This window comes from Streptococcus sp. Marseille-Q7087 (assembly GCF_965111935.1).
On the sequence record NZ_CBCOPJ010000001.1, the window covers coordinates 1,633,064 to 1,690,734 of the forward strand.

Below are 57,671 nucleotides of genomic sequence, written 5' to 3' on the forward strand. Positions count from 1 at the left end.
CAATGGCCGCTTTGACTGCCTTCTTCGTTATGGCCCTCATGTTGAACGCCCTTAACCATAGCTGGTTCCTCATCTTCCTCTACGTCGGTGGTGGTATCCCTATGAATGCTTGGTTGATGAAAGGTTACTTTGACACCGTGCCAATGTCTCTTGATGAGTCTGCAAAACTAGATGGTGCAGGACACTTCCGCCGCTTCTGGCAAATCGTTCTCCCTCTTGTTCGCCCAATGGTGGCTGTACAAGCACTCTGGGCTTTCATGGGACCTTTTGGAGACTATATCCTCTCTAGTTTCTTGCTTCGTGAAAAAGAATACTTTACAGTTGCCGTTGGTCTACAAACCTTCGTCAATAATGCGAAGAACTTGAAGATTGCCTACTTCTCAGCAGGTGCCATCCTCATCGCTCTTCCAATCTGTACACTTTTCTTCTTCTTGCAAAAGAACTTCGTTTCAGGACTTACAAGCGGTGGCGACAAGGGGTAATATACCCTCGCCACCCTTTTTCATTTTTGAACTTGTACATCGATTGTCTGGTGAGAAACATGAGCTTGCTGAAATTTCCTTGTTAGTTAGTGGATGAATCATAACAAACATTCACTTTTACCAAGGATTCTACTATCCCCGCTTGAAATAAAAAACATTTCTCTATATAATACTCGTATAGAAAATGCCTATAGAAAGAGATTTATGTTACCATATCCGTTTTCTTATTTTAATAGTATTTGGGGATTCCGTAAGCCCCTCTCTCATCGTTTTGGTCTAAACTGGTTTCAACTGATTTTTACCAGTATTTTCTTGATTAGCTTGTCTATGGTTCCTATTGCCATCCAAAACAGCTCTCAGGACACCTATCCTTTAGAAACCTTCATCGATGATGTCTACGCTCCTCTGACGGACGATGTCGTACAAGATTTAGCTGCAAATACTCAGATTAATGATGGGAAGCTAAGCTATACGGGTTCAACTCCTCATCAAGCTTCTGTTCAAATCGGAGACGCTTCTAGCACAAACTTTCCTGAGGAATTGCTCCTTAGCTTTGAACCCGAGAATCTCGTCATCAGTAAGCAAGGAAAAGAACTAACCAGCATTCGCTATCACGCTATCACGACTGAAAGTTTTCAAAACAAGGAGAGCTTGACTCAGGCCATTTCTAAAGACTGGTATCAACAGAACCGTGTCTATATCAGCCTCTTCCTGGTCTTAGGTGCTAGTTTCCTCTTTGGACTTAATTTTTTCATTGTAGCTTTAGGTGCGAGCCTTTTGCTCTACTTTACGAAAAAATCACGTCTCTTCTCATTTAAGACCTATAAAGAGTGCTATCATTTTATTTTGAACTGTTTAGGATTGCCAACTTTAATTACCCTGATTCTAGGTCTTTTAGGACAGAATATGGCAACTTTAATTACTGTTCAAAACATTTTATTTGTTCTATACCTGGTCACTATCTTTTACAAGACTCATTATCGTGATCCAGACTACCAAAAGTAGGAGATTATTATGCCTGTTACGATTAAAGACGTGGCCAAGGCTGCAGGAGTTTCACCTTCAACCGTAACCCGTGTTATTCAAAACAAATCAACGATTAGTGAAGAAACCAAAAAACGAGTTCGAAAAGCAATGAAAGAACTCAATTATCATCCTAATCTAAATGCTCGAAGTCTCGTTAGCAGTTATACGCAAGTCATTGGCTTGGTTCTTCCAGATGATTCTGACGTTTTCTACCAAAACCCTTTCTTCCCTTCTGTTCTTAGAGGGATTGCACAGGTTGCCTCGGAAAATCACTATGCTATCCAGATTGCAACTGGAAAAGATGAAAAAGAGCGCTTAAATGCAATTTCACAGATGGTCTATGGAAAGCGTGTAGACGGACTTATCTTCTTGTATGCCCAAGAGAATGATCCCTTGGTGCAATTAGTAGCCGAAGAACAATTCCCTTTCCTCATCCTTGGAAAATCACTTTCCCCTTTTATTCCACTTGTTGATAATGATAACATCCAAGCCGGATTTGATGCGACCGAATATTTCATCAAAAAAGGATGCAGTCGCATTGCTTTCATTGGTGGTACCAAGAAGCTCTTCGTTACCCAGGACCGTCTGACAGGTTACGAGCAAGCACTTCAAGAACACAATCTGCCTCTTGATAGTCACCGTACCTTCTTTGCAGACGAGTTTCTAGAAGAAAAGGGCTATAACTTTAGTAAACAACTCTTTAAACACGACCCTCAGACCGATGCTATTATTACAACCGATAGTCTCTTAGCTGAAGGTGTCTGTAACTACCTCAACGAACACCAGCTTGATGTTCCGGTTCTCAGCTTTGATTCGGTGAATCCAAGATTGAATCTAGCTGCCTATGTTGATATCAATGGTCTTGCTCTTGGCCGAACTTCATTTGAAACCATTCTTCAAATCATTAATGATGTCAAGGAAAATCGTCAAATCTGCTATCGACAAGTAATTGCACACGAAATCGTTGAAAAATAAAAACCAACTCTCTATTTTGAGTTGGTTTTTTTGTATTCTATTTACCTGAACAACTAGTTTTCAACTTCGACAAATCGTCCAAGAATATGAACATTCTCTGAGACCGATACAAAGGCTGTTGGATCCACTTGCTTCATGATTAGTTTAAAATCATTAAACTCTGCACGAGTGATAACCGTAATCAAAACTGCCTTACGTTCGTGATTATAGGTTCCCTCAGCATCATGGATCATCGTTGCTCCACGGTGTAATTTATTGTGAATTTTCTCAATGACTGCATCTGGATTACTAGTAACAATCATAGCCTGCATGCGTTTTTGTTTGGTGAAAACTGCGTCTGTTACACGACTTGAGACAAAGATGGTAATCATAGAATAGAGGGCATATTTCCAACCAAAGGTCAAACCAGCAATCAGCATGATTGTCCCGTTCACTAGGAAGGAGATACTTCCGACGTTACGACCTGTCTTCTTACGAATAGTAAGACTGACAATATCCGTTCCACCACTGGAAATGTTATGGCGTAAGGCAAAGCCGATTCCCAACCCCATAACGACACCCCCAAAGAGAGCATTGATGATGGGATCCTCTGTCAAGACCACTACTGGCACAAACTGGATAAAGAGCGAGCTCATGGATACCGTGATAAAGGTAAATATCGTGAACTTATGCCCAATTTGGCGCCAAGCTAAAATCATGAGTGGTATATTGATACAATAGAAAGCTACAGAGATTGGAATGTGGAAATTAAACCAGTAGTTACTAAGGCTTGAGATAATCTGAGCTAAACCTGTTGCACCACTTGAATAAACGTGCCCTGGTTGGAAGAAGAAATTGACGGCTACTGCTGATAGAAAACCATATACCAGAGAAGCTGAGATTTTTTCATCGTATTTTTCTCGAGAAATACTTTGTAAAACACGCAAAATCTTTACTCGATAAGCAAAGCGGCGAAGATAATGGTACCACTTTTTAGTTAGTTTCGTTTGTTTCATCTTGTTCTACTTGTAGATTGAGTTCTTCTAGTTGTTTAAGAGCTACTGTTGATGGCGCTTGGGTCATTGGATCAGTGGCTTTGTTGTTCTTAGGAAAGGCAATGACTTCACGGATGTTATCTTCGCCTGCTAAGAGCATTACAAAGCGGTCAAGTCCGATAGCCAAGCCACCGTGTGGTGGGAATCCATAATCCATGGCTTCCAAAAGGAATCCAAACTGGTCATTGGCTTCTTCTGCTGAGAATCCAAGGGCCTTAAACATACGTTCTTGGAGTTCTTTTTGGTTAATACGAAGGCTACCACCACCAAGTTCATAACCGTTCAAGACGATGTCATAAGCAATGGCACGAACCTTGGCCAAATCACCTTCAAGCTCATGCGCAGTATCTGCTTGAGGAAGAGTAAATGGATGGTGGGCACTCATATAGCGACCTTCTTCTTCAGACCATTCAAACATCGGCCAGTCAACAACCCAGAGGAAGTTGAACTTGTCAGTATCAATCAAGCCAAGTTCTTTGGCGATACGTCCACGAAGGGCACCGAGTGTTGCATTAGCTACTTCAAGCGTATCTGCTACAAAGAGAACTAAGTCCTTATCTTCAAGACCAAGCGCACTTGTTAAATCGCCTTGAATGCCAGTCAAGAATTTAGCAACTGGACCATTTAATTCACCGTCAACAACCTTGACCCAAGCAAGACCTTTAGCCCCATACTGCTTGGCTACTTCTGTCATCTTGTCGATGTCTTTACGTGAGTAGTTATCTGCTGCACCTTTGACGACAATGGCTTTGACGGCAGGTGCTTCTGAAAAGACTTTGAAATCAACACCCTTGACAACTTCTGTCAAGTCTTGAAGCAACATCTCAAAACGAGTGTCAGGTTTGTCAGAACCATAAAGAGCCATGGCATCATCATACTTCATACGAGGGAATGGTAATGTCACTTCGATGCCTTTTGTTTCCTTCATCACGCGCGCAATCAAGCCTTCTGTAATATCTTGAATTTCTTGTTCAGTAAGGAAAGAAGTTTCCAAGTCGACCTGAGTAAACTCTGGTTGGCGGTCTCCACGCAAGTCTTCATCACGGAAACATTTGACGATTTGGTAGTAACGGTCAAATCCAGCATTCATCAACAACTGTTTTGTGATCTGCGGACTTTGAGGAAGGGCGTAGAAATGCCCTTTATTGATACGAGATGGCACCAAATAGTCACGCGCCCCTTCTGGTGTTGACTTAGAAAGGAATGGTGTTTCCACATCGATAAATTCCAACTCATCCAAGTAGTTGCGGATAGAGTGAGTCACCTTGGCACGAAGTTTAAGATTTTCCAACATCTCTGGACGACGAAGGTCAAGGTAACGGTAACGTAGACGCGTATCATCGTTTGCTTCAATGCCATCCTTGATTTCAAATGGTGTTGTTTTGGCTGTATTAAGCACAGTAAGAGCTGTAACATTCAGTTCAACCGCTCCTGTCGCTAACTTATCATTGGCCTGCCCACGTGCTGCAACTTGTCCAGTTACCTCGATGACAAATTCACTACGAAGGCTTTCAGCTGTTGCCATCACCTCTGCTGATACTTTTTCAGGGTTGATAACCAACTGCATGATTCCTTCACGGTCACGAAGGTCGATAAAGATCAATCCACCCAAGTCACGACGACGAGCAACCCAGCCTTTCAAGGTAATTTCTTGTCCGATGTGCTCCTCACGAACACGACCAGCATACATACTACGTTTCATGTTTTCTCTCCTCTTTTATTCTGTTACTATTTTACCATAAAAGCGCAGGCTCTTCATGAAAATCATCAGAAAAGTTGAGAAGAATCCTGCTATAAATGAAAAAAATCCAGCAAAGTCATTCGCTGGATTTAGTATTTCTTTATTTTTTACGCTTTTCAGCAATCTCTTCTGTCTTCTTAGGAAGGACAATTTCTGTCACATAAGCTGTCGCAAATCGTATCACTCCTGCGATAGGAGCAAAGATAACCGCTAGATTGTTATAAAAGAAATCCCCCTTAATGAAATAAACAAGTAGGCCGATGACAAAGAAGAGAAAGACAGCCTGAATCACTGCTAATAATAGTACTCGCTTCATAATTTCCTCCTGAGTCTATTATAGCATCATTATCATGACAAATGAAATTAAATTGTTCAAGGCATGCAATCCCATACTATAAGCCAGACCTCCCTTGTTGATATAAGCCAATCCCATGCTTAAACCAAGGGCACTATAGACTAGGAATTGTTGAGGAGTAGTAGGGAAATGAGCAAATGCAAAAAGTACAGTGCTTACAAGAAGAAAGAGAGCTGTCTTCTTGACGTTGTCTTGTTGAGGGAAGACAAAGCGAGCTAACATACCTCTAAAGGTCAATTCTTCTGTTAGGGGTGCAAAGATAACCACCATAAAGAAAGAGAAAAGAGGTTGATTATGAGTCAATTCTTCTACCATCTTTTGACTGACTGATGGATCATTTGGCAAAAAGAATTGAGCAACAATGGCAAGGGCCCATACCAAGGCTGGCAGCCAGATGTATTTGTTAAGGGCTGTTTTTTCAATCGTAACGGTTCCTGTCTTATACCACTTGTAGGTAACGAAGGTGAAAATTCCTGCTAATAAGACATAAATTGGGACAGCAACATATTCAGGCGCACCCATTTTCATGGCTTCTAAGCCTACGCCCTGAATAAAACTATAGACCATAAGAAATGATAAGAAGGCAAGGCTATACCAGCCGATATTTTTAAGTGTTTTCATAAGATTCTCCTATTTGAAATAACGTTTTGTTTTACGCAACTGTGCAACATTCGTGTACAAATGGATGACAACTGCTACCAGCAGAGCAACCAACTGTACTTGTCCTAATACCATAGATAGAATTACTAAGACAATATAGATACCAGGAATGAGGAGTTGATTGACCTTGAACAAGATCAAGTAAGCTTCTTCCATCTCAGCCTGTTTTTCTCCCTCATCATAAGTATCCAGGTATTCCAAAACTTCCTTGGGTGTGGCCATAACAGAAAGTTTATAGTTACGAATCTTGCTAGTAATTTTGAGGCAGTAAACACCCGACCAAATACTTACAACTATCAAAAGTAAGGATGTTGCTGATATGCCGAATCTTCCTAAGTCTAAAAGCATACAGAATAGCATACTAATTTGGGAAACATTCCAAGCTACTGTAGCATAATCCAAGAAACGATACGTAGCAAGATAGTCTTGCTCATTTCCTTCATCCTCTTCTTCTCGTTGATAATTCTGATAAGCCTGATGACTTTTTCTAGTGAAATAAAATGTTAGGATTGCCGTAATCAGCCCTAGACCAAAAAAGATTGAGAACAAGACAGGGATTACTTGCTCTTGACTAATACCTAAAGGTTTAACTCCAAGAGCTCCGGCAAGTATTCCTAATAAAGCTCCTATAATAAAAAGTTTCAGTGCAAAAATTATGTGATTCTTTTCCATATTTTAACCTCTTTCTAAAACAAGCCAGACAACCATTGACCAAAGGATTTCCCCGATTCAAAAATAGCTGTCAAACCTTCTGCTCCAAGCGACACCAAAAGCAAACAAACAACAAGTAAGAGAATAGCTTGGTTTCTTGCTTTCTTCGCTCCATCTCCCAAGGGCTCATTCCCAAGCCAACCTGCTAGATAAGCATAGAGAGTCACGGTTATAATCCCAATCTCCGTCGAAGAGAGAAACAAGAAGACTGTCACCAAACGAACAATGTTGGCTTGAATGTTAAAATAGTTTCCTAAACCTGCACAAACACCGGCAAGTTCTTTGTTCTCAGTATCGACTTGAAAACCTGCTAAAAACTCTTTCATAACTTTTCTCCTTTTACGAGTTCTTTAAACTTTATTTTTTTCTCTACCCATCTAAAGACTAATAGTAGCACTATATTATTCCAGAAGAGGTACTTGCCTTCTACGATGGTAAACCAACCAAATAGGCTTCCAATCATAGCCAAAAGATTTACGATAAACACAACTATAGATAGATAATAAATCACTTTATACTTGTTCATCACTCATCCTCCTCTAAGCGAAAGACTGACTCGACTGGCTCATGGAATATCTGAGCAATCTTCAGGGCAATGACGATGGATGGCGTGTACTCATCCCGCTCAAGCAAGCTGATAGTTTGCCTGGACACGCCAGCTAGTTTGGCCAGCTCTGTTTGATTCAGGCCATCGCGAGCCCGAAGCTCTTTTAGACGATTTTTTAGCATGTCTTTTTTCTCCTTTGTTCTTTATCTTGATTTTATTGTAACACATCTTTTTATTTTTGACAAGTATTTTTGTCAAAAAGTTTAAGATTTTTGTCATTTTGCAAAATAAAAAGGTCAGGATTGTACTCCTGACCTTGTTTTTAGCTTAGCTTGAAGAAAATCATCCTTCCTCAGTTTTTTTATCTTGAGAGGTAAGCTTAGCTTTCTTTTGATAATATTTTCTATCTATGTATAAGATTGTGATACTTATCAAGCTTAGTATGAGTCCAAGCAAAGTACCTTTTTGTGAGAATACAAATTCAACTTTATGTTGCCCAGAAGTAATCGGGAAGGACAAGAGACTATTCCAAGTTTTTGATGTCGGAACATCTTTTCCATCCACTTTTACTTTCCAACCAGCACTATAGGGAATCGAAGTCAGCATAAACTGACTATCATCGGTGATATCAACTGATCCAACGATATGAGTATTTGAAAACTTCTCAACTTGTAAACCTTGAGCTTTTCTCTTTTCTAGGACTTTCTGGATTTGATCAACGTCTAAACGATAAAGACCTACATGCGAGATATCTACCTTATCAGACCTAAAGCGAAACTCTAAGACAGATTCTTTTCCTGCTGCTTTAGCTGCAATCTGCCACAGTTGACGTTGCATATTTTTCTTGGAATGAGTAAACCATTGCCCATTTAACAAGACAGAGTATTCATCTACAAAATTGAGTGAATCGGGCGCAAAGAAATAATAGGTCAAGTCCGTCTGAGGAGTAATGCGATAACGAACAATTGCTTCCTTACTGGAATCTTCACGTTTATAGATCGCTGTCCCATTTTCTTTATTGACATCTTCTGCTACTAGATTTTCAGTTTCAATTGCACCAAAAGCTAGGGGCTTGAAGTAATCAACGTAATTCTCCTGGCCTTTTTTAATACCCTCCATAGAGTTGAGAATCTTATTTTGGTTTTTTACAGCGTCATTGAAATCAAGTTGAGTATTTCTAACCAATTCATTTACCCCAAAAGCAATCGGGAATGAATTAGGATTTTTATAAACTACGTAACGTTCATCTTCATAAACTTTTTCAGTGAAGTAACGGTGCATATCAAAACGACTGGCAAAACGGTAAAAGTACATCTTCTCAGGATGGCTGTCTCTCTCCTTTTGATCGATATCTTTAATATCCATGTAATAGCGAATTCCATATAAAGCATCAGTCAGAGGAGTTCCATTCTCATATTCAGTTGCTTCATTGATCCCTTGATCACCCATATAAGCAAAGTGATTCATAGTAGATCTCTCCAAACTCGAACTAAAAGCACTCAAACCTGGATAACCGATAAGAGATGGCGCTGTGCGAGAATAGGCAAAGGTCGTCGCAATTCGATAGAAAGGCTGATCTGCATTTTCTTGGATGTTATCCGTCACACGTTTAACAGAGACTGTCCCATCCACAAATCTATCAACATTTGCATAACTAAAGGTCACTTGCGATAGATAAGCATTGTAACCTAGCTCAAATATTGTCAGAGTTGATAACAAGACAACAGCCAAGCGAATCATTCGCGGATGCAATAAGGCCAGCACAGCTAAGTAAATAAGTAGAGTTAAGACTACACGAGAAAAGAGATAACCTGTTTGTAACAATAAAACCAATACCACCACAAATCCAGTCGCAATCACCAATACCCTTTCCTTTTCTTTCTGAGACTTGGTAGAGCGTTCCCGGTATAGATAAAATCCTGCAGCTGTAGCTATTACAACCAATATCACAAATTCAATAAAATGGCCATTGATAAACCGAGTTAGAGCTTCAGGTTGTTTCTTTGGTAGATAGGTAAAGTCTTTGGTGTAGAGGTAGATTGCTGACAAGACTAGGGCTACAACTGAGAGCAATTTTCCCCGGCGCGAGATTTTAAATTTCTCTTTTAATGCTTGATAGGATAGCAGCAGCATAAAGAAAGAGAATAGCCATGAAAAACGGAAAAAGAATCCAGCAGGGTTTTGTCCCATATGCCAAATCTTACTGACAAATTCATTTACAAAGGAGGTAAAGAATATGAGAGTAACCACTCCAGCAGCCCATCTTCTTTCTTTGACTATCTTTCTTGATACGAAGTACAAGATAAAGCCGATAAATCCGAGAGCACCAATATAGATATTTGGTAGATTTGGTCCAGTTTCCCAACCTGATTGTGCATCAAAGCCCCCGATAGTTAGTTTGGATAGAATGTCTAAGGGGTTAATCTGAAAAGCCATGGAAAATGTCATGGCTCCTCCTGCTTGTCCCTTACTTTCAAGCAAGTTGAAAAATACGGGAACTAATAATATTGAGGCTGTCGCAACCCCTAGTATAGAGTAGAGAAAGACATCCCATAAGGGTTGGAGGTAATATTTTAGTCTTACTTTCCATGTCCCATCGATAGAAAGACGTGGTGAAAGATAATAGCAGGCATACAAAATCACAAATAGAGAAATCATATAACCCATATAAAATTGAAGAAAAACCGTTAAACCTAGTACAAAGGCATAGGGATAGGCCGCTTCACCATCTAATAACTGCTCTAAATATAGGATGACGAGAGGAAGCATAAACATGACATCATAAAAGATAACATTCATTTGGTAGGATACCAACATTCCAGACAGGGCATAAGCTGTCGCAAACAAGGGAACCATCCATCGTTTTGACTCTGCACCCTTATAACGTTTAATTAAGAGATGAGCAAAGGAAAGTCCAAAGGCACCATATCTGAGCCAGATTGTTAGAAAAACAGATAATCCTATATACTTTAAAGGCAGCAGAACATAAATAAAATTGAAAGGGCTCATCAAATAATAGCCCAATACTCCACTCATATCTCCACCGATAGATTTGGTAAAAGAGTATGTCAGACTGCTTAAATCTCCAGATAGAATGGCATTCTTTAGCAATACATAAAAACTAATATACTGCTGATCAAAGACAATGGTCATTAAACTTTTATTTCCAAAAGGATAACTCCCCATGAAAAACCATACCACCAGCATGATTGTCATCGGTAGTAAAGTACTGCTAACATAAAGGACTCCCCTAGGATATGTCTCCTTTAATTCCTGCCAATATATCAACCAATTTTTCATTATTGACTTCTCCTCTATGTTTTTAGCCAATCTTCTCTTCGTTAGCTGCTATCAGTTTCTAAAAATTGGCTTTATGAGCTTGTGATAGAAGATATTCTCGCTTTATGAGCTTGTGATAGAAGATATTCTCGCTTTATGGAGCAAGAATAGAATCTTTAATCTACTCCATCATTTTAACATTTAAAAAAGGAGAGAGCAATGCTCTCTCCTCTCTAAAGTAATTTATCTAATATTATTTAGAAAATTTACGTTTCATTACTACAGTACCTGACAAGATTACCATACCTGCCAATACAAGTACTAGGCTTGTAGCTTCACCAGTAAATGGAAGAGTTTGTCCTTCTTCTGTTGTAGTTGAACGACCTGGTTCTGGAGTTGTAGTTGTTCTACCAGCACCATCTCCATCTCCGTTTCCTGGACGACCTGGTTCTTCAGTAGTAGTGGTTGTTGTAGTTGTTGTTGTAGTGCTACCGTCACCTCTACCATGTGGGTTATGATATTCTGTCGTTGTAGTAGTTTCTGTTGTTGTAGGAGCTTCTGTCGTTGTAGGAGCTTCTGTTGTTGTAGGAGCTTCTGTTGTTGTAGGAGCTTCTGTTGTTGTAGGAGCTTCTGTCGTTGTAGGAGCTTCTGTTGTTGTAGGAGCTTCTGTTGTTGTAGGAGCTTCTGTTGTTGTAGGAGCTTCTGTTGTTGTAGGAGCTTCTGTTGTTGTAGGAGCTTCTGTTGTTGTAGGAGCTTCTGTTGTTGTAGGAGCTTCTGTTGTTGTAGGAGCTTCTGTTGTTGTAGGAGCTTCTGTTGTTGTAGGAGCTTCTGTTGTTGTAGGAGCTTCTGTTGTTGTAGGAGCTTCTGTTGTTGTAGGAGCTTCTGTTGTTGTAGGAGCTTCTGTTGTTGTAGGAGCTTCTGTCGTTGTAGGAGCTTCTGTTGTTGTAGGAGCTTCTGTTGTTGTAGGAGCTTCTGTTGTTGTAGGAGCTTCTGTTGTTGTAGGAGCTTCTGTCGTTGTAGGAGCTTCTGTTGTTGTAGGAGCTTCTGTCGTTGTAGGAGCTTCTGTTGTTGTAGGAGCTTCTGTTGTTGTAGGAGCTTCTGTTGTTGTAGGAGCTTCTGTTGTTGTAGGAGCTTCTGTTGTTGTAGGAGCTTCTGTCGTTGTAGGAGCTTCTGTTGTTGTAGGAGCTTCTGTCGTTGTAGGAGCTTCTGTTGTTGTAGGAGCTTCTGTTGTTGTAGGAGCTTCTGTTGTTGTAGGAGCTTCTGTCGTTGTAGGAGCTTCTGTCGTTGTAGGAGCTTCTGTTGTTGTAGGAGCTTCTGTTGTTGTAGGAGCTTCTGTTGTTGTAGGAGCTTCTGTTGTTGTAGGAGCTTCTGTTGTTGTAGGAGCTTCTGTTGTTGTAGGAGCTTCTGTTGTTGTAGGAGCTTCTGTTGTTGTAGGAGCTTCTGTTGTTGTAGGAGCTTCTGTTGTTGTAGGAGCTTCTGTTGTTGTAGGAGCTTCTGTTGTTGTAGGAGCTTCTGTTGTTGTAGGAGCTTCTGTTGTTGTAGGAGCTTCTGTTGTTGTAGGAGCTTCTGTCGTTGTAGGAGCTTCTGTTGTTGTAGTTGTAGTTGTTGTAGTTGTAGTTGTTGTAGTTGTTGTTGTAGTTTCCCCTTCACCTTCACCAGACGCAGTGTAGATGAGTGTCTTAGCAGGATAGCTACGTTCGTTAGGGAAGTTTTCAGCTTTCCACTTGATGACGTTGTTAACTACATCACCTTTTTTCTTAGCTTCAGTCAACTCAGTAGTGTACTCCAAGTACATTGGCCAGTTCCAGTTGTCACCAAAGTTGATCGTGAAACCAGTGATTTGACCTGCAGCGTTCGTAGTATACTCAGCTTTCTTAGTGAAGTTGTCAGTTGGGTCAAGTTTTGTAAGTTGCTCTTCACTTTCGATAGCTTTAGGTTGTCGAGCGTAACGTACAGCACGAAGGCTTCCTTTTACCAATACTTGTCCGTCAGCAAGCTCATCTGTGATAACCATCTTGTTCAATTTGTCTTGAGCAGCGTTCAAGATAACTTTCCACTTGATACGTTTAGGATTTTGTGGGTCTTGGTATCCATACTTGTACTCGTATTGACCAATTGCAGTAGAATCTGGATCATATGTCAAATTATAAGTTTGCTCACCATACTTAAATGTTTGTGGTCCTGACTTAGTAACATTCGCCGCATTAATAACAATATCATATTTCAATGACATTCTCTTGTTTTGTGGGTTTTTAGAGAAATAGTCAGTGAAGGTTACTGTTGTTTTACCAGTAGCTGGGTCAGCAACTGCATTACCAATGATTTCAGAACCGTTTTTGATTGGGAATTCTGACTTAACTGGCCAGTTCAATTCTTTTGGCAAGTCAAGAACAAGTGTATCACCTGCATTGATTGCTTGAGAATCTGGGAAACTAATGCTGTTTGTAGCTTCCATGGCTTGGCCTCTACCTACTTTTGTATCAGCAGTAATAGCTTTACCATTGAGGGTAATTGTAGTGTTGTTCGTATAGTTTGTTACTTCAGCACCAAAGACTGTCGTCAATGATGTCAATGAAAGTACAAAGATACTTACAAACGCTAAGATGCGTGTAACGCTCTTTTGTGAAATCTTCATCACATAAACTCCTTTAATTTAATCAGATATATCATAGCATTTTTAGAATATACTGGCAAGTCTTTTTTCGACTTTTTTTCAGTTTTTTTTATAAAAATATTCAGTTTTTAGTTTTTCATTGTATTTTTTATACAATAATTGTCTTTAAAAATCGTCTTTTTTATTTTTAAGGCCAATAAATGTTAAGAACATCATCAGAATTCCAATAAAGCTTAACCACCAGTTCGACTGTTCGCCAGTCTCTGGCAAGAAATTATCTTGGACTACTGGTGCCTCAGCTGTTTGAGGCTCTTGAGCCGGAACTGCCAATGACTTCAGCTCCTCCTGTTTAGGAGATGGAACTGTTGGGATGATGCTATCAGCTGGCGCTGAAGGTTCTTGCCTTGGTTGTTCAACCAGTGTTCCAATCTCAGTAATTTCTACTTGTGGTTCTTCAAGGACTTCTGAGCGAATCAACTCTTTCTTGATCACAACTCCATCCTGAAGAGTCACACGATAAATATACTGACGTTTCCCTGGTTTTCCTTTTTGTAGAAGAACTTGTATGCCTTTAGCAAGCTTATGATTTTCAACTGTTTGCTTTTCAAAGTCGATTTCTTCTATTTGGATGTTTTCTTCTACTGTAATAGAAGAAACATACTTGGTTCCGATCTCAGTGATTTCTGCTTGTGGTTCTTCAAGGACTTCTGAGCGAATCAATTCTTTCTTGATCACAACTCCATCCTGCAACGTTAAGCGATACACATCTTGTCGTTTACCTGCTTTACCTTCTTGTAAAACATTAACAGTTCCTTTTGCTAACTCTGCATTTTCAACTGTTTGTTTCTCAAAGGCTATTTCTTCTACTTGGATGAGTTCTTCTGTTGTAATAGTAGGAACTCGTTTTGTTCCTACTAAAATAACACGATTTACTGCTTTTCGGATTACTTTCGTATCAACCAATGTTGCAGAACGTTCTTCATCATTGAAGTAGTATTTTTCAAAAGTCTTATGGATCAGCCCATCTTGGCCTTCTTGGAAGACTCTAGTTTCACCTTCTGGCAAGCTATCGTCATTGCGATATTCAGTTTCATGAGTAATAACTTCATCCTCAGTTACCAAGACTGTACGCTCAACTCCAGCACCAACTATAACAACTTGGTTGATAGGTTGAGTTGTGATAACTGTTCTTAGATACTCACGTTGAGTTTCTTTACCATTGACATAGGTTACTTGATAGTAGTCTGTTTGTGTTCCTTCTTGACCTTCTACTTCGACCAAACGGTAAGTAACAGGCTTAGACTTATCCTCACGAACGATGATATTGTAAGGAATTGCACTTGTGGTGCTGATTTCCTTGGTTTCAGTAACTTGAGAACCGATATGGATAATCTGTTCGAGTGCTGGACTCAACTCCTTGACGCTAATCAAATCAGTCTTGACCAAAACTCCATCCTTATATGTTAGCTGATAAACTTTTTCTACTTGACCAGGACGACCTTCTTGAACAAGCTTACGTTCACCCTTCGGTAAGTTTTCATCAATGACAGTAACAGTTCTAAAGTTAGTCTCTTCGATTCGTGTATCCTGTTTCACTTTAATATTTGGAACATGTTTTGTTCCTACTAAAATGATGGTTGGAACTGCTTCTCTGACTACCTTGCTTTCAATTAATTTTGAAGAACGCTCTTCATCATTGAAGTATTGCTTTTCAATAGTCTTATGGATCAGTCCATCTTGACCTTCTTGGATGATTTTCGTTTCACCTTCTGGCAGAGTATCGTCGTTACGGAACTCCGTTGGACTTGTGATTCTCTCTTCTTGAATTTCGAAGATTGTACGTTCAATACCAGAACCTTCAACTAGGACTTTATTGACAGGCTGAACAGTAATGTCCGTTCTGAGGTGCTCACGTTTCGTTTCCTTACCATTGACGTAAGTTACTTGATAGTAGTCTGTTTGTGTTCCTTCTTGACCCTCTACTTCAACAAGGCTGTAACCAACTGGCTTGGTCTTATCCTTACGAATAATAACTTTGTATGGAATTGGACTTGTTGTGTTGATTTCCTTAGTTTCAGTGACTTGAGTACCGATATGGATAATCTCATCTTGAACTTTTTGAACTTCCTTACTGCTGATTAAGTCTGTCTTAATCAAGATTCCATCTTTGTAAGTCAATTGGTAAACTTTTTCAATGAGACCAGTTCGACCCACTTGAACTACCTTAGTTTGACCTTTTGGTAGGTCTGGATCCTCAATCTTTTGAGTCTTATAGGCAATCTTCTCAGTTTGAGTATCCTGTTCTACCTTGATAGTTGGCACGTGTTTTGTACCTACTAAGATGATAGTTGGAGTTGCTTCTTTGATTAGTTTGCTGTCTACTAATTTCGTAGAGCGCAATTCATCATTGAAGTATCGTTTTTCAATCGTCTTACGAAGAAGTCCTTCTTCACCAACTTGGGTAACCTTCGTTTCACCTTCTGGAAGAGTGTCATCATTGCGGTACTCAGTTGTGCTTGTAATCTTTTCTTCTTGAATTTCAAAGAGGGCACGTTCTACACCAGCACCTTCAACAATCACCTTGTCAACAGCTTCTCTAACGACTGTTGTCTTGAGATGTTCACGTTTTGTTTCGGTACCATTGATGTAGGTTACTTTATAGAGATCTGACTTCTCACCGTCTTGTCCTTCTACTTCAGTCACTCGATAGCCAATTGGCTTCGTAGTGTCTTTACGAACCTTAACGGCAAATGGAATTGGGCTTGTCTCGCTTGCTTCTCTAATTTCTTTGACACGAGTTCCGACTTGGATGATTTCATCCACTGGATCTGTAGTGATATTAGATTCTACAAATGTACGAGATGTCTCTTCGCCATTTACTTTCGTTACAGAGTAGCGATTTGTTTTCTGCCCCTTCTTACCTGTCTGGATAACTTTGGTTGTTCCTGCAGGAAGTTGGTCTGAAAACTCTTTGAAAGTATTGTAATCGATTGACTCTGTCTCATCTACAAGCTCAGTTGTTTCCACGATAGGTGTCGCATTTCCGACACGAACGACACGGTTGACAGCATCTTTAATTTGGTGTTCAGAAACAATGGTACGACCGATTTCTTTACCATTTCGATAGCTTACCAAGAAAGTACGGATAATTTGTCCAGGACTTCCTTCTTCGTCGACAACACTTTCTCCTGCTGGAAGTGTATTGTCAGAAACATAAACTGTCTTGAACGGAACATCAACCTGCTCATCCAAAGTACGTTCTGTCATCTTAGAAGTACCGATTACTGTGATTTCATCAACAGCTTTTGGATTTTCGACTTTTGAGATTTCCTTACGAGAAACTTCGACATCATCCTCATAGGTAACTTCATAAGTTGTTGTGATAGTACCAGGAGATCCGACTTGAGTAATCTTGCTGTAGCCTTCTGGTTGGGTTTCATCTTTTTCAATAACCTTGTTGAAGTCTTTTTCTTCGACAACAACTACGGATCTGATTGATACAACCACACCTAGACCTTTAACAACGATCTTGTCCTTCTTCTCTTTGAGAGTATTTTCATTGACTAAGGTACGGTCAACAAGTTCATCGTTGAGGTAGGTCAATTTGTATTGACTTTCAATACGGCCTTTTTCACCTTCTTGACGAACTTCTTCGTAGCCTTTTGGTTTCGTGTAGTCGTATTCGATGACAGTTTCAAAGTCAACATCCTTGACCTCAGTAGTGTATTCTACTTTTTCAACTGCACTACCAACAGTGATAATGCGTTTGACTGGTTGGTCAATCACTGTTTCTGATGTCAAAGTCTTGCCTGCTTCCTTACCATTCAGTTTTCTGATTTGGTAAGTCTTTTCAACAGAACCATTCTTACCTGCTTGATTTTCAAATAGATAAGTCTTTGGTTTTGTTGGATCCGTTCTAATTTCTGTTTCGAATTCAACAGTTTCTTTCTCAGTAACAGTTTCAAATGTTTCTGTTGCTGTACCAATCAAGACGATTTCTCTTGTTGGTTCTTGAATTACTTCTTCAGATTCAATCTGACGACCTACGACTGTATTACCAACCTTGGTAATCTTATAAACATTAACTTTCTTACCAGGAACACCTTTTTGTACGGTTTCTTTAAATCCGATAGGAAGTTCATCTGTCTCACGAGTTTCGATGATGTACTCTGTAGTTGTTGTTGTACGAAGTGTTTCAACCGTTTTATCACCAACGATATCTACTGGAGCTAATGGCTTGCCATCTAGAGTATTACGACCAAGGAAGACATTCTTATTCTTGGCATTCAAGTTCACCCACTCACCATTGTATAGTCTAAAGAAACCATTTTTGTTTGGTGTGTCTGCAATGAATTTGTTGTCTGTCGCTGTTACTTTAACACTATCGTTGAGACGGTTGATACCAAAGAAAGCTTGCATCAAGTCCTTGATAACTGCTCCGTCTGTTTTACGAGTGACATCATAACGTTGCCATGGCTCATTGTCTTTATACTTGAAAGTATTGCTATTGACATCAATCGAAGCTGCGTTTGTACTTTCAATCGCAACCGCGTTTTTCCATCTAGATTTAATCTTAGAAACGGTCAACTCATTGTTATCAATGTTAATGCTTCCTCTAGTTTTAGTAAACGGTACTTTTGTAACCTTGTTGACACGTTTACCAGTTGTACGGTCAATAACACTTGCTACATAAGTTGTATCATCATTGATGTAAATCGGTAACTGCTTGATGTCATCTACTTCAATCTTGTTTCTTGAAATAGTAATGTCACCTGAACCGCCACCTTCAACACCTCTAGATGCTTGAGCAGTATTGTTGTTAACAGAGATGATATAGTCTGTTGAATCACCAGTAATGGTGTTTCCTTCGATGTTTAGGCTATAGTCATTTGAACTTTCGTTATTTCTAAAGAGGATACCAAACGTTCCTAGTTGTCCATTTTCAAATGGTTTTGTCAAACCTTCAATGGTATTATTTGAAATAACGTAACGACCTTTTTCAAGAGGTTTTGTCCACTTGTGGTTTTTCTCGTTTGTCAGGATAGAGATAGCTGTGTAACCACGGTAACGAGCTGGATCATCATCATCGTTTTCCAACTTAGAGTTTGGATCCTGTGTTACCTTATTGTTACGAATAATGACATCTGTCATCGGATTAGCACGGTTATAGACCTCGATACCATTCAAACGGTCTCCGAGTGAAACGTTGTTTTCGATGAGGATCTTATTCCCATCATGGATATCCAATCCTTTACGGTAGTTGTAGTTGGTATAGTTTCCAGTATAGGTAATACCATCATTGTAAGATCCAGCCATTGAGGCTGCACCATATCCGGTACCACCGTCCAAAACGTGACCGTTATAAGACAAGATGTTATTGTCTACCACAAAATTACGTTGGTAACCAAACATAACTCCAGCAACACGGTTATTGTGAAGGAAAGAGTTGGTTACCTTGTTACCGTCCATGATTGGAACATCTGGATCTCCGATAGACTTGACTTCGTTTGAAACTTTTTCAGAGATACTACTATAACGGATTGGTCTTCCATTGCTATCATACTCTTGCGCTGTTGCCTTACTTGAACTAAAGAAGACACCGGCTCTGTTGAATTTCATAGCACGAACATCATTAATCGTAACATTTGAAGAATCGTTTACATAGATACCGTTTGAACGTCCAAAGTAAGATTTACCTTTACGGTAAAACTCATTATCTTTAGTGTAGTCTGATGAATCATAGGCATGCTCAACCGTTAAGCGACCTACAGTAAAGTTATTCTGATTTTGAATGAGGATTGCAGACTCGTAACGGTTATCCGTCAAGTTTGTTTCCGGATCGTGTTCGCCATCTTGCTTTTTGTTAAACACGATTTTTGTATTGTTACGACTTGGACCACTACCAATCAAACCTTTTACATTAGCATAGTTCTCATCGATAACCAAGGTTTTCTTCAAAAGGACATTCCCTGAAACCATTACGGAAGCTCCACCCTCAACCTCATTGGCTGCTTTCAGAGCTTTTTGAAGAGCATCACTTGCTTCAACCTTACCAGTCGTATCTAATCCGAAATCTGTAGCTTTTACATATTTACCATATGTTGCATCTTCATATACTTTCGTATCGTTAGATGCAGCTCTTCTACGACGAACTTTAGGAGTTGTTGATTCATCTTTAGGAGTTGTCGGTTGCTCTTTAGGAGCCGTTACACCCTCTTGAGGCGTTTCTAACAACTTTTTAAGTTCTTCTTCAGGTGTTGGTTCAGCTGCTGTTTTTTCTACCTTAGGCTGTTCTGCTTTTGGCTGCTCATTTGTTGATTGCTCTTGGACAGGTTGTTCCGCTTTTGGTTGTTCTGCTACTGGTTTTTCTTCAGCAACTTCCTTCTCAGCAGGAGACTTGTCTGCTTCCTTTTCTGCCACTTCCGTTGTAGAAGTAGAGTTTTCCGGCGTTAAAGCTGCAGGCTTTTCCTCATTAGCAACCGGCTCTTTCTTATCATTAGCAGTGGCTTCACTCTTTTGATTTGTGTTCTTATTTAATGAAGTTGCTTTTTCATCCTGATTTTGAACAACTGTGTTATTTGAAAAATCAGTTGTATCAGCTTTAACATGCACTTGACCTAATTGGACGGTCGTTAAAATCCCAATTGTCAACAGTGAATATTTTGTTGATTTTCTAATGTTCATTTTCTTTTTCTCCAAACTCTCATTTAGCCATCATCTCTTTATAAGATTTGAATTATGCATAAATATCCTTAGACTCCCTGTTTTAGGGCGCAAAATATTTATTCTATACTATTCAATAATACAGTGATAGAGGGCGAAAGTCAATAAATTTTAACCGAAATTTTTATTTATCCAACTATTATTCCTCATATAAAAATTTTTTCTAAATTCTGTGTCTTTTTGGTACTTTTTATTCAAAAAAACTAGGAAATTTTCCTAGCTTTTTCTTGTTTCTTTTATACTAAATTTCCAAATACTTCTGAGAAATCTTTGCTAATAGTTTCAAGCGAAACTTGAACTTCTTCTCGAGTTTGGTTGTTCTTGACTGTTACTTGTCCGCTTTCGACTTCGCTCTCTCCAAGAGTGATAAGAGTTTTAGCAGCAAAAACGTCAGCTGACTTGAACTGGGCTTTGAGTTTACGATTAAGGTAATCTCGTTCTGCTTTGAAACCTTGCTGACGAAGTGCTTGTACCAACTCCAAGGCTTTTAGATTTGCTCCTTCACCAAGGACAGCAATATAAACATCTAGGGCGTTTTCGATAGGTAGGGCCACACCTTGCTTTTCAAGGACTAGAAGAAGACGCTCTACACCAAGTCCAAAACCAAATCCAGCAGTTTCAGGACCCCCGAAGTAAGCAACCAAGCCATCGTAGCGACCACCTGCACAGACTGTCAAGTCATTGCCCTCGATTTCTGTGATAAACTCAAAAATCGTATGGTTATAGTAGTCCAGACCACGCACCATGTTGGTATCGATGATATAGTCTACTCCAAGATTTTTCAACATTTGACGAACAGCATCAAAGTGGGCTTGGCTTTCCTCATCAAGGAAATCCAAGATAGACGGTGCATTCTCCACTGCCACCTTGTCTTCTTTCTCCTTAGAGTCCAAGACACGGAGAGGATTTTCCTCCAAGCGACGCTGGCTATCCTTAGACAAGGTCTCCTTGAGCGGTGTCAAATAATCAATCAAGGCTTGACGGTAAGCCGCACGACTCTCAGGATTTCCGAGAGTATTAAGGTGTAATTTCACACCTTGAACACCGATTGCTTTCAAGAAGTGGGCTGCCATAGCGATCGTTTCTACATCTGTGGCTGGATTGCTAGATCCAAAGCACTCCACACCAATCTGGTGGAATTGACGCAAGCGACCTGCTTGTGGGCGCTCATAGCGGAACATTGGACCCATGTAGTAGAACTTACTTGGTTTTTGAACTTCTGGTGCGAAGAGTTTATTTTCCACATAAGAACGAACGACTGGAGCAGTTCCTTCAGGACGAAGGGTGATATGGCGGTCGCCCTTGTCGTAAAAGTCGTACATTTCCTTGGTTACGATATCGGTTGTGTCTCCAACAGAACGACTGATGACCTCATAATGTTCAAAAATAGGCGTGCGTACTTCTGCATAGTTGTAGCGTTTGAAGATTTCACGCGCAAAGCCTTCAACGTACTGCCATTTGGCAGACTCAGCAGGTAAGATATCCTGCGTTCCTTTTGGTTTTTGTAATTTCATAGGGAATCCTCTTTATAACTTAATAGTCCTATTTTACCATAAATGAAAGGATAGGGACAGTATGAGGAACAAAGAAATAGCTCTATCCGGGCATACTTTTTATCACTTTTGCTAAATACCTATTCTCTACCTGCATTTACAATCTAAGCAAGGCATGGTACAATGAAAACCATCAGATATACGAAGGAGAATTTATGAAAAAGAATATCTTGACAACTCTTGTGGCTGCCCTTGTCTACTTTCTCTGTATTGGGGTGGGGGTTCTACTAGGAAGCCTTGTCGACCATACTGGAAATATGTTTTACGCCCCTGCCTTTTCTGCTCTTATAGGCGGTAGCGTCTATATAATCCTTTTAGAAAAAGTGCCTCGCTCTGGAGCGATTACAACGATTGGACTTATGATTTCTCTCTTTTTCCTCGGGAGCAAGCATGGTGCCGGAGCCTTTCTACCAGGAATCATCTGCGGTCTTGCAGCGGATGGTATCGCCTACCTAGGCCAATACAAGGATAAGGTCAAGAATCTTCTTTCCTTCCTAGTTTTTGCTTTTGGTACTACTGGCCCTATCCTACTTATGTGGTTAACTCCTCAGGCTTATATAGCAACCCTCGTAGCTCGTGGAAAATCTCAGGACTATATCAACCGCATCATGGTCGCGCCTAACCCTGGTACTATCCTTCTCTTTGTAGCAAGCGTCCTTATCGGCGCTCTAGTCGGTGCCCTTATCGGACAAGCACTTAGTAAGAAGTTTACACATAAAAGTTAGATAATAAAAAAGAGCCAAATGGCCCTTTTTTTATTTATGACTTAATTTCTTAGTCAAGAAGTCTCCTAAGAATTGAATTGTAAAGATAATCAAGATTATGATGAGAGTCGCAAGGACTGTTACATCATGATTGAAACGGTTAAATCCATAAGCGATAGCTACGTTACCGATACCACCTGCTCCGACCGCTCCCGCCATAGCTGTTTCACCGACAAGGGAAATCAAGGTTACAGTTGTCACACGAATCAAGTCTGGTAGACCTTCTGATAGGTAAACACCCACGATATCCCAGAATGTAGCTCCACTGGCTTGAGCTGCCTCGATAACACCTCCGTCAAGCTCTGCCAAGACTACTTGCACCTGACGAGCAAAGAAGGCAAAGACTGCAAAAGATAGGGGTACAATAGCCGCATTTGGTCCGATACTTGTCCCTACGATTAGATGAGAGAAGGGTGACAAGACAGCCAAGAGAATGATGAATGGCACCGCACGGAAGATTGACGTGATCTTGTCTAAAATCCAGAAAACAACTTTATTTTCCAAGACACCACCTGGAGCTGTCAGGACAAGGAAAAGCCCTGCAACCAACCCTAGGAAACCTCCGATGATAAAGGAAAGAACCGTCATATAAAGGGTTAAGTAGATTGCTGTTCCCCAACCAGCTTGCCCAGACCAACCCATCTTATAGACATTTGGTAAGTATGCTTTAATCAATTCTGCCATCTTACTATCCTCCCTTCAATACTTTTAGTTGCACACCAGCTTGACGAATAGCATCTTGAGCACTTGCCAAGGCTTCTTTTTCCCCTGACAAGACAACCACAAGTTCACCTACAGGAGTACCATCCAAAATTTCAATATTTCCATAAAGAATATTGGCTGTTACTTGGTAGTGTTTGTACAACTCATTCAAAAGTGGTTCATCTGTCGAAGCTCCTGCATACTTAAGCTGTACCAAAATGCTATTTTCAGATAAGTGCTCTACGATTTCTTGTTTCTCAATCTTGACCATAGCTTCATCGATACCTGTCGCAGTTGAGATAAAGTCCTGAGTCAATGGTTGCTTAGGATCTGAGAAGATTTCAAGAACGCTACCTTCTTCAATCAATCGACCATCCTGCATCACTGCCACACGGTTAGCAATGTCTTTGACAATCTGCATCTCATGTGTAATCAAAACAATCGTCAAACCTAGTTTACGGTTCAATTCTTGCAAGAGCGACAAGATTTGTTTCGTCGTCTTTGGATCAAGAGCTGAAGTCGACTCGTCCGAAATCAAAATTTTTGGATCATTGGCTAAGGCACGCGCAATAGCCACACGTTGTTTTTGACCTCCAGATAGTTGTGAAGGATAGTTTTCGGCACGGTCAGCCAAGCCTACCAAGTCCAACAACTTAGCTACTTTAGCCTTCTTTTCTTCCTTACTGAGGCCAGAGTGTTTAAGGGCAAAGGCTACGTTTTCCTCTGCTGTTTTCTGACTCATCAGGTTAAAGTGTTGGAAAATCATCCCAATATCTTGACGTTTATGGCGTAATTGCTCCGCAGTTAAGGTAACCTTGTTATCAAAGATTACATCATCATCAATGGTAATTCTACCTGCAGATGGTTTTTGCAAAAGGTTAATAACACGAACTAGGGTTGATTTCCCTGCTCCAGAATATCCAACGATTCCGTAGATATCCCCTTCTTGGATGTGAATAGTCACATCCTTGACCGCTGTGATGGTTCTTTTCTTTTGGTGAAAAGTCACATCGATCTGATCTAATTTGATAATATCTCTACTCATAGCTTCTAATCAGCTCCTCTACTAATTCAATATGGGTGTAATAATCTGCGATTCGCACATTCTCATCTCCACCATGGTCTCGGCTATTAGCATTTCCTAGACCAAAAGCAACCATCGGTACTTCTAAGGCATCAAATACCGTGTGCATAGGACCTGTCCCTGCAGTTGTCGGTAAGACAGATACGCCCTGTGGATAGAATTTCTTGGCCAGCTCAATAACATTGAGAATAGATGGTGCACTCATATCGCTTCGATAGCTCATCTCACCCAAAGTATAGTACAATTCTACCTTATCAAAACCGTTTTTGTCTAGTTGTTTCCGGATTTTCTCCAAAACATCATATGGTTCTAAGCCAGGAACCAAACGAACCTCTAGTTTAGCGCTAGCTTCTGCTGGCAGAATTGTTTTAACTCCTTGACCTTGATAACCGGACTGAATTCCTTCGATATTGAGTGCTGGTTCAAAGAAGAACCGTTTTAGAAAGGCTGTACGTTCCTCTTGTAAAAGTGGCAATTCCAAGCCATAAATCTGGCTAATCTCCTCTGGATTGCGTTGGGCATAGGTTTCAACCAAGGCCAACTCACGTTCATTAGGCTCCTGCACATGATCGTACAAGCCCTCAACTAAAATACGTCCATCTGCAGCTCGCAAACTGGTCAAAGCTTGAATGAGATACCAAGGAGCTGACTCTACAATACCGCCATAGCTAGAGTGGATATCCACATCGGCACTCTTGACCTTGGCATCAAAAGTCACAATTCCCTTGTTTCCACCAGAGATTTCTAGTTGTTCCAAAGCATTTTTGGTTCCTTGTTCCCAGACCAACAAATCCGCACCACGAAGTTTGTCCGCATGTTTTTCTAGATATTTGTCCAAGTCCATAGAGGCAGATTCTTCAGCCCCTTCCATGATGAAACTAATATTTACTGGTAGATCATCATGATTCTGCATGTATTTTCTCAGAGCACTCAAGCGGGCAGTGATATGTCCCTTATCATCATCGACCCCGCGTCCATACATGATACCATCACGGACAGAAAGCGTAAAAGGGTCCTCTGTCCAGACTTGGTCGCCATCCGCAGGTACTGTGTCATAGTGGTTGTAGAAAATGATAGTCTTGGCATCTGGACGTGAACTTTTGAAATGCGCCATGACAAAGGGCGCTGTATAGCTCTCGTCAATCTCAACTTCTGCGCCAACACGTTTAAAAATCTCTCCTAGATAACGAGCCACTTCTTTCAGGCCGACTTGTTGGGCAAAGACTGATTTTTTAGAAATCAAGGTACGCAAAACTTCAAAGTAATGCTGCGCTACATGATCCTTTTCAAACTTTTCAATTTGTTCTTCTTGGCTAGGGAAAACCATTTTCTCTCTACCTTTCTACTAGGACTTGTACCTTTAGAATCAATACAAGTGGATGTTCCTTTTCTTTGGTCTCTATATAAATAAAAGCAAGAGGTGGAAAAAATCTCTCCCACCTCCCTGTTTTTATTACCAAACTGGTTGATCCAAGCCGTCTGAAGTTTCTTCGATGACTTTTTTAACTTCGTCAGTGTGGTAAGCTGCGATAATTTTCTTGATTGCATCAGCTTTAGGTGATGATTCCCAATCTTTTTTCGCAACGATGATGTTGTACCATTGTTTTGAGTTTTCATCAGCTTGCTCTTTAAAGAGTGCTTTCTTGTAGTCCAATTTTGCTTCTGTAACAAAAGTGTTGTTTACAACTGCTGCATCAACTGATGTCAATGAACGAGCTGTTTGGCTAGCATCCAACTCAGTGATTTTCAAGTTCTTTGGATTTTCTTTGATGTTTGCGATTGTAGCAAGTTCAGTTCCTGAAACATCCAATTTAATCAAACCTGCTGATTGAAGAAGGTAAAGGGCACGGCTTTCGTTAGTAGCATCATTTGGAATTGCGATTTCACCGTTATTTGGGATTTCTTCCACTTTAGTGTACTTGTTTTCTTCCCCATTTTTACCTGAGTAAAGGCGGATTGGTGAGATATAAGTATCTGCAATCGCTACAAGGTCCTTACCGTTTTCTTTGTTCCAGTTGTTCAAGAAGTTGTAGTGTTGGAAAGCGTTCAAGTCTACTTCACCATCAGCAGTTGCTTTGTTTGGTTGTGAGTAGTCTGTAAACTCTGTGAATTCCAATTTAATTCCGTCTTTTTCAACCAATTCTTGGACTTTATCCCAACGTGCTTCTTCTGATCCACTACGGTTAACAGTTGCAATTTTAACTGTTGTTGTATTGTCTGCTTTCTTGTCTGAATTTCCGCAAGCTGCAAGTGTAAGGCTTGCTACTGTAACGATAGCTGCTACGCCTAACCATTTTTTAATTTTCATGATTCATTCTCCTTTAAAAATAATACCGTAATAGTATCTCATACTTTATTTGATTTCGCAAATTGTTATTAGATAGGCAGACATATAGTTTGAAACTATATGTCTAAAAGTTGCAAAATCATCCAGCTCTGAGAGAGTGGATGATTTACAAACTTATTTAATATCAGCTTCTGCTGGGAGGTAAGAACCACCGAAGAATTGTTGAGACAATTTTTCAAGAGTTCCGTCTTTATATAGTTCTTGGATGCGTTTGTCAACAAATGATTTCAATTCATCTTGACCTTTTGCAAGAAGTGGGTATACGTAAGGTTGTTGGTCGCTTGGAAGTTCGATGACTTTCAAGTTATCCAAACCTTGGTTTTTGATAACTGTTTCTACACCGATTTTATCAAAAATCTTGTAGTCGAATTGTCCGTCGCTCAAACGTCCCATAATTTGTTGGAAGTCAGCTTTTGTATAGTTAAGGACAGTTGGATTATCTGTATGTTGTTTGTTGTATTCTTCCAACTGTTTAGCTGATGTTGTTCCTTGTACGACTTCAGTAGATTTTCCACCGATATCATCAAGTGATTTGATGCTGTTGTCATCTTTCTTAACTACGAGAACGTTAGGGTTTTTAGCAGTTGGTGCTGCATAAAGATATTTTTCTGCACGTTCTTTAGTGTAGCTGATGTTGTTAACTGCCATTTGGTAACGATCTGCGTCAAGACCTGCAAAGATACCTGACCATTCTGTCTTTTCAAACTTGACATCATACTTATCAGAGTCTTTAAAGATAGCACGAACAACTTCGATTTCGTAACCAGTCAACTCACCATTTTCTTCATAGTTAAATGGTTTTGGTGAAGCGTTAGTCGCTACGATAATTTCTTTCTTACCAGATGTTGCTTCACTAGTTGCAGCATCTTTCTTCTCACCGCCTGAGCAAGCTGCTAATACACCTGCGGCAACAAGCCCTAGGGCAGCAAGTGATGAATATTTAACGATTTTTTTCATGATAATTCCTCCAAAATAAAATACAGTCTTATCTTAACAGAAAAAATGAGATTGCGCCATTATATGATTTCTATATTTGTGATAGGTTTTCTTTATGGCTGATTAAAAGACCAAACGCAGGACGGCTATCAAGACTACTCCAAAGAGAACGGTTCCCACCAGATTGCGGTAGCGAAAGGCCACAAAGGCTGTTGGGAAGACTGCTAGAAAGTCTAGCCATTTTATCTGCGGGATGCTTCCAGCTTTTCCGCTCACAACACTTGAAAGAATCAAAGCGAAGATAATAGAAACTGGGAGGAATTTTAAAAAGCGCTCTACGATAGGTGGCAACCCCTTGTACTTGGCAAGGATAAAAGGAATCATTCTCGGAATCCAAGTCACCAAGCTAGAAAAGACGATTGCCATTAAAATATACTTACTGACCATCCAAGACCACCCCCATGGTACAACCTAGCAAGGTCGCAAACAGAACAGCTAGCGACTGAGACACTACTGTCAAGAGTACAAAAAAGGAAACAGCAACAACTCCCAGAATGATGAAGAGATTGCGCAAAGGAATCCGTTTTTGCATAATCTGAAACTGGGAAGTAAAAATCCCAATAAACATCCCCACTAGGGCAAAATCTAAGCCAAAAATTTCTGGATTTGGCAAAAGGCCACCTAGAGCAGTTCCGACAACTGTTCCCAAAAACCAAGAAATATAGCTATTGAGATTGTTCCCATGCATCCACATAGGGTTGACCTTATCCGTATGAACCAACTCTCCCATCAAGATCCCGTAAGTCTCATCGGTCAAGAGACTGGACATTCCGATATTATGCCATAAGCTAGTATGACGGAAATAGGTCGACGCATGCAAACTCAGCAAGAAGAGACGCAGATTAATCAAAAAGACGGTCATAGCAATGGCTGCCACAGGTGCTTGAACTGCTATCAAGGCTATCATGGCAAACTGGGCGCTACCAGCATAGACAAAGAGGCTCATCAAGCCCATTTCCACAGGTGTTACATAGGGAGAACCGATAATGCCACAAGCAAGACCGATGCTGATATAACCTAAAGCCGTCGGCACCGCAGCCTGCACACCTTCCCAAAATCCTTTTTCTTTCATAAACCTCCTCATTCTTACAAATACAGCATTCTACAACTACCAAACGTTCAAAACAAGATCGCTAGGGTAACTACCATCTGGATTGATCGATTCGAATATTATATTGGTTGTTCTCAGGATTGTCATCATCCTCATATTCTGTAGGATAAACATCAATCCAGAGCTCTCTCCTTTGCTCTTTCAGTTTGACCTTAAATCGATAGCCATCATCACCATCCCCAATCAAGTCATCAACTTTCAAAGACTGAAAATTTGGTAGAGCTTCAATTTCTGCTTTCATATCTTGGGTTATCTTATAAAGCATTTCCTTCTGTTGAACCTTGGAAGCCACAGGGAAATAAACCGACGCCCCTTGTAAACGATGCGATTTTGAAAAGGTAACGGTCACTCGGCCACTGTAACTTTTCCATTTAAAGTTTTCGTAGTCATAGAAAAGGCGCCCAGTTTTATAGAGATAGGGATCTCTTGCATGCCAAGTATCGTGATAGCCTGTTTCTGTTTCTTCTACTATTTCATTAGGTTTTCCAAACTCTTTTTCAAAGGATTCGAGGGGCATATTAAATGAAATAGTTTCAAACATGACCAATTGCGTCTTTTGAAACATCCGAAAAACCATTAGAGACAGCAACAATACCACTAGGGCAAGTGCTACACTAATTATTTTTTTAAATCTCATATTCCTACTATACTAAAAAACTCGCGCATTTGTCCAAGATAAAAGAGTTAACGCTGAGCTAACTCTTTATTCCATAGTATCAAAAGCGAGACTTGGTTTGGCATTTAGATCTAAGCCTGCAAAATTTTCTTTGTTCCACTCGCTGACGCTAGCATAGGCAATCATTCCTGCATTATCTCCACAAAGACGTAGAGGTGGAATGATAACCTTGACATCGGTGATTTCAGCCGCCAAACGTTCTCTGAGACCTTTATTGGCAGCCACACCACCAGCCACAACTAGAGTTTTAACAGGATATTTCTCCAAGGCTTTCTTGGTTTTTGCCATAAGAATATCCATAACTGCTGCTTGGAAGGAGGCGCACAAATCCTCTGTGGACAAGTTTTCTCCCTTTTGCTCAGCATTATGATGAAGATTGATAAAGGCAGACTTCAATCCAGAGAATGAAAACTCCAGATTGTCCTCCTTGATCATGGCACGAGGAAAATCATAGACATCCTGACCTTGATGAGCCAACTCGTCAATTTCACGACCTGCTGGATAGGTCAAGCCCATGACACGACCGACCTTATCATAGGCCTCACCAACTGCATCATCTCGGGTTTCGCCAACAATCTTGTAATCACCAGCCTCAGACACATAGACCAACTCTGTGTGTCCACCACTGACTAAAAGGGCTAACAAAGGGAATTCCAAAGGCTCCACACTTTGAGCCGCCATGAGATGACCAGCCATGTGATTAACGGGAATTAGAGGTAGTTCATGTGCCCAAGCAAAGGCCTTGGCAGCTGATAAACCAACAAGCAAGGCTCCGACCAAGCCTGGTCCGTAGGTAACCGCCACAGCTGTCACATCCTCTTCGCTAATTTCTGCTTCTGCTAGTGCCTCCTCGATGCAGGCTGTAATGACCTCGACGTGGTGACGACTGGCTACTTCTGGAACTACGCCCCCAAAACGTTTATGACTCTCAATTTGACTAGCAATGACATTGGACAAGAGCTCGTCATCGTTTTTTAAGACGGCGACACTGGTCTCATCACAGGATGTCTCAAATGCTAAAATATATCTATCCTTCATCTATTTCTCTCTTCATGATAATGGCATCCTCAACTGGATTATGGTAATAGAACTTTCTCTCAGCGATGACCGCCATTTTTTCTTTCTTGTAAAATGCTTGCGCTCTTTGATTTGACTTTCTGACTTCGAGGAAAATTTCCTTATCTGCGGGCAATTGAGCAAACAAGGCTGAGGCTATCCCCTGACCTTGATAAGCTTTCTTGACAGCGATTTGCAAGACTTCTGCTTCAAAAAGATTCTCCTGAATTGCTAGAAAACCTATCACTTCTTCCCCATCATAAGCTAGAGCATACCAAGTCTGGTCTTGAGACAGGTCTGCTTGGATTTGTTCCAACGTCCAAGGACTGACTGGATAAACATCTACCATAACAGCGTAGATAGCTTGAGCCAAGTCAGGTTGCTGTTGAATTCGTTTGATCTCTATCATAGGCGTTTAATGTAGGACTCGTCCGACTCAGTATGGTTCTTGAGCCAATTTTCCTCAGCTTCGACACGCTTGAGATAATTCGGCACAAAGTCGTGCAAGGAGTTTGCTTCCTTGTCCCAGGCCCATAGAGCTAGATTCGCTGCGTTTGGTAAGGTTTCTTGATAGTTAGCCTGTGGTAATTGCTCTTGAATCTGCTCGACAAAGGCACCCACTTCACCGACAAAGGTTACCTGGTCAGCATCCTTGACTTGCTCAAGTACTTCCGCAAAGGACAGATGCGCTTCTGGAAAGACAGGTTGAGCATGTTCATAAAACCCTGCGTATACATTGTTACGACGTGCATCCATCAAAGGAACAACCAGACCTTCCTGTTGATTCGGTACCAGAGCTAAAAGACTAGACATCCCTACTAACTCAATGTTTAGGGTATGAGCCAGAGTCTTGGCAGTTGCTACTGCGATTCGCAAACCTGTATAGCTACCAGGACCCTCTGCCACGACGATTCGATCCAAATCCTTAGGTGTCCAATCCAAACTTGCCATTAAGAAATCAATAGCAGGCATCAGAGTGATACTGTGATTTTTCTTGATATTAATCATGGTCTCAGCAAGAAGCTGCTTGTCCTCTAAAATGGCTAAAGACAGAGCCTTGCTGGACGTATCAAAAGCTAATACTTTCATAACACATTCCTATCTTTTTGTCTGTTTACTATTATACTACAAAAGCCGACACAAGGGAATTTTCTTTGTTTTGAAACAAGAATGCCCTGCCAAATAGACAGGACAAGCACTTAAGTATTCAAGCCAAAGTAAAATACGAACCAGACCACATAGGTCACTAGGAGAAGGAAAAACGAATACAGAGTCACAAAGCAAATCTTCCAAAGGAGATTGGCTTTCCGATACTCTAGCCGAGTATACAAAACATTTCCTCCGTAAACACAGACAACAAATGCCGCAAAGGCCATAAGACGAATGACAATAGCTAGTTGAAACATGTCCTGCCCTCCTTCATAAGGAAAAACCTCTTTTCTAACTTTATTATAGCACTTGCATCTTATGTCTTCAAATACTTATACAAGGTAAAATGAAACGCATTTCAAGCTCCTTACTTTCATGTTTCCTGCTTTTACTAATTCCCCTTTTTATGTTATAATTGAGATAATTGTAACGAATCAAGGTCAATACAGGCAGAAAATGAAATAGAAACAAACAGCTTCAAGCTGGTAATTTTTTGAATACAGCTGACCTGAAAACAGAAAGGAAACACATGATTTACAAAGTTTTTTATCAAGAAACAAAAGACCGTAGCCCACGTCGTGAAACAACACGCTCACTTTACTTAGACATTGATGCCAGCTCAGAACTTGAGGGACGTATCATTGCCCGTGAACTTGTTGAAAAAAACCGTCCAGAATTCAACGTTGAGTATATCGAGCTCTTGTCAGACAAATTGCTAGACTACGAAAAAGAAACTGGCGCATTCGAAATTACGGAGTTCTAATATGGCCTATACTCTTAAACCAGAAGAAGTGGGCGTTTTTGCCATTGGTGGTCTAGGAGAAATCGGTAAAAACACATACGGAATCGAATACCAAGACGAAATCATCATCGTTGATGCAGGGATTAAATTCCCTGAGGATGATCTTCTTGGTATCGACTACGTTATCCCTGATTACTCTTACATTGTCGAAAATATCGACCGAGTCAAGGCTCTCTTGATTACCCACGGACACGAGGACCATATCGGAGGGATTCCGTTCTTGCTCAAGCAAGCAAATATCCCTATCTATGCAGGACCTCTAGCTCTTGCCTTGATCCGTGGCAAACTCGAAGAGCACGGACTTTTGCGCAACGCTACACTTCACGAAATCAACCACAATACTGAGTTGACCTTTAAAAATCTTAAGGCAACCTTCTTTAGAACAACCCACTCGATTCCAGAGCCTTTGGGTATCGTTATTCACACACCTCAAGGGAAAATCGTTTGTACGGGTGACTTCAAGTTTGACTTTACACCAGTTGGTGAACCTGCAGACTTGCACCGTATGGCAGCTTTAGGCGAGGACGGAGTACTTTGTCTTCTCTCTGACTCGACAAATGCCGAAGTGCCAACCTTTACAAACTCTGAAAAAGTCGTTGGTCAGTCTATCATGAAGATTATCGAAGGTATCGAAGGACGAATCATCTTTGCATCCTTTGCCTCAAATATCTTCCGTCTCCAACAAGCAACAGAAGCTGCTGTTAAGACTGGTCGTAAAATCGCAGTCTTCGGTCGCTCTATGGAGAAAGCCATTGTCAATGGGATTGAACTCGGCTACATCAAGGCTCCTAAGGGGACCTTCATCGAGCCAAATGAAATCAAAGACTACCCTGCGGGTGAGATTCTTATCCTTTGTACAGGTAGCCAGGGTGAACCTATGGCGGCTCTCTCACGTATCGCTAACGGAACCCACCGTCAGGTGCAACTTCAACCCGGTGATACTGTTATCTTCTCATCAAGCCCAATTCCAGGAAATACCACTAGCGTTAACAAATTGATTAACATTATTTCTGAAGCTGGTGTTGAAGTAATTCATGGTAAGATTAATAACATCCATACCTCTGGACATGGTGGCCAGCAAGAACAAAAACTCATGCTCCGCCTCATCAAGCCAAAATACTTCATGCCTGTTCACGGTGAATACCGTATGCAGAAAGTCCACGCTGGACTAGCTATAGATACTGGAGTAGAAAAGGACAATATCTTTATCATGAGCAATGGTGATGTGCTTGCTCTCACTGCAGATTCTGCTCGTATCGCAGGACATTTCAACGCCCAGGATATCTACGTCGATGGTAATCGTATCGGTGAAATCGGTGCAGCAGTCCTAAAAGATCGTCGCGATCTATCGGAAGATGGTGTTGTACTTGCTGTCGCAACCGTTGACTTCAAATCTCAGATGATTCTATCTGGGCCTGATATTCTCAGCCGTGGTTTTGTCTATATGCGTGAGTCTGGTGATTTGATTCGTCAAAGTCAACGTATCCTTTTCAATGCTATTCGTATCGCTTTGAAAAACAAAGATGCCAGCATTCAGTCTGTCAATGGCGCCATTGTCAATGCTATTCGACCATTCCTTTATGAAAACACTGAACGTGAACCAATCATCATCCCGATGATTCTCACACCAGATGAAGATGAAGAATAATAAAAAATTCTCTGAAATCGTATGATTCCAGAGAATTTTTTTATTTAACGACAATTTCGTAACGAGTTTTGCTAGTGAAAGTCTCACCTGCTTTTAGAATGACTTGGTCTTTCAGATCACTATGAATAGCATCTGGTAAAGCCTGTGCTTCAAGAGCAATCCCATTGTGCTGCATCATTGGTTGACCAGCGATGATGACACTCTCATCCACAAAGTTTGCTGTATAAACTACAAAACAAGGAGCTTCTGTCTTAAAGAGTAAGAAGCGACCTGAACCCTGGTCATAGAGGAAACCAGCATTGTCATGTCCTGTAGGCAGAGCAAATGGATGGTCTAAACCAGATACGAGTTTGATTTGTTCATCTTCTTCTGCAAAGATATCCTTCAACAAGGCACCATTGTAGATATGCTTAACCACGTCACGATTAGCATCTGGAGCTTTAGCTGGGACACCGTCAGGAGCGATTGGATAAATACCTTCTGTATTCAGTTGGAATACATGGCGGTCAATAGTCTGAGTGAAATCGCCTGACAAGTTAAAGTAGCTATGGTTGGTCGGATTGACCAAAGTATCTTTGTCTGTCGTTACCTTATAACTAACCTCGTAGGCACCAGTTTCTTCCAAGTGGTAGCTAATCCAGATTTTAAGATTCCCAGGGAAACCTCCTGTGCCATCTGTCCTTTCTGTGTAAAGAGTCAAACCATGGTTGCTCACCTCGACTAGCTCAAACAGACTAGAATCCCAACCTGTTGAGCCGCTGTGATTACAGTTGCTTGCGTTATTGACTTCGAGTTCATAGGTTTTCCCGTTCAATTCGAATGTCGCACCTGCGATACGACCTGCAACTGGACCTACACTCGCTCCATGTTTAGGACTGTTACCTACATAGCTGTCAAAATCATCAAAGCCTAGGATAACATTGGCAAAATTACCAGCCTTATCAGGAGTTACATAGCGTAGAATCGTTGCACCATAGGTCATGATTTCTAGTTGATAGCCTGCTTCTGTTTCAAAGCGATAAGCGACAACATCCTTGTCATCAACTTTCCCAAATACACGTTCTGTGTATGTTTTCATCCTTTTCTCCTTATTATTTGAATTCGTGAATAATAACACCTTGAACGACGCGGTTTACTGTACCTGTAGGTGATGGTGTATCAGGTCTGTTTCCAACCTTAAGCGAAGTCAAAAGGGCAAAGAGTTGGGCATAAACGATGTAAGGGAAGACACGGTAAATATCGTTCAAGACACCGCCACAACCAAGTGCTACTTCTTTGACATTTTCAAGTCCAAAAGTTTGGTCACTCAAGAGAACAACGCGACGAGCAATTTTGTCACCTGCAACTTCACGAACTAAGTCTAAGTCATACTGACGAGTATAATCTGTTGTAGAACCAAAGACTAAAACTACAGTATCTTCATTGATAAGAGATTTTGGACCATGACGGAAGCCAACTGGGCTTTCATACATAGTTGCAACCTGACCAGCAGTCAATTCCAAAATTTTCAGTTGTGCTTCATGAGCAAGTCCGAAGAATGGACCTGCACCTAAGTAAATCACTCGGTTAAAGTCTAGGTCTACCAACTCTTTCACATCTGCCACATTGTCAAGAACTTTACGAGCAAGACTAGAAAGCACTTCAAAACGTTCAGCTTTAAGAGCAAATTCAGTTGGATCAAAGACCAAAAGGGCTGTCAACATCATTGAAGTAAAGCTTGATGTCATAGCAAAGCCAGCATCGTTAGAAGCTGCCGGTTGCAAGAGCAAGAGGTTGCGATCGTCACCGTGAGCTTGAAGTGCTAATTCCCCTTCAGCCGCACAAGTGATCGTTACTTGATAAAGCTCGTCAACCAAGGCCTTAGCCAGGTCAACCGTTGCTACACTCTCAGGTGAATTTCCACTACGTGCGAATGATACCAAAACAGTTGCCACGTCTTTTTTCAAATAAGTTTGTGGATTGGCAACAATATCCGTTGTCGCAATAGAGTTAAAATTCCATTTACGTTCGTCATAGACTTCCTTGAAGTATGGAACTAAGGTGTCACCTACATAAGCCGAAGTCCCAGCACCAGTCAGGATAACCTTAATGTAGTCATGTTTATCTGCAATTCCTTGCAAAAAGGCTGCAATTTCATCACGACGGGCTTGATAGGATTCAAAAGCTTCCTTCCAAACATCTGGTTGTTGGTAAATTTCGCGTGTGGTGATCTCTGCTCCCAACTCAAGCAAATCTTCTTTTGTATAATCTAGCATTGAAAACCTCTAATCTAATATTGTTTCATGATTAAAAACATGGGAATGGGAGTCGCTCCCATTCCCATGTATATTTTCTATAAGATGATTTAACGTTTTAACGCAATCACATCTTATACTCAATGAAAATCAAAGAGCAAACTAGGAAGCTAGCCGCAGGTTGCTCAAAGCACTGCTTTGAGGTTGCCGGATAAGACTGACGAAGTCAGTAACATATATACGGCAAGGCGAAGCTGACGTGGTTTGAATTTGATTTTTGAAGAGTATTATTCATCTTCATCGTCGTCGAAGCTAGCCAATAAATCATTAACTTTCACAATGCTTTCTGAAGCACGACTCTTATAGTCCGCATCCATGCCAGTTAGGCTTGCATTGATAAATTCAATGACCATCGGAAGGTTCATTCCTGCATAAAGTTCAATGTCACGACCTTCCATAATCAAACGGCTCACCACGTTACATGGAGTTCCACCAAGAAGATCCGCAAAGACTAGGAAATCATCCAATCCTTCAACAGCAGCTTCAAATTTAGCAGTAAATTCTTCTGGTCCATCTTCTGGAAGAAGAGCAACCGCATGAATGTTGTCTTGTGGTCCCATAATCATTTCTGTGCTACCTTTAAGTTCTTCACAGAAACGACCGTGGCTCACTAAAATCAATGATTTAGTCATAAATTATGCGCCCATTCCAAGTGCAAATTTACCAAAGGCAGAAAGAGCCAAGGCAAGCACGATAATGATACCGATAGCTTTTGTAGAGTTCATACCTTTCTTACCAAGCAACCAGAAGATAAATGCAGTGAAGATTGCTGGAAGCAAACGTGGGAAGATTGAGTTCAAGATGTCTTGGAAGTCAATCATCTTTTCACCGATTGGTAATTTGTATGAAATTTCAAAGTTGATCATTGTTGCTACAAGAGCACCCATCATGAATACACCAAGTACAGATGCAGCTTCAATCAAAGCTGTCAAAGTACTTTGCATGTTGTTGATAAGGTTAACCCCTTCTTTGTATGCAAATTCCAACTGTTTCCAACGGAAGATGTCATACGCTACTGCAACTGCAATCCAAAGGAAGATACCCCAAGGTTGACCAGCAATAGCCATTGTTGCAGCGATAGATCCCATGATAGCAGGTACAAGTGAACCAAAGATAGTATCTCCAAGAGGAGCGAATGGTCCCATCAAACCTGTCTTGATACCGTTAACCGCATCTTTTGAACCAACGCCATCTTTTTCTTCCATAGCAAGGTCAAAACCAGCGATAATTGTGTGGAAGAATGGTGAAGTGTTGAAGAATTGAGTATGAACTTTCATCATTTCTTTCAACTCAGGAGTTCCATCTCCATACATTTTACGCAATTGTGGCAAGATCATGTAAAGGTAACCTGATGCTTGCATACGTTCGTAGTTCCATCCCAATTGGAAAGTGAACAAGCTACGTTTGTTAATTTGATTAAAATCTTCTTTTGTTAATTTGTAATTAGAATTCGTCATCTTCAATTTCCCCACTTTCTGATGGTGTAGAAGGTGCTGCTACAGCAACTTTTTGGCTGTTCTTGAAGTGAACAACCGCAAGGAAGATACCTACGATAGAGATACCGATCATAGACAATCCTTTGAAGTTGTTAACAAAGCCAATTTTTTCAGCAACTTCAGCAGGAAGAGTGCCAATGATTCCAGCAACTGCTCCACCAAGACTTGTTACGTTTGAGTAAAGTACAGTCAACATAGCTGTCAAACCGAATCCCATAGCAAGGTAGTGAAGGTTACGTTTAACTGGAAGGTAACGAAGCAAGATAGCGAATCCAAGACCTGGAAGCATACGACCTGCAAGAGTCAAACCGTCTGCAACCCATTGGTATTCTTTAACAAGGTTTACAACACCTTGTACGAATTCTCCACCGAAAGCAAGGGCGAAGAATACTGGAAGGGCACGAGATAGAGCCCAAGGAACTGCACCAAGAAGATAGTTACGTTCGATTCCTTTATAGTCAAAGCGTTCGATCGCAGCATCAATACGGTGAGCGAAGAATGTTGTAGTCATACGACCAAGTACGTCGAAGTAAGTCAAAAGTGCTGCTACTGGTACAGCGATTGTAGTGATCGCAAGGTCTGTTTCGATTCCTTGTGAAACTGAGAAAGCAGTCGCAAGAACCGCACCAGAAGTTGCGTCGATACGAGAAGCACCACCGAAGGTACCTACCCCAAGTACGAACAACTGCAAGCTACCACCGATAAACAAACCAGTTGTCAAATCTCCCATGACTAAACCAGTAATGAAACCAGCGAATACAGGCGAACCTGCAGAAGAAACGATCGTCAACTCATCACAGATTTGATAAGCTGAGTACAAAGTGAGAAGTAAAATTTGCCACCATTGTATCATAACAATGACCTCCTAAAAATTTTTTCCTATTTTAATAAGCTCAAAAAGTCTGAAACTGGATCATTTGGAACCATTTGAGCAGTAAGTTTAACACCTTTTTCCGCCAATTTGTGGAAATCTTCTACGTCTTTATCTACAACGTTGATAGAACGTGTGATAGAACGAGTTTCTGGTGTTTGAGACATGTTGCCGACATTGACTGTTTCAAGTGGCACGCCTGCTTCAACCAAACCAAGAAAACGATCAGGTTTGCGTGCTACAATCAAGAGACGTTGGCTATCATATTTACCAGCAAGGATATTCGCTGCTGCTTTATCAACTGGCAAAATACTAAGTTTTACACCTGGTGGTGTTGCAAGTTTCAAGCCACTTTTTTCAATGTCGTTGTTCACAACTTCATTGTCAACGACCATGATACGTGAAACATTAAGTTTAGCAGACCAAAGGTTTGCTACTTGTCCGTGAATTAAGCGCCCATCGATACGGCATCCTACAATTGTCATAAGTTTTCCCCCTTTATAAGTTTTAGTGTAGGTTTACAAGTTAAATGTATGTGTTCCTTATACTCCCCTTCTGTTTCAAAGATAATGATGCGGTTGGCACCTTCTTTGAGATAGCTATGTGGAATATAAAGAGATAAGGTTGGACCGACATTCCAGAAACGACCTAGATGATGTCCGTTGATAAAAGCAATCCCTTTACCAAACTCAGATAAGTCTAAGTAGGTATCCTTTGGCGCCTCAACTTCAAAGTCATAAGCGTAAAAGGCAGGTTGCCCTTCTGTCCATCCCTTAGAGAAATCAATATTCTCTGGGTTATCAAGAGGAAGTAGATATTGCTTCCAGTTGAGCAAGAAATGCAAATCTTTACAAACACCTGTGCGAATTCCTTTTCGCTGTGTATCTGCTAAGAATTTGTGTCCATAGTTGACACGCCCCATATTTTCAATAAGGATGTCAAATCTAGAGAGCGCTTTCTTTTTTCCTTGATAAAAAATATCTTCACCGATTTCTGTTTGGTACTGTGTTGCCACTCGTTTGCCATCGATAAAGAGCTGAGCTCTATCACGTCCGTCAATGATTCGAATGCGTTCTTCATCCGCATCCCAACTTGCTTCCGTACGATAGAGTAGGTAGCCGTAACCTTGTCCTAGCTCTTCCATTTTCTTAGGGTAGAGACTTTCGATAGGACTTGTCAGGCTATCCAAGGTTTCGAAAAGAGAAACTTTCTCGACCAGTGGAATGTTTTTAACTTCCATACTCTCTTTGTAAAGCGGTTCAGATTGCGGATACTCAGGATAGTGAGTCGCCATCATCTCCTTCACTGCGAAATATTTAGCAGTTGGATTTCCAGCTTCGTCTAAAAGACCGTCATAATCATAAGAAGTTACTTGTGGTAAATCAATCGTTCCTCGAGCTGAGCAACCATTCATAAAACCAAAGTTTGTTCCACCGTGGAACATGTAAAGGTTGATAGAGCCTAGCTCCAAAACCTCGCGAACTGCTTCTGCTAATTCTTCTGGATCACGCTTGATGATAGGTTCTTTCCAACGATTAAACCAGCCATCCCAGAATTCCATACACATGAGTGGCCATCTCTTGCCGTGCTCATCTAAGAATTCTTGCATCTGTGAGAAATTATAAGTAGCTTTGGAACCAAAGTTCCCAGTCACAAAGAGATCATCCTCAATTAAGGTTCCAGCCTTAAGAGTTGCTCGCCATGGTCCATCTGATGTAAAGAGCGGACAAGTCACTGCTCGTTCTTCCATCAAACGTCGAATTTCCCTCAAGTAGATCTTGTCTTCACCATATGAACCGTACTCATTTTCGACTTGCATCATGAGAATATTCCCACCGTTTTCCAATAATCTTGGAACTAGACGTGGAAGTAACTGATCATAGTAGTGGCCAACCATTTCAATGAAAGCTGGATCAGACGACCGAATTCTCATATCCTTGGTCAAGAGCCATGCAGGTAAACCACCGAATTCCCACTCTGCACAGATAAATGGAGAAGGACGTACAATTGCATATAAGCCCAAATCTTGTGCAGTTTGAAGAAATCTCTCTAAATCAAGATTACCTTCAAAGTTAAATTTTCCTTCAGCAGGTTCATGCATGTTCCAGGCGACATAAGTCTCAACTGTATTGAAACCTAAAGCCTTGAGGTTATACAATGAATGATGCCAATCTTCCGCAGGAATTCTAAAATAGTGAATGGCACCAGACAAAACCTTGAATGGTTTTCCATTCAGATAGAAATCATCTTTAATTTCAAATCTTGCCATTCTTCCTCCTCTGAAAACGAAAAAGATTGCGCTTTCATTTGTTGTTATATCAACTATAAACTAATCGAGGATTAATGTCAATACTTTTTGAAATTTTCTTTAAAAATTTTCTGTCTTTTACTAAATTTTTTCTAAAAAATATCAAAATGCCCATAAAATCAACGTTCTAAATAGAAAGCAAAAATAGGAATTAAAACTCAAATAATTTATATGTATCCTAATTTCTCATTCCGATATTTTAAATTTTTTCAGTGCTTTTCTACTCTTTTTTTCGATTTTATGTTAAAATCATAGGTGGAGAAGGAAAAAATGAGGTGAAATTATGGCAATTCCAAAGTATCAGTATATTAAAGATGAATTGAAAAACAAGATTATTTCTGGTCAATTTGCTAGTGGAGATAAATTCTACACTGAAGCAGAATTGATTTCCATGTATGATGTTAGCTCAATCACAGTGGTTCGTGCCTTGAATGATCTTGCTAAAGACGGATACATTGTTCGTCAACAAGGTAAAGGAACATTCGTAGCTCGTGCCCGCAAGCATAAACTCGTTGAATTTTCTGATGTAGAAATCTTCGAGACCAAAGACGATAAGGTAACGGTTCTTTCTATCGAACGCGGGAACGATCTTAAATATCTAGAAAAGCTCGGCCTACGTGGCGATCAATTCTACTACAAGATTGAACGTGTTCGTGAAACAAATGGCATCACCTATATCTATCACAGTTCATACATTCCTGAACAATATATCAATGCCAACTATCCAAACCTTGAATACTATAGTTCTATCTATAATCGTTTCAAATTGGACTACCACATTCACATGAATGATGAGCATTTTGAAGAAATTAATGAAATTGTATTTCCAACTCCAGAACATGCCGCTTCTGTATTAGGAATCGACACTCATTTCCCAACTGTTTTCCAAACTAAGACAACTAAGCTTGAAGCAACTGGTCAAGTTTTGGAATATATCGAGACATATAAACGTTCTGATTTCTACAAAATTAAATTCATTTCTTGTGATCGTGACCACTAATCTTTAAAAATCCTGAGGCGACTGTCTCAGGTTTTTTATATACCCATTATAGCATCGACTCCCTTTTCTGAGAATAGCATTTCAATCAAATCTATAATTAGTAACCTTTTTACTAAAAAAGAGTCAAAACTAGAAAAATATATCTTAATTTATAAATTATTCTATTTTTTATAGTATATCTATCCAAAAACTTGACTTTATTCTAGTTAGAACATACAATATGATTTGTATATGAAAACGCTACCAAAATAATAAATTAGGAGGTTATTTAATGAAACCAGAAAATAAACAGCGTTTCTCTATTCGTAAATACGCAATCGGAGCAGCTTCTGTCTTGATCGGCTTTGCCTTTCATGCCCAGGCTGTTGCTGCTGATGGAGTCGTACCTACTACAACAGAGAATCAACCTACTATCCAAGCCGCAGGAGAGTCGTCTCCACAGGCCAGCGAAGAAAAACTTGAAACTAGTCCTACACCAGAAGCCGTAGCTCCTGTAGCTCCAGTAACACCTGTAACAAACACTGAAGCACCAAAAGTTGAAGCTACTCCTGCACCTATTGTAGAAAAAGCTGTTACAACCGAAGAAACTCCAGCAAAACCAGAAGTAACTAAAGAAGCTAAGCAGCCAGAACCAGAAAAGGCAGAAAACAAAGAAGTTGCTAAAGTTGAAGCTCCTGTAGTCGCTACAGAGAAAGCAGCTCAAGTCAATGAAAAACTGGCTAAAAAGAAAATCGTTTCAATCGATGCAGGGCGTAAATACTTCTCTCCTGAACAACTGAAAGAAATCATCGACAAAGCCAAACACTATGGCTATACTGATCTTCATCTCCTAGTCGGAAATGACGGCTTACGTTTTATGCTTGATGATATGTCTCTAACTGTAGGGGATAAGACCTATGCGAGCGACGATGTCAAACGCGCTGTTGAAAACGGAACAAATGCTTACTACAACGATCCAAACGGCAATCATCTCACTGAAAGCCAAATGACCGACTTGATTAACTATGCTAAAGATAAAGGTATTGGACTTATCCCATCTGTTAACAGTCCTGGTCACATGGACGCTATCCTCAATGCCATGAAAGAACTGGGTATTGAAAAGCCTAACTTTAACTATTTTGGTAAAGAATCAGCACGTACTGTCGACCTTGACAATGAAAAAGCAGTTGCCTTCACAAAAGCTTTGATTGATAAGTATGCAGGCTACTTTGCTGGTAAGTCTGAAATCTTCAACATCGGTTTGGATGAGTACGCTAACGATGCTACTGATGCCAAAGGATGGAGCGTTCTTCAAGCCTATAAATGGTATCCAGAAGATGGATTCCCAGACAAGGGCTATGACAAATTCATCGCCTATGCTAATGACCTAGCTCGTATCGTCAAATCTCACGGTCTAAAACCTATGGCCTTCAACGACGGTATCTACTATAATAGCGATACAAGTTTTGGTACCTTTGACAAGGACATCATCGTCTCTATGTGGACTGGTGGCTGGGGTGGTTACGATGTCGCTTCTTCTAAGTTACTAGCTGAAAAAGGACACGAAATCCTCAATACTAACGATGCATGGTACTACGTTCTCGGTCGTAATGCTGACGGACAAGGGTGGTATAACCTAGATCAAGGATTGAACGGTATTAAGAGCACACCAATCACTTCTGTACCAAAAACTGAAGGAGCTGACGTTCCTATTATCGGTGGTATGGTAGCTGCTTGGGCTGATACTCCATCTGCTCGCTACTCTCCATCTCGTCTCTTCAAACTCATGCGTCAATTCGCAAACTCAAATGCTGAATACTTCGCTGCTGATTACGAGTCTGCTGAACAAGCTCTGAAAGAAGTTCCAACAGACCTTACTCGCTACACAGAAGAAAGTATTGCAGCTGTTAAAGAAGCTGAAAAAGCCATCCGTGCTCTCGATAGCAACCTCAGCCGTGCTGAACAAGATAGCATTGACCAAGCAATTGCAAAACTCCAGGAAGCTGTTAGCAACTTGACCTTCACTCCAGAAGCTCAAAAAGAAGAAGATGCTAAACGCGAAGTTGAAAAACTAGCTAAGAACAAGGTTATCTCTATCGATGCTGGACGTAAATACTTCACGCTAGACCAACTTAAACGCATCGTAGATAAAGCCAGCGAACTCGGTTACTCTGACCTTCACTTGCTCCTTGGAAACGATGGACTTCGCTTCCTACTTGATGATATGAGTATCTCAGCAAACGGCAAGACTTATGCAAGCGACGATGTGAAAAATGCCATCATTGAGGGAACAAAATCTTACTACGACGATCCTAATGGAACTACTTTGAACCAAGCTGAAATCACTGAGCTTATCCAGTATGCTAAGAACAAAGGTATTGGACTAATCCCAGCTATCAATAGCCCAGGTCACATGGATGCTATGCTTGTCGCTATGGAAAAATTAGGCATCGCAAACCCTCAAGCTAACTTTGACAAGGTTTCAAAAACAACTATGGACCTTGAAAACGAAGAAGCAATGAACTTTACAAAAGCCCTCATCGGCAAGTATATGGACTTCTTTGCTGGTAAGACTAAGATCTTTAACTATGGTACAGATGAGTATGCTAATGACGCTACCAATGCTCAAGGTTGGTACTACCTCAAGTGGTATGGTCTCTACGGTAAATTTGCTGAATACGCTAATAGCCTAGCTGCCATGGCTAAAGAAAAAGGCTTGCAACCAATGGCCTTTAACGATGGCTTCTACTACGAAGACAAGGACGATGTCGAGTTTGATAAAGACGTTATCATCTCTTACTGGTCTAAAGGATGGTGGGGTTACAACCTTGCGTCTCCTCAATACCTAGCAAGTAAGGGGTACAAATTCCTTAACACGAATGGGGATTGGTACTACATTCTCGGTCAAAAACCAGAAGATGGCGGTGGCTTCCTCAAGAAAGCTATTGAAAATACTGAAAAAACTCCATTTAACCAACTAGCATCAACTAAATATCCTGAAGTTGACCTACCTACTGTTGGTAGTATGTTAGCTATCTGGGCTGATAGACCAAGCGCAGAATACAAGGAAGAAGAAATCTTTGAACTCATGACTGCTTTTGCAGACCACAACAAGGACTACTTCCGTGCTGACTACAAAGCGCTACGTGAAGAACTTGCTCAAATCCCTGAAAACTTAGAAGGATATAGAACAGAAAGTCTCGACGCTCTCAAGGCTGCTAAAGACGCTCTTAACTACAACCTCAATCGTAACAAACAAGCTGAATTGGACACACTTGTAGCTAATCTCAAAGCTGCTAGACTTGGTCTCAAACCAGCTGCCACTCACTCAGGAAGCCTCGATGAGAGTGAAACTACTGCTACAGTTGAAAACCGACCAGAGCTTCTAGTTAAGACAGAAGAAATTCCGTTTGAGATTGTTAAGAAAGAAAATCCTAACCTTCAAGCAGGACAGGAGAAAGTCATCACTGAAGGTGTCAAAGGTGAACGGACTATCTATCTTTCAGTTGTAACTGAAAATGGCAAGCAAACAGAAACAGTTATCGAAAAACAAGTAACGAAAGAAGCTGTCAATCAAGTTGTCGAAGTTGGAACTCCAGTCACTCATGTTGGTGACGAAGAAGATGTTGCTCCAGTTGCAGATGCAAAACCACGTGTTGTGATTGAAGAAGAAGAAATTCCGTTTACAACTATCACTCGTGAAACTGATGCATTGCCTAAAGGAGAAACTCGTGTTGTAACTGAAGGTGTTAATGGTCGTCGTAGTCATTTCTATTCAGTGACCACTAATGCTGATGGTTCTGAAGTTAAAACATTGGTTACTAGCGTCGTCGCTCAAGAGCCAGTTGCTCAAGTTATCGAAATTGGTAAACTTGTCACCCATGTAGAAAATGGACAAGCATCTATTACAGAAACAAAACCACGATTAGAACGACCTAGTCAAGAAACGTATCTAACACCTACTGCTCATAAAAAAGAACCTGCTTCTATTGTGGAAAAAAATCAAAAACTTGGAATTTCAAGTAAAACAACTCCAGCAACTGTTCCTGCTGAGGAAAAACAAGCTCTTCCTCAAGGTCCAGCTCCTGCAGTAAAAGAAAATAAACTTCCTGAAACAGGAAACCAAGATTCAGAATGGTTGATTGCTACAGGTTTGATGGCTGCACTCACAGCTTATGGACTTAGTAAGAAAGAAGATTAGGCACAAATAAAAAAGCGAGATTGTATCTCGCTTTTTTATTATTATGATTAGTCACCCAAACCGATGCGTTCAAAGATTTCATCCACACGTTTGGTATAGTAAGTTGGGTTGAAGATTTCATCGATTTCTTCTTGAGTGAGGCGTGAAGTCACTTCTGGATCAGCTTCAAGAAGTGGTTTGAAGTCTACTTGGTTATCCCAAGATTTGGCAGTCTTCGGTTGAACAAGGTCGTAAGCTTGCTCACGCGTCATGCCTTTTTCAATCAACGCAAGCATAGCACGTTGGCTGAAGATCAAACCAAATGTAGAGTTCATGTTGCGGATCATATTTTCTGGGAAGACTGTCAAGTTCTTAACGATGTTTCCGAAACGGTTGAGCATGTAGTCAATCAAGATAGTTGTGTCTGGTGCGATGATCCGCTCAGCTGATGAGTGAGAGATATCACGTTCGTGCCAAAGGGCTACGTTTTCATAAGCTGTGACCATGTGACCACGGATAACACGCGCAAGACCTGTCATGTTTTCTGAACCGATAGGGTTACGTTTGTGAGGCATTGCTGAAGATCCTTTTTGACCTTTGGCAAAGAACTCTTCCACTTCACGTTGTTCGGATTTTTGAAGACCACGAATTTCAGTCGCCATACGCTCGATAGAAGTTGCGATGCTCGCAAGAACTGCAAAGTACTCAGCATGAAGGTCACGAGGAAGGACCTGTGTAGAGATTTCTTGAGCACGGATACCCAATTTGTCGCAGACGTATTTTTCAACGAATGGTGGGATATTGGCAAAGTTACCAACCGCACCAGAAATCTTACCAGCTTCGACGCCAGCAGCCGCATGCTCGAAACGCTCGATGTTCCGTTTCATTTCGCTGTACCAAGTAGCCAATTTAAGACCAAAAGTTGTCGGCTCAGCGTGCACACCGTGGGTACGGCCCATCATGATGGTGAACTTGTGTTCTTTCGCTTTGTCAGCGATGATGTTAAGGAAGTTTTCAAGGTCCTTGCGGATAATGTCGTTGGCTTGTTTGTAGAGGTAACCATAGGCAGTATCTACCACGTCAGTGGAAGTCAAACCATAGTGAACCCACTTACGCTCTTCACCAAGAGTCTCAGAAACTGCACGCGTGAAAGCCACCACATCGTGGCGAGTTTGCTGCTCTATTTCCAAAATACGGTCAATGTCAAAATCCGCCTTCTCGCGAATCAAAGCCACATCTTCCTTAGGGATTTCTCCCAATTCAGCCCATGCCTCGTCAGCCAAGATTTCCACCTCAAGCCACGCACGGTATTTATTTTCTTCAGTCCAAATGTTCGCCATTTCTGGGCGAGAGTAACGTTCGATCATGTTTAATTTTCCTTTCTTTTGATGTTTCACTTATGTGGGGCGGACGTCAGCAGCTTCCTCCGGAATCTCATGACTAAATCTTGAACCTAAAGTCTCAAGATTTCCGTCGCTTACGCTTTCCCCACGGCGTGAAACATCCGTCTAACAACTAAAAGTCGTTTTACTCAAATTCTTCTTTCCCGATCCACACAGATGGATAGTGATCGAGTGTATTCAAATCCGTATCCAGTGGGACATCATAGATAGCTAAATAGTTTTCAGGATATTGAGCAGTCAGCTCTTCATACTTAGCTTCCACTTTTTCGTGATCGCTACTAGCATACAAGACTTCGACGACTGCTCCAGTCTTATCCTTCTCAACGAAAGCATTGACAATGAGTTGAATCATAAAACCTCCTAAAGCGAAATGCCCTTCATATTTGCTTCCAGAATAGGCATCTTGACACCTAAGTCCTGACCAGTCTGATAAACACTTTGACAACAATAGAAGATGTCCTGTTTATCATTGTGTAAGGTCATGATTTTTCGGGTCAGCTCATTTTTCGCAAACATGACTTTCATGGCTTTGCCTGCTATCCAAGCCGGAATTTTGTAGGGTAAGAGTTCTGCTTTGTAAAGCTTCAAATTCACGCCACGCGCTTCTACCACTTTCAAAGCCTCTCGAATGGCCTTGATGGCCAATGATAATTCTGAAGAACTATTCATCAAGTTCAAAGCTAGTTCTTCTGGGTTTTCCAGATTCCCTGAACGTGCAGCTGTCGAAGTAACCCCTGCGTTAATCGCCATATGAATCCAAATCCACTCGACCATATCATGAGGCACTTCCCACTTCAAATCTGCAGAAACTAGTAAAGCCGTCAGATCAGCATAGTTAGAAATGTGTGCTTTTTGCTCACCTTCTAGCATTAAATGGTCGAACAAGACACCATCCAAATGTTCCTCCTGTATGTGACCACCCGCTGTCGGAAAAGCCAGAATATAGTCGTAATCCCCTGCCCACTCTTGGACCTCTTTTCGAGTATCCCAGAAATTACAGAAGAAAACAAGGGTGCCTTTGATATTATTTTTTCGCAAGGTTTCCACAGCTTCTTTGACAAAACCATGACGCACACTGAGAAAAATAAAATCATATTCCGAATGAGCTCCCGCCACATGAACCTCATAGGTATCATGCTTGTTCTCACCTTTGGAATGATAGCGACCATCTAGCAGAACAACTGACAACTCCTTCGGAGCAGTGCTTTTCTTACTATCTCTCAATACGTGTTCCACTTGATGGCCTGCTTTTTGAAAGGCGTAGGCATAAGTGGTCCCAATCACTCCGAGTCCTAGAATCGCTATTTTCACTTAAAAATCAATTCCTTTCCCAAACTCCTCTACCACATCCGGCACATCACTAAACAAAGTCACGTGTCCCATCTTGCGGTTGTGCTTCGCTTCTATTTTACCATACATGTGGAGGTGGGCGCTTGGATTTTCTGTGACATATGTTTCAGCAGCCTTGACGTGTTGGCCTAGAACATTGAGCATGACAGCTGGTGCATGGAGGTGGATTGCTGGGAGTGGTGCTCCGAGAACGCCTAGAATATGGGTATCAAACTGTGAAAAGTCGCAAGCTTCAATCGAATAATGCCCTGAGTTGTGTGGACGTGGCGCAATTTCGTTGACGATGATGTCATCAGCTGTCGCAAACATTTCTACACAAAGTGTACCAGACAAGTTCAGTTGTTCTGCGATTCGCACGGCCATTGCTTTGGCTTTTTCAGCTAGACTTTCTGAAATGCGAGCAGGAACGATGGTTTTAGAGAGAATATTGTTGCGGTGGATATTTTCCTGAATAGGGAAGACTGTCACGTCCTTGCCATTTCCAGACACGATGACAGAAATCTCAAGGTCAAAGTTGACGAACTCTTCTAAGACGCAGTCTGCTGAGTCCGCTAAAGTGTATGCTTCTTCCAAGTCTGCTTCTGAACGAATAACCTTTTGACCATGGCCATCGTAACCACCGGTTGCTGTCTTGAGGACATAGTTTTTCAACAGATCGATATCTGTCAAGTCTTGTCTTGAGGTCACAACCTTGTAAGGAGCCACCGTTACTTGAGCCTTGTTAGAGAGAAAATCCTTTTCAAAAATCCTGTTTTGGGAGATGCGAAGTAGGTCGGTCCCTTGTGGAAGCTGTCCTTCTTTGATAACAGTATCCAAACCGTCAGCATCCACATTTTCAAATTCATAAGTGAGAACATCACAGCGATCTGCCAACTGACGAAGAGAATCTACGTCGTCGTAAGGGGCCACGATGATTTCTGCCACACGGGAGGCTGGGCAATCAGCTGCTGGGTCCAACGCGATAACCTTGTGTCCCATGTAGATAGCTGAGATCGCCATCATCTGACCAAGCTGACCACCACCGATAATTCCGATTGTTTTAGATGAGCTCATTTGTAGACTCCTCTGCGATTTTTCCTTGTTCTTCAGCAAAATTAGCAAGTGCAGTCGCAATGGTTTCATCTTCTACTGAGAGGAGACGAAGGGCAAAGAGGGCAGCGTTTGTCGCTCCTGCTTCACCAATGGCCATTGTTGCCACAGGCACGCCACCCGGCATCTGAACGATAGAATAGAGCGAATCCACACCGCTAAGGGCACGTGATTTGACGGGTACCCCGATAACTGGAAGGGTTGTTTTAGCAGCAACCATACCTGGCAAGTGAGCAGCACCACCCGCACCTGCGATGATGACCTTGATGCCACGGCTACGTGCCTCTTCGGCATGTTTGAACATGAGGTCTGGTGTACGGTGTGCGGAAACAACTTTCTTTTCGTAAGCAACGCCGAAGCGGTCTAGGACTTCTGCTGTTTTTTGCATGGTTGTCCAGTCGGATTTTGAGCCCATAATGATGGAAATTACTGGTTTCATAGTTAATATCCTTTTCTTTTTTGATAATGGTCTTAGGTGGTGGGGACGGAAGCAAACCTTCGGTTTCATTCCTAAACTTTGAGCCTAAGGTATCAAAGTTTCCTCCGACCAGAAACAGTTTCTGTTCTGGTCTTTTCACCACGGCGACCATTATCTTACTTTGGCTCGCTTTCGCTCGCCATGACAAAGTTAGTATCTGTTAATCTTTTATGGCCTTGCTACCGATATCGTTTCGATAGAAGAGGCCTTCTGTGTTTTGTTTGTTGAGTTGATTGTAGATAACGTTTTGGCCATCTTGAACGGTATCTGCTGTGGTAACCAGCATGTAGACGCGTCCGCCGTTTGAGAGAAGGTCTTGCCCATTTTCAGCGAATTTAGCACCAGCATAGTAAGTGATGATGTCACCATCTGTCTTGGTTGGAAGCTTGACACCCTTCTCATAAGCGAGTGGATAGCCATTTGATGCTACAACCACGCCCAGTGTCACACCCTTGTCCGTCCAAGTGATGGCTGGCTCTTTGTCATCCAAAATATCAGTGATGTTTTGTGCAAAGTCAGATGTCAAACGAGGCAAGATGATTTGCGTTTCTGGATCTCCAAAGCGAGAGTTGAACTCAATGACTTTAGAACCATCAGCTGTCAAAATTAGCCCCGCGTAAAGGACACCAAGGTAGGGACGCCCTTCTTTAATCATACCTTCAAGAACTGGCTTGACAATGGTGTCAACCGCTGTGTCAACCACGCTCTGTGGTAAGTGAGGAACTGGTGCATAGGCACCCATCCCACCAGTGTTAGGACCCTTGTCGCCATCATAAGCACGTTTGTGGTCCTGAGCTGTAGGCATGATGTAGAACTTGTCCCCATTGACAAAGGCAAAGAGAGAGAACTCTTCCCCGTCAAGGAATTCCTCGATGACCACACGCGCACCTGAGTCACCGAATTTATTGTCCAAAAGCATTTCATGAGTGGCTTCGACTGCTTGCTCAACTGTCTCCGCAACGACGACACCTTTACCTAGGGCCAAACCGTCTGCCTTGACGACGATTGGAGCGCCTTTCTCCTCGATATAAGCCTTGGCTTCCTCAAAATCTGAAAATGTCCCATAGGCTGCTGTCGGAACATCGTATTTGACCATGATTTCCTTAGCAAAATCCTTAGACCACTCCAGCTCAGCCGCAGCCTTGGTCGGACCAAATGCTTTGAGTCCAGCTGCATTGAAATCATTTACGATACCAGCTGCAAGGGCATCATCCGGTCCAATAAAGGTCCAAGCAATATCGTTCTCTTTTGCAAAGTCAATCAGTTTAGAATGTTCGGAAATAGAGATATTTACCAAATCAAGTCCATCTAAGGTCATCCCATCATTTCCAGGCGCCACGAAAACTTGCTCAACGTCTTTAGACTCCAACAACTTTTTGGCAATCGCGTGCTCACGACCACCTGAGCCAACAACTAACAGTTTCATCTCTCAACCTCTTTTGCGAATTATTTACTAATATTATATCATAAACGTTCGTTTTAATCTTGTTTCGTTAAGTTTTTTTAAACAAAAAAGGAAAGAAACTGTTTTCTTCCCTTTTATTTTCTTAATGTCTAAAATGTCTCACGCCTGTAAAGACCATGGTCAAGCCGTATTTATCAGCCGCTTCGATTGACTCTTGGTCACGGACTGATCCACCTGGTTGGATGATGGCCTTAATACCTGCTTTGGCGATTTCTTCCACGTTATCCGCAAATGGGAAGAAGGCATCTGAAGCAAGAACAGCGCCGTCAAGACTGTCTTTAGCTTGGTCAATAGCAATACGGACTGAAGCTACACGGTTGGTTTGACCAGGGCCAACACCAAGTGTCATGTGATCATTGGTCACGATGATACCGTTTGATTTGACGTATTTGATAGCTTTCCAAGCAAACTCAAGGGCTGTCGCTTCTGTCTCAGTTGGTTGGCGTTTAGTCACTACTTGCCAGTCAGCAGGACTTTCTTTCACCACGTCTTGGTTTTGAACGAGGAGTCCACCGACAACACCTGTATATTCTGCTTCCACTTCACTGGCGTCTTGATCGTCGAATGGCAAGGCAAGGATACGCAAATTTTTCTTTTTGTTGGTCAAAATGGCTAGCGCTTCATCCGTATAGCTTGGTGCAATGATGATTTCGAGGAAAACACCATGCATCTTCTCAGCTGTCGCAGCGTCAACTTCACGGTTGAGAACGACAATACCACCAAAGATAGATACTGGGTCAGATTCATAAGCGTAGTCCCAAGCGGTTTCGATATCATCAGCTTGACCGATCCCACATGGGTTCATGTGTTTGAGAGCCACCACGGTTGGACGATCTTTGAAGTCACGGATGATACGGATAGCGGCATCAGCATCACGGATATTGTTAAAGGACAATTCTTTACCGTTAAGTTGTTTAGCTGAAGCAATGGAGTAAGCCGTTGGTAAACCTTTTTGGTAGAAGTCTGCATCTTGTTGAGGGTTTTCACCGTAACGCATTGGTTGCTTAAGGTCATAGGTCAAAGTGAGTTTTTCTGGTTTTGCTTCACCCACTTGAGCTGTGAAGTATTCTGCAATCAAGGCATCATAAGCTGCTGTGTGACGGAAAACCTTGGCTGCTAAACGTTGGCGAGTTTCATAAGTAGTTTCACCATTTGTTGCCAATTCGTTAAGAACAACAGCATAGTCAGCAGGATCTACCACAACTGTTACGCTAGCGTGGTTTTTAGCTGCTGACCGAAGCATAGATGGCCCACCAATATCGATATTTTCAACCGCATCCGCGTAAGTCACGTCTGATTTAAGGATGGTTTCCTTGAATGGATAAAGGTTGACCACAACAAGGTCAATCAATTCGATATTATTGTCCTTAGCAGCCTCTAGGTGGCTATCGAGGTCACGACGAGCGAGGAGACCACCGTGGATATTTGGGTGGAGAGTCTTCACACGACCGTCCATCATTTCTGGGAAACCAGTCACATCGTCAATAGCAATGGTTTCCACCCCAGCATTGTCAAGGGCAACCTTGGTCCCACCTGTCGAGATGATATCCCAACCAAGTTTTTTGAGTTCTTGGGCAAATTCAACAATGCCCGCTTTGTCTGAGACTGAAATAAGTGCTCGTTTAGTCATTTTTCTCTTCCTTTTTAAAAAGTTCTTCAGCTACTACAGTCGAAAATTTTCTTTCAGCTCTAGCACTTCCTTATTTGCGTGCAACTCCCAAACGTTCCAATACTTCTGGATAGAGCTTGTACTCTGTTTCGTGGATGCGAGTTTCGAAAGTATCAAGGGTATCACCTTCAAGACGTGGCACACGGACTTGTTTGATGACCTTACCGGTATCAACACCAGAGTCCACCCAGTGAATAGTAACGCCAGACTGGTCAACTCCTGCATTCCAAGCATCCTCAATACCATGAGCTCCTGGAAATTCAGGGAGATAAGCCGGATGAATATTGATGATACGACCTTCATAAGCTGCTAGCAAGATAGGGCCGACGATTTTCATGTAGCCTGCGAGACAAACCAAGTCAATCTTGTGTTCATCCAAAAGTTCGACAATGGCTCCTTCATAGTCTGACTTGTTTTCAAATTCCTTGAGTTCAAAAGCGTAGGATAATACCCCAAGCTTTTCGGCACGCTCTAAGACATAGGCATCCCGGTGATCTGAAAAAACAAATTCTACTGGAAATTGTTCCGCAATCTCCTGAAAGTTTGAGCCGTTTCCAGAGGCAAAAACAGCAATTTTTTTAGCCATTATTTAATCACCACACTTGCGCCATCTTTCTTCACAATACGACCAATTTCATAAACAGGTTCGTCAAGAAGTTCTTTGACACGTTCCACATTCTCTGGTTTAACCGCAAGCATAAGACCGATACCCATGTTGAAGATTTCAAACATTTCTTCATGTTTGATTTGGCCATATTTTTCAAGGGCTTTGAAAATTGGAAGAACTGGGACTTTGCTTTCGTCAATTTCAGCAGCCAAGTCATCAGCGAACATACGTGGTACATTTTCGATAAAACCACCACCTGTGATATGGGCAATCCCGTTGACCAATTCTTCTTTGATGAGTGGCAAAGCTGCTTTGACATAGATACGAGTTGGTTCAAGAAGAACGTCTTTAAGTTTTTTGCCTTCAAGTTCTGGAAGAACTTCTTCACCTGTATAGTCCGCAAAAACACGACGAACAAGTGAGTAACCATTTGAATGGATACCACTTGAGGCAAGTCCCAGAATCACATCTCCTTCTGCTACTTTTGAACCATCGATGATTTGAGATTTTTCTGCGACACCGACAGCAAATCCAGCCAAATCATAGTCATCTTCACCATACATACCAGGCATTTCAGCCGTTTCACCACCGATAAGCGCTGCACCTGCTTGTACACACCCTTCAGCCACACCAGCAACGACTTGTTCTAGTTTAGCTGGTTCATTTTTACCAGTTGCAATATAGTCGAGGAAGTAGAGAGGCTCAGCACCTGCAGCGATGATATCATTGACACACATGGCCACACAGTCTTGTCCGATGGTATCGTGTTTGTCGTACTTGATAGCCAGCATTAGCTTAGTACCGACACCATCTGTACCTGAGATCAAAACAGGTTCTTTGACACCTGTTTTTGAAAGGTCAAACATACCACCGAAACCACCAAGAGCTCCCATAACACCCGCACGTTCTGTACGTGCCACGTGTTTTTTGATCCGTTCAACAACCTCATAACCCGCTTCAACGTCCACACCAGACTGCGCATAAGCATTTTTATTCGTCATTTTATTCATTCCTTTTCTTTTTTTGAGAAAGACTGCGACGTATTTTTAGATAAACAATTATTTTATCTAAAAATACTAGTCAGGTCTCTAGCTTTGGTCCCATAGGAGAAAGCGTCTACTGACAAATGCTTTAGCTTTTAGTCAGTAGTGAGACGTGGAGCGTATGCATTCTTATTTGTCATTTATCTATTCCTTTTCCTTTCCTTCAATGGGGAATTTTATTTGTAAAAACTCGTTTTTTCTTCCAAACTTCTACGATATTCTTCTTCATAGTCATAGAGAGGAGTTGGATATTTCCCATCAAAGTAAGCCACACAGAGACCGCCATTTGGCGCATCTGTTTCAATCCCAATAGAGTCAATCAAGCCATCAATCGAAAGATAAGTCAGACTATCCGCACCAATGATTTGGCAAGTTTCCTCAACGGTATGATTAGCCGCAATCAACTCCTGACGTGTCTGGATATCAATCCCGTAGAAACATGGATAGGCAAGAGCAGGACTACCAATGGCAACGTGCACTTCTGATGCACCCGCTTCTTTCAAGAGTTGGACAATACGACGAGATGTTGTTCCTCGCACGATAGAGTCATCAATCATGACCACACGTTTGCCTTTAACGACACCAGAAACGGCAGACAACTTCATTCGAACTCCTTGCTCGCGCAATTCTTGAGTCGGCTGGATAAAGGTCCGCTGCGTGTATTGGTTCTTGATGAGCCCCATTTCATTTGGCAGACCTGATTCTTCCGCAAAGCCCATCGCTGCGCTGAGTGAGGAATTTGGTACCCCAACTACAATATCGGCTTCATGCTTGAACTCACGTGCCAATTGAGCTCCCATTCTCTTACGAGCCGTATGAACATTAACACCATGGATGTTGGAGTCAGGACGGGCAAAATAGATATACTCCATGGAACAGATAGCAAGCTGAGTATCGTTTGTATAGCTGTCATACTGGATGCCATTGTCATCAATAATGACAATCTCGCCTGGTTTCACATCGCGAATCCATTCAGCGCCGATGACTTCAAAGGCACAGGTTTCAGAAGAGACCACAACTGCTCCATTGGCCATTTTCCCGATTGACAGAGGACGGAAACCATTTGGATCAAGGGCTGCAATTAGCTTATCTTCAAACATCAAGAGATAAGCGAAACCACCTTTAACCAGACTGAGCGCTTCCTTGATTTTACCCATCAGGTTTGGATTGTGGCTACGGCGAATCAAGTGAGCCAAGATTTCTGAATCAGAAGTCGAGCTAAAGATTGCCCCTCTTTGTTCCAATTCTTGCTTGAGCGATTCTGCATTGGTCAGATTCCCATTATGAGCCAAACCAAACTGCATATCGTGAAAGCGGAAGAGGAAAGGTTGGATATTATCTACAGAAGCTTCTCCCGCAGTCGCATAGCGCACGTGTCCAATCGCTCCAGTCCCTGTCAATTTATCCAAATTAGCAGGATTTTTGAAGACTTCTGATAAAAGCCCCATATCACGATGACGCTTCAATTGTCCATGATCATTGGAGAGGATCCCTGCCCCCTCCTGACCACGGTGCTGAAGACTATGGAGTCCAAAATAGGTCAATTTGGCAGCGTCTGGGTGGCCCCAGATACCAAAAACACCACATTCTTCATTAAGAGATTTTACTTCGTATGTCATTTTATATACCTTTTATTTTCCAGTAAAGTATTTAACTGCTGACGCAAAGAGGTGTTGGTCTTTATTTCCTGGAATATTTTGGAAGAGACCGTCTTCGAAACGTTCTGAGTGACCCATCTTACCAATGATTTGACCGTTCTTACTTGTAATACCTTCGATAGCATTGACAGATCCGTTAGGATTGTATTTAGAATCCATGCTTGGTTTCCCTTCGAAGTCAACATATTGGGTGAAGATTTGACCATTGTCACGAAGCTCTGCAAATTCCTCAGCTGTCACGACAAATTTACCTTCACCGTGTGATACTGGGATGGCATGGATGTCACCAACTTCTACTCCCGCAAGCCATGGTGAGTTGGTGTTAGCAATACGTGTTTCCACCATCTTAGCCACGTGTTGGTTGGCATCATTGTAGAAGAGGGTTGGACTGGTGCTACTTGCATCTTCAAAGTTACCGTATGGAAGAAGACCTGATTTAACAAGGGCTTGGAATCCGTTACAGATACCGATAATCAAACCACCACCTTCGATGAAGTGATCAATAGCTGCACGTACTTTTTCATTGAGCAAGATGTTCACGATAAATTTAGCTGATCCATCTGGTTCATCCGCTGCTGAGAAACCACCTGCAAAGAAGATAATATTCGCTTTTTCTATGTTGGCAACCATGGTGTCAACAGACTTGACAATCGCTTCTTCATTCAGTGTGACAAATGGTACCAGGTTGACTTTTGCACCTTCTTTTTCAAAGGCCTTAGCGGAATCGTACTCAGAGTTAGTACCTG

The 57,671-nt window shown here is 41.4% G+C and carries 50 protein-coding genes (2 of these 50 running past the window's edge); 8 read left to right on the forward strand and 42 right to left on the reverse strand.

All coding sequences use genetic code 11. The features are described from left to right. The 3 genes from ACWPVF_RS08455 to ACWPVF_RS08465 all read left to right on the forward strand — a co-directional run. On the forward strand, window positions 1-482 hold the 3' portion of the coding sequence (locus tag ACWPVF_RS08455; RefSeq protein ID WP_178894442.1) for a sugar ABC transporter permease. Its footprint begins 361 nt before the window's first position; only the last 482 of its 843 coding nucleotides appear in the window; its start codon lies off the left edge, out of view; the stop codon is at window positions 480-482. 204 nt (window positions 483-686) lie between these two features. Continuing rightward, the gene (locus ACWPVF_RS08460) at window positions 687-1,487 is read left to right on the forward strand and encodes a DUF1189 domain-containing protein (protein ID WP_454385659.1); all 801 of its coding nucleotides are present in this window, start codon (window positions 687-689) and stop codon (window positions 1,485-1,487) included. Between the two features lie 9 nt (window positions 1,488-1,496). Continuing rightward, window positions 1,497-2,483: a LacI family DNA-binding transcriptional regulator gene (locus tag ACWPVF_RS08465; protein WP_454385661.1), complete on the forward strand. Its 987-nt coding sequence runs from the start codon at window positions 1,497-1,499 to the stop codon at window positions 2,481-2,483. 53 nt (window positions 2,484-2,536) lie between these two features. Here ACWPVF_RS08465 and ACWPVF_RS08470 read toward each other — a convergent pair whose 3' ends face one another. From ACWPVF_RS08470 to hisS, 12 genes are all read right to left on the reverse strand, one after another. After that, a complete protein-coding gene (locus tag ACWPVF_RS08470; RefSeq protein WP_414254147.1) occupies window positions 2,537-3,478 on the reverse strand; it encodes a YitT family protein in 942 nt (313 codons plus the stop codon). After that, entirely contained in the window at window positions 3,456-5,219 is a 1,764-nt protein-coding gene (aspS, locus tag ACWPVF_RS08475; protein ID WP_454385663.1) for an aspartate--tRNA ligase, read from the reverse strand. The genes ACWPVF_RS08470 and aspS overlap by 23 nt, the downstream gene beginning before the upstream one ends. 139 nt (window positions 5,220-5,358) lie before the next feature. After that, window positions 5,359-5,574 (reverse strand): hypothetical protein, encoded by a 216-nt coding sequence (locus tag ACWPVF_RS08480; RefSeq protein ID WP_070678314.1) that lies wholly within the window; start codon window positions 5,572-5,574, stop codon window positions 5,359-5,361. 18 nt (window positions 5,575-5,592) lie between these two features. Next, window positions 5,593-6,234 (reverse strand): CPBP family intramembrane glutamic endopeptidase, encoded by a 642-nt coding sequence (locus ACWPVF_RS08485; protein ID WP_454385665.1) that lies wholly within the window; start codon window positions 6,232-6,234, stop codon window positions 5,593-5,595. 9 nt (window positions 6,235-6,243) lie between these two features. Further along, window positions 6,244-6,945 (reverse strand): DUF3169 family protein, encoded by a 702-nt coding sequence (locus ACWPVF_RS08490; protein WP_454385667.1) that lies wholly within the window; start codon window positions 6,943-6,945, stop codon window positions 6,244-6,246. Window positions 6,946-6,959: 14 nt separating this feature from the next. After that, window positions 6,960-7,310 carry a PspC domain-containing protein gene (locus ACWPVF_RS08495; protein WP_045613903.1) on the reverse strand — a complete coding sequence of 117 codons (351 nt, stop codon included), beginning with the start codon at window positions 7,308-7,310 and terminating at the stop codon, window positions 6,960-6,962. After that, window positions 7,307-7,510, reverse strand: coding sequence for a hypothetical protein (locus ACWPVF_RS08500; protein ID WP_006149605.1), 204 nt, complete (start codon window positions 7,508-7,510; stop codon window positions 7,307-7,309). Before ACWPVF_RS08500 ends, ACWPVF_RS08495 begins: the two co-directional genes overlap by 4 nt. Beyond that, window positions 7,510-7,713 carry a helix-turn-helix transcriptional regulator gene (locus tag ACWPVF_RS08505; protein WP_000916944.1) on the reverse strand — a complete coding sequence of 68 codons (204 nt, stop codon included), beginning with the start codon at window positions 7,711-7,713 and terminating at the stop codon, window positions 7,510-7,512. Before ACWPVF_RS08505 ends, ACWPVF_RS08500 begins: the two co-directional genes overlap by 1 nt. A 160-nt stretch (window positions 7,714-7,873) precedes the next feature. Further along, window positions 7,874-10,831: a glycosyltransferase PgfM1 gene (pgfM1, locus tag ACWPVF_RS08510; protein WP_454385669.1), complete on the reverse strand. Its 2,958-nt coding sequence runs from the start codon at window positions 10,829-10,831 to the stop codon at window positions 7,874-7,876. Between the two features lie 232 nt (window positions 10,832-11,063). Next, window positions 11,064-13,445, reverse strand: coding sequence for an Ig-like domain-containing protein (locus tag ACWPVF_RS08515; protein WP_454385671.1), 2,382 nt, complete (start codon window positions 13,443-13,445; stop codon window positions 11,064-11,066). A 144-nt stretch (window positions 13,446-13,589) separates the two neighbouring features. Then, complete coding sequence (locus ACWPVF_RS08520; RefSeq protein ID WP_454385673.1) at window positions 13,590-20,108, reverse strand: G5 domain-containing protein; 6,519 nt, start codon at window positions 20,106-20,108, stop codon at window positions 13,590-13,592. A 275-nt stretch (window positions 20,109-20,383) separates the two neighbouring features. Then, a complete protein-coding gene (gene hisS / locus ACWPVF_RS08525; RefSeq protein ID WP_454385675.1) occupies window positions 20,384-21,661 on the reverse strand; it encodes a histidine--tRNA ligase in 1,278 nt (425 codons plus the stop codon). Between the two features lie 194 nt (window positions 21,662-21,855). Here hisS and ACWPVF_RS08530 point away from each other — a divergent pair, with 194 nt between their 5' ends. Next, window positions 21,856-22,425, forward strand: a complete 570-nt coding sequence (locus ACWPVF_RS08530) for an MptD family putative ECF transporter S component (protein WP_414308192.1) — start codon at window positions 21,856-21,858, stop codon at window positions 22,423-22,425. Between the two features lie 30 nt (window positions 22,426-22,455). On the opposite strand, the gene ACWPVF_RS08535 is transcribed toward ACWPVF_RS08530, so the two are convergent. The 12 genes from ACWPVF_RS08535 to ACWPVF_RS08590 form a co-directional block, all read right to left on the reverse strand. Further along, window positions 22,456-23,148, reverse strand: coding sequence for a methionine ABC transporter permease (locus tag ACWPVF_RS08535; protein WP_004250431.1), 693 nt, complete (start codon window positions 23,146-23,148; stop codon window positions 22,456-22,458). Window positions 23,149-23,152: 4 nt separating this feature from the next. After that, entirely contained in the window at window positions 23,153-24,211 is a 1,059-nt protein-coding gene (locus tag ACWPVF_RS08540; protein ID WP_414308191.1) for a methionine ABC transporter ATP-binding protein, read from the reverse strand. Then, window positions 24,204-25,577: a M20 family metallopeptidase gene (locus ACWPVF_RS08545; protein WP_454385678.1), complete on the reverse strand. Its 1,374-nt coding sequence runs from the start codon at window positions 25,575-25,577 to the stop codon at window positions 24,204-24,206. Before ACWPVF_RS08545 ends, ACWPVF_RS08540 begins: the two co-directional genes overlap by 8 nt. A gap of 126 nt (window positions 25,578-25,703) precedes the next feature. Continuing rightward, entirely contained in the window at window positions 25,704-26,558 is an 855-nt protein-coding gene (locus tag ACWPVF_RS08550; protein ID WP_454385680.1) for a MetQ/NlpA family ABC transporter substrate-binding protein, read from the reverse strand. Window positions 26,559-26,711: 153 nt separating this feature from the next. Then, the gene (locus ACWPVF_RS08555) at window positions 26,712-27,554 is read right to left on the reverse strand and encodes an amino acid ABC transporter substrate-binding protein (RefSeq protein WP_454385682.1); all 843 of its coding nucleotides are present in this window, start codon (window positions 27,552-27,554) and stop codon (window positions 26,712-26,714) included. Window positions 27,555-27,656: 102 nt separating this feature from the next. After that, window positions 27,657-27,980, reverse strand: a complete 324-nt coding sequence (locus ACWPVF_RS08560) for an AzlD domain-containing protein (RefSeq protein WP_454385684.1) — start codon at window positions 27,978-27,980, stop codon at window positions 27,657-27,659. Next, the gene (locus ACWPVF_RS08565) at window positions 27,970-28,665 is read right to left on the reverse strand and encodes an AzlC family ABC transporter permease (protein WP_454385686.1); all 696 of its coding nucleotides are present in this window, start codon (window positions 28,663-28,665) and stop codon (window positions 27,970-27,972) included. The genes ACWPVF_RS08560 and ACWPVF_RS08565 overlap by 11 nt, the downstream gene beginning before the upstream one ends. Window positions 28,666-28,735: 70 nt before the next feature. Continuing rightward, window positions 28,736-29,341: a hypothetical protein gene (locus tag ACWPVF_RS08570; protein ID WP_454385688.1), complete on the reverse strand. Its 606-nt coding sequence runs from the start codon at window positions 29,339-29,341 to the stop codon at window positions 28,736-28,738. A gap of 66 nt (window positions 29,342-29,407) precedes the next feature. Further along, on the reverse strand, window positions 29,408-30,418 hold the full coding sequence (gene tsaD, locus ACWPVF_RS08575) for a tRNA (adenosine(37)-N6)-threonylcarbamoyltransferase complex transferase subunit TsaD (RefSeq protein WP_454385690.1): 1,011 nt from the start codon (window positions 30,416-30,418) through the stop codon (window positions 29,408-29,410). Next, complete coding sequence (gene rimI, locus ACWPVF_RS08580) at window positions 30,408-30,845, reverse strand: ribosomal protein S18-alanine N-acetyltransferase (protein WP_454385692.1); 438 nt, start codon at window positions 30,843-30,845, stop codon at window positions 30,408-30,410. The genes tsaD and rimI overlap by 11 nt, the downstream gene beginning before the upstream one ends. Beyond that, window positions 30,842-31,525 carry a tRNA (adenosine(37)-N6)-threonylcarbamoyltransferase complex dimerization subunit type 1 TsaB gene (tsaB, locus tag ACWPVF_RS08585; protein ID WP_454385694.1) on the reverse strand — a complete coding sequence of 228 codons (684 nt, stop codon included), beginning with the start codon at window positions 31,523-31,525 and terminating at the stop codon, window positions 30,842-30,844. Before tsaB ends, rimI begins: the two co-directional genes overlap by 4 nt. A gap of 110 nt (window positions 31,526-31,635) precedes the next feature. Further along, window positions 31,636-31,842, reverse strand: a complete 207-nt coding sequence (locus ACWPVF_RS08590) for a hypothetical protein (protein WP_454385696.1) — start codon at window positions 31,840-31,842, stop codon at window positions 31,636-31,638. A gap of 272 nt (window positions 31,843-32,114) precedes the next feature. On the opposite strand from ACWPVF_RS08590, the gene ACWPVF_RS08595 reads away from it, so the two are divergent. After that, entirely contained in the window at window positions 32,115-32,348 is a 234-nt protein-coding gene (locus tag ACWPVF_RS08595; protein ID WP_006149161.1) for a DNA-dependent RNA polymerase subunit epsilon, read from the forward strand. A gap of 1 nt (window position 32,349) precedes the next feature. After that, a complete protein-coding gene (rnjA, locus tag ACWPVF_RS08600) occupies window positions 32,350-34,035 on the forward strand; it encodes a ribonuclease J1 (RefSeq protein WP_454385698.1) in 1,686 nt (561 codons plus the stop codon). 40 nt (window positions 34,036-34,075) lie between these two features. Here rnjA and ACWPVF_RS08605 read toward each other — a convergent pair whose 3' ends face one another. The 7 genes from ACWPVF_RS08605 to ACWPVF_RS08635 form a co-directional block, all read right to left on the reverse strand. Then, window positions 34,076-35,113 carry an aldose epimerase family protein gene (locus ACWPVF_RS08605; protein WP_454385700.1) on the reverse strand — a complete coding sequence of 346 codons (1,038 nt, stop codon included), beginning with the start codon at window positions 35,111-35,113 and terminating at the stop codon, window positions 34,076-34,078. 13 nt (window positions 35,114-35,126) lie between these two features. Continuing rightward, window positions 35,127-36,290 carry an SIS domain-containing protein gene (locus ACWPVF_RS08610; RefSeq protein WP_454385702.1) on the reverse strand — a complete coding sequence of 388 codons (1,164 nt, stop codon included), beginning with the start codon at window positions 36,288-36,290 and terminating at the stop codon, window positions 35,127-35,129. Window positions 36,291-36,556: 266 nt separating this feature from the next. Beyond that, window positions 36,557-36,961 (reverse strand): PTS sugar transporter subunit IIA, encoded by a 405-nt coding sequence (locus tag ACWPVF_RS08615; RefSeq protein ID WP_000167445.1) that lies wholly within the window; start codon window positions 36,959-36,961, stop codon window positions 36,557-36,559. Between the two features lie 3 nt (window positions 36,962-36,964). Continuing rightward, complete coding sequence (locus ACWPVF_RS08620; protein ID WP_000185293.1) at window positions 36,965-37,786, reverse strand: PTS system mannose/fructose/sorbose family transporter subunit IID; 822 nt, start codon at window positions 37,784-37,786, stop codon at window positions 36,965-36,967. After that, window positions 37,773-38,678, reverse strand: a complete 906-nt coding sequence (locus tag ACWPVF_RS08625; RefSeq protein ID WP_016466413.1) for a PTS mannose/fructose/sorbose/N-acetylgalactosamine transporter subunit IIC — start codon at window positions 38,676-38,678, stop codon at window positions 37,773-37,775. The genes ACWPVF_RS08620 and ACWPVF_RS08625 overlap by 14 nt, the downstream gene beginning before the upstream one ends. Before the next feature lie 26 nt (window positions 38,679-38,704). After that, window positions 38,705-39,181 carry a PTS system mannose/fructose/N-acetylgalactosamine-transporter subunit IIB gene (locus ACWPVF_RS08630; RefSeq protein WP_454385705.1) on the reverse strand — a complete coding sequence of 159 codons (477 nt, stop codon included), beginning with the start codon at window positions 39,179-39,181 and terminating at the stop codon, window positions 38,705-38,707. Continuing rightward, window positions 39,178-40,965 (reverse strand): glycoside hydrolase family 35 protein, encoded by a 1,788-nt coding sequence (locus ACWPVF_RS08635; RefSeq protein ID WP_454385707.1) that lies wholly within the window; start codon window positions 40,963-40,965, stop codon window positions 39,178-39,180. Before ACWPVF_RS08635 ends, ACWPVF_RS08630 begins: the two co-directional genes overlap by 4 nt. Window positions 40,966-41,287: 322 nt before the next feature. Here ACWPVF_RS08635 and ACWPVF_RS08640 point away from each other — a divergent pair, with 322 nt between their 5' ends. After that, window positions 41,288-42,004: a GntR family transcriptional regulator gene (locus ACWPVF_RS08640; RefSeq protein WP_414312517.1), complete on the forward strand. Its 717-nt coding sequence runs from the start codon at window positions 41,288-41,290 to the stop codon at window positions 42,002-42,004. Window positions 42,005-42,275: 271 nt separating this feature from the next. Beyond that, window positions 42,276-46,184, forward strand: a complete 3,909-nt coding sequence (gene strH / locus ACWPVF_RS08645) for an LPXTG-anchored beta-N-acetylhexosaminidase StrH (protein ID WP_454385710.1) — start codon at window positions 42,276-42,278, stop codon at window positions 46,182-46,184. 47 nt (window positions 46,185-46,231) lie between these two features. Here strH and purB read toward each other — a convergent pair whose 3' ends face one another. The 11 genes from purB to ACWPVF_RS08700 all read right to left on the reverse strand — a co-directional run. Continuing rightward, window positions 46,232-47,530, reverse strand: a complete 1,299-nt coding sequence (gene purB / locus ACWPVF_RS08650; RefSeq protein WP_454385712.1) for an adenylosuccinate lyase — start codon at window positions 47,528-47,530, stop codon at window positions 46,232-46,234. 160 nt (window positions 47,531-47,690) lie between these two features. Next, window positions 47,691-47,918 carry a phosphoribosylaminoimidazole carboxylase gene (locus ACWPVF_RS08655; protein WP_454385714.1) on the reverse strand — a complete coding sequence of 76 codons (228 nt, stop codon included), beginning with the start codon at window positions 47,916-47,918 and terminating at the stop codon, window positions 47,691-47,693. 8 nt (window positions 47,919-47,926) lie between these two features. Beyond that, the gene (locus ACWPVF_RS08660; RefSeq protein WP_454385716.1) at window positions 47,927-48,877 is read right to left on the reverse strand and encodes a ketopantoate reductase family protein; all 951 of its coding nucleotides are present in this window, start codon (window positions 48,875-48,877) and stop codon (window positions 47,927-47,929) included. Continuing rightward, window positions 48,878-49,969, reverse strand: a complete 1,092-nt coding sequence (gene purK, locus ACWPVF_RS08665) for a 5-(carboxyamino)imidazole ribonucleotide synthase (RefSeq protein WP_454385718.1) — start codon at window positions 49,967-49,969, stop codon at window positions 48,878-48,880. Beyond that, entirely contained in the window at window positions 49,956-50,444 is a 489-nt protein-coding gene (gene purE, locus ACWPVF_RS08670) for a 5-(carboxyamino)imidazole ribonucleotide mutase (RefSeq protein ID WP_454385720.1), read from the reverse strand. The genes purK and purE overlap by 14 nt, the downstream gene beginning before the upstream one ends. A gap of 199 nt (window positions 50,445-50,643) precedes the next feature. Continuing rightward, entirely contained in the window at window positions 50,644-51,909 is a 1,266-nt protein-coding gene (gene purD / locus ACWPVF_RS08675) for a phosphoribosylamine--glycine ligase (RefSeq protein ID WP_454385722.1), read from the reverse strand. 121 nt (window positions 51,910-52,030) lie between these two features. After that, window positions 52,031-53,578 carry a bifunctional phosphoribosylaminoimidazolecarboxamide formyltransferase/IMP cyclohydrolase gene (purH, locus tag ACWPVF_RS08680; RefSeq protein WP_454385724.1) on the reverse strand — a complete coding sequence of 516 codons (1,548 nt, stop codon included), beginning with the start codon at window positions 53,576-53,578 and terminating at the stop codon, window positions 52,031-52,033. A 70-nt stretch (window positions 53,579-53,648) separates the two neighbouring features. Then, window positions 53,649-54,203 (reverse strand): phosphoribosylglycinamide formyltransferase, encoded by a 555-nt coding sequence (gene purN, locus ACWPVF_RS08685; RefSeq protein ID WP_454385726.1) that lies wholly within the window; start codon window positions 54,201-54,203, stop codon window positions 53,649-53,651. After that, window positions 54,203-55,225, reverse strand: coding sequence for a phosphoribosylformylglycinamidine cyclo-ligase (purM, locus tag ACWPVF_RS08690; protein WP_024054723.1), 1,023 nt, complete (start codon window positions 55,223-55,225; stop codon window positions 54,203-54,205). The genes purN and purM overlap by 1 nt, the downstream gene beginning before the upstream one ends. A 218-nt stretch (window positions 55,226-55,443) precedes the next feature. After that, on the reverse strand, window positions 55,444-56,886 hold the full coding sequence (gene purF, locus ACWPVF_RS08695; RefSeq protein ID WP_045613307.1) for an amidophosphoribosyltransferase: 1,443 nt from the start codon (window positions 56,884-56,886) through the stop codon (window positions 55,444-55,446). Window positions 56,887-56,898: 12 nt separating this feature from the next. Further along, window positions 56,899-57,671 carry the end of a phosphoribosylformylglycinamidine synthase gene (locus ACWPVF_RS08700; protein ID WP_454385729.1) on the reverse strand. It continues 2,953 nt past the right edge of the window, so 773 of the gene's 3,726 nt are visible here — the last part of the coding sequence; the start codon falls outside the window, past its right edge; its stop codon occupies window positions 56,899-56,901.

Excerpts from the sequence above, each read along its gene's own strand:
- ACWPVF_RS08460 (WP_454385659.1), top strand. The coding sequence starts at position 687 with ATGTTACCATATCCGTTTTCTTATTTTAATAGTATTTGGGGATTCCGT.
- ACWPVF_RS08465 (WP_454385661.1), top strand. The coding sequence starts at position 1,497 with ATGCCTGTTACGATTAAAGACGTGGCCAAGGCTGCAGGAGTTTCACCT.
- ACWPVF_RS08470 (WP_414254147.1), bottom strand. The coding sequence starts at position 3,478 with ATGAAACAAACGAAACTAACTAAAAAGTGGTACCATTATCTTCGCCGC.
- aspS (WP_454385663.1), bottom strand. The coding sequence starts at position 5,219 with ATGAAACGTAGTATGTATGCTGGTCGTGTTCGTGAGGAGCACATCGGA.
- ACWPVF_RS08480 (WP_070678314.1), bottom strand. The coding sequence starts at position 5,574 with ATGAAGCGAGTACTATTATTAGCAGTGATTCAGGCTGTCTTTCTCTTC.
- ACWPVF_RS08485 (WP_454385665.1), bottom strand. The coding sequence starts at position 6,234 with ATGAAAACACTTAAAAATATCGGCTGGTATAGCCTTGCCTTCTTATCA.
- ACWPVF_RS08490 (WP_454385667.1), bottom strand. The coding sequence starts at position 6,945 with ATGGAAAAGAATCACATAATTTTTGCACTGAAACTTTTTATTATAGGA.
- ACWPVF_RS08495 (WP_045613903.1), bottom strand. The coding sequence starts at position 7,310 with ATGAAAGAGTTTTTAGCAGGTTTTCAAGTCGATACTGAGAACAAAGAA.
- ACWPVF_RS08500 (WP_006149605.1), bottom strand. The coding sequence starts at position 7,510 with ATGAACAAGTATAAAGTGATTTATTATCTATCTATAGTTGTGTTTATC.
- ACWPVF_RS08505 (WP_000916944.1), bottom strand. The coding sequence starts at position 7,713 with ATGCTAAAAAATCGTCTAAAAGAGCTTCGGGCTCGCGATGGCCTGAAT.
- pgfM1 (WP_454385669.1), bottom strand. The coding sequence starts at position 10,831 with ATGAAAAATTGGTTGATATATTGGCAGGAATTAAAGGAGACATATCCT.
- ACWPVF_RS08515 (WP_454385671.1), bottom strand. The coding sequence starts at position 13,445 with ATGAAGATTTCACAAAAGAGCGTTACACGCATCTTAGCGTTTGTAAGT.
- ACWPVF_RS08520 (WP_454385673.1), bottom strand. The coding sequence starts at position 20,108 with ATGAACATTAGAAAATCAACAAAATATTCACTGTTGACAATTGGGATT.
- hisS (WP_454385675.1), bottom strand. The coding sequence starts at position 21,661 with ATGAAATTACAAAAACCAAAAGGAACGCAGGATATCTTACCTGCTGAG.
- ACWPVF_RS08530 (WP_414308192.1), top strand. The coding sequence starts at position 21,856 with ATGAAAAAGAATATCTTGACAACTCTTGTGGCTGCCCTTGTCTACTTT.
- ACWPVF_RS08535 (WP_004250431.1), bottom strand. The coding sequence starts at position 23,148 with ATGGCAGAATTGATTAAAGCATACTTACCAAATGTCTATAAGATGGGT.
- ACWPVF_RS08540 (WP_414308191.1), bottom strand. The coding sequence starts at position 24,211 with ATGAGTAGAGATATTATCAAATTAGATCAGATCGATGTGACTTTTCAC.
- ACWPVF_RS08545 (WP_454385678.1), bottom strand. The coding sequence starts at position 25,577 with ATGGTTTTCCCTAGCCAAGAAGAACAAATTGAAAAGTTTGAAAAGGAT.
- ACWPVF_RS08550 (WP_454385680.1), bottom strand. The coding sequence starts at position 26,558 with ATGAAAATTAAAAAATGGTTAGGCGTAGCAGCTATCGTTACAGTAGCA.
- ACWPVF_RS08555 (WP_454385682.1), bottom strand. The coding sequence starts at position 27,554 with ATGAAAAAAATCGTTAAATATTCATCACTTGCTGCCCTAGGGCTTGTT.
- ACWPVF_RS08560 (WP_454385684.1), bottom strand. The coding sequence starts at position 27,980 with ATGGTCAGTAAGTATATTTTAATGGCAATCGTCTTTTCTAGCTTGGTG.
- ACWPVF_RS08565 (WP_454385686.1), bottom strand. The coding sequence starts at position 28,665 with ATGAAAGAAAAAGGATTTTGGGAAGGTGTGCAGGCTGCGGTGCCGACG.
- ACWPVF_RS08570 (WP_454385688.1), bottom strand. The coding sequence starts at position 29,341 with ATGAGATTTAAAAAAATAATTAGTGTAGCACTTGCCCTAGTGGTATTG.
- tsaD (WP_454385690.1), bottom strand. The coding sequence starts at position 30,418 with ATGAAGGATAGATATATTTTAGCATTTGAGACATCCTGTGATGAGACC.
- rimI (WP_454385692.1), bottom strand. The coding sequence starts at position 30,845 with ATGATAGAGATCAAACGAATTCAACAGCAACCTGACTTGGCTCAAGCT.
- tsaB (WP_454385694.1), bottom strand. The coding sequence starts at position 31,525 with ATGAAAGTATTAGCTTTTGATACGTCCAGCAAGGCTCTGTCTTTAGCC.
- ACWPVF_RS08590 (WP_454385696.1), bottom strand. The coding sequence starts at position 31,842 with ATGTTTCAACTAGCTATTGTCATTCGTCTTATGGCCTTTGCGGCATTT.
- ACWPVF_RS08595 (WP_006149161.1), top strand. The coding sequence starts at position 32,115 with ATGATTTACAAAGTTTTTTATCAAGAAACAAAAGACCGTAGCCCACGT.
- rnjA (WP_454385698.1), top strand. The coding sequence starts at position 32,350 with ATGGCCTATACTCTTAAACCAGAAGAAGTGGGCGTTTTTGCCATTGGT.
- ACWPVF_RS08605 (WP_454385700.1), bottom strand. The coding sequence starts at position 35,113 with ATGAAAACATACACAGAACGTGTATTTGGGAAAGTTGATGACAAGGAT.
- ACWPVF_RS08610 (WP_454385702.1), bottom strand. The coding sequence starts at position 36,290 with ATGCTAGATTATACAAAAGAAGATTTGCTTGAGTTGGGAGCAGAGATC.
- ACWPVF_RS08615 (WP_000167445.1), bottom strand. The coding sequence starts at position 36,961 with ATGACTAAATCATTGATTTTAGTGAGCCACGGTCGTTTCTGTGAAGAA.
- ACWPVF_RS08620 (WP_000185293.1), bottom strand. The coding sequence starts at position 37,786 with ATGACGAATTCTAATTACAAATTAACAAAAGAAGATTTTAATCAAATT.
- ACWPVF_RS08625 (WP_016466413.1), bottom strand. The coding sequence starts at position 38,678 with ATGATACAATGGTGGCAAATTTTACTTCTCACTTTGTACTCAGCTTAT.
- ACWPVF_RS08630 (WP_454385705.1), bottom strand. The coding sequence starts at position 39,181 with ATGACAATTGTAGGATGCCGTATCGATGGGCGCTTAATTCACGGACAA.
- ACWPVF_RS08635 (WP_454385707.1), bottom strand. The coding sequence starts at position 40,965 with ATGGCAAGATTTGAAATTAAAGATGATTTCTATCTGAATGGAAAACCA.
- ACWPVF_RS08640 (WP_414312517.1), top strand. The coding sequence starts at position 41,288 with ATGGCAATTCCAAAGTATCAGTATATTAAAGATGAATTGAAAAACAAG.
- strH (WP_454385710.1), top strand. The coding sequence starts at position 42,276 with ATGAAACCAGAAAATAAACAGCGTTTCTCTATTCGTAAATACGCAATC.
- purB (WP_454385712.1), bottom strand. The coding sequence starts at position 47,530 with ATGATCGAACGTTACTCTCGCCCAGAAATGGCGAACATTTGGACTGAA.
- ACWPVF_RS08655 (WP_454385714.1), bottom strand. The coding sequence starts at position 47,918 with ATGATTCAACTCATTGTCAATGCTTTCGTTGAGAAGGATAAGACTGGA.
- purK (WP_454385718.1), bottom strand. The coding sequence starts at position 49,969 with ATGAGCTCATCTAAAACAATCGGAATTATCGGTGGTGGTCAGCTTGGT.
- purE (WP_454385720.1), bottom strand. The coding sequence starts at position 50,444 with ATGAAACCAGTAATTTCCATCATTATGGGCTCAAAATCCGACTGGACA.
- purD (WP_454385722.1), bottom strand. The coding sequence starts at position 51,909 with ATGAAACTGTTAGTTGTTGGCTCAGGTGGTCGTGAGCACGCGATTGCC.
- purH (WP_454385724.1), bottom strand. The coding sequence starts at position 53,578 with ATGACTAAACGAGCACTTATTTCAGTCTCAGACAAAGCGGGCATTGTT.
- purN (WP_454385726.1), bottom strand. The coding sequence starts at position 54,203 with ATGGCTAAAAAAATTGCTGTTTTTGCCTCTGGAAACGGCTCAAACTTT.
- purM (WP_024054723.1), bottom strand. The coding sequence starts at position 55,225 with ATGACGAATAAAAATGCTTATGCGCAGTCTGGTGTGGACGTTGAAGCG.
- purF (WP_045613307.1), bottom strand. The coding sequence starts at position 56,886 with ATGACATACGAAGTAAAATCTCTTAATGAAGAATGTGGTGTTTTTGGT.